51 protein-coding genes and 1 tRNA gene (2 of these 52 cut by a window edge) are annotated in these 57,671 nt (G+C 64.2%); 27 read left to right on the top strand and 25 right to left on the bottom strand.

The window, feature by feature from the left end:
• The 9 genes from phnE (BDD21_RS19875) to BDD21_RS19835 form a co-directional block, all read left to right on the top strand.
• Positions 1-165 carry the 3' end of a phosphonate ABC transporter, permease protein PhnE gene (gene phnE, locus BDD21_RS19875; protein ID WP_245969703.1) on the top strand. 687 nt of this gene lie to the left of the window's left edge, so 165 of the gene's 852 nt are visible here — the last part of the coding sequence; the start codon falls outside the window, past its left edge; it ends in the stop codon at positions 163-165.
• Positions 165-980: a phosphonate ABC transporter, permease protein PhnE gene (phnE, locus tag BDD21_RS19870; protein WP_120800028.1), complete on the top strand. Its 816-nt coding sequence runs from the start codon at positions 165-167 to the stop codon at positions 978-980. Before phnE (BDD21_RS19875) ends, phnE (BDD21_RS19870) begins: the two co-directional genes overlap by 1 nt.
• 16 nt (positions 981-996) lie before the next feature.
• Positions 997-1,623: a phosphate ABC transporter substrate-binding protein PstS gene (pstS, locus tag BDD21_RS19865; protein WP_281269187.1), complete on the top strand. Its 627-nt coding sequence runs from the start codon at positions 997-999 to the stop codon at positions 1,621-1,623.
• Positions 1,624-1,847: 224 nt separating this feature from the next.
• Positions 1,848-2,825, top strand: a complete 978-nt coding sequence (gene pstC, locus BDD21_RS19860; RefSeq protein ID WP_120798637.1) for a phosphate ABC transporter permease subunit PstC — start codon at positions 1,848-1,850, stop codon at positions 2,823-2,825.
• Entirely contained in the window at positions 2,822-3,712 is an 891-nt protein-coding gene (gene pstA, locus BDD21_RS19855; protein ID WP_120798636.1) for a phosphate ABC transporter permease PstA, read from the top strand. The genes pstC and pstA overlap by 4 nt, the downstream gene beginning before the upstream one ends.
• 19 nt (positions 3,713-3,731) lie before the next feature.
• Positions 3,732-4,571, top strand: coding sequence for a phosphate ABC transporter ATP-binding protein PstB (gene pstB, locus BDD21_RS19850; RefSeq protein ID WP_120798635.1), 840 nt, complete (start codon positions 3,732-3,734; stop codon positions 4,569-4,571).
• A gap of 71 nt (positions 4,572-4,642) precedes the next feature.
• On the top strand, positions 4,643-5,710 hold the full coding sequence (gene pstS / locus BDD21_RS19845; RefSeq protein ID WP_120798634.1) for a phosphate ABC transporter substrate-binding protein PstS: 1,068 nt from the start codon (positions 4,643-4,645) through the stop codon (positions 5,708-5,710).
• A gap of 21 nt (positions 5,711-5,731) precedes the next feature.
• Positions 5,732-6,463: a hypothetical protein gene (locus BDD21_RS19840; protein WP_245969702.1), complete on the top strand. Its 732-nt coding sequence runs from the start codon at positions 5,732-5,734 to the stop codon at positions 6,461-6,463.
• 246 nt (positions 6,464-6,709) lie between these two features.
• Positions 6,710-8,560: a pyruvate kinase gene (locus BDD21_RS19835; protein ID WP_120798633.1), complete on the top strand. Its 1,851-nt coding sequence runs from the start codon at positions 6,710-6,712 to the stop codon at positions 8,558-8,560.
• A gap of 1,034 nt (positions 8,561-9,594) precedes the next feature.
• Here BDD21_RS19835 and BDD21_RS19820 read toward each other — a convergent pair.
• A complete protein-coding gene (locus tag BDD21_RS19820; RefSeq protein ID WP_281269186.1) occupies positions 9,595-11,313 on the bottom strand; it encodes an ATP-binding protein in 1,719 nt (572 codons plus the stop codon).
• A gap of 495 nt (positions 11,314-11,808) precedes the next feature.
• On the opposite strand from BDD21_RS19820, the gene BDD21_RS19815 reads away from it, so the two are divergent.
• The 3 genes from BDD21_RS19815 (at position 11,809) to BDD21_RS19805 (ending at position 14,323) form a co-directional block, all read left to right on the top strand.
• Positions 11,809-12,258: an arsenate-mycothiol transferase ArsC gene (locus tag BDD21_RS19815; RefSeq protein ID WP_120798629.1), complete on the top strand. Its 450-nt coding sequence runs from the start codon at positions 11,809-11,811 to the stop codon at positions 12,256-12,258.
• A gap of 188 nt (positions 12,259-12,446) precedes the next feature.
• On the top strand, positions 12,447-13,445 hold the full coding sequence (locus BDD21_RS19810; RefSeq protein WP_170164831.1) for an SRPBCC family protein: 999 nt from the start codon (positions 12,447-12,449) through the stop codon (positions 13,443-13,445).
• Positions 13,446-13,549: 104 nt separating this feature from the next.
• Positions 13,550-14,323, top strand: coding sequence for an HAD-IA family hydrolase (locus BDD21_RS19805; protein ID WP_120798627.1), 774 nt, complete (start codon positions 13,550-13,552; stop codon positions 14,321-14,323).
• A gap of 45 nt (positions 14,324-14,368) precedes the next feature.
• On the opposite strand, the gene pstS (BDD21_RS19800) is transcribed toward BDD21_RS19805, so the two are convergent.
• Both pstS (BDD21_RS19800) and BDD21_RS19795 read right to left on the bottom strand, forming a co-directional pair.
• On the bottom strand, positions 14,369-15,415 hold the full coding sequence (pstS, locus tag BDD21_RS19800; RefSeq protein ID WP_120800026.1) for a phosphate ABC transporter substrate-binding protein PstS: 1,047 nt from the start codon (positions 15,413-15,415) through the stop codon (positions 14,369-14,371).
• A 90-nt stretch (positions 15,416-15,505) separates the two neighbouring features.
• The gene (locus tag BDD21_RS19795; protein WP_120798626.1) at positions 15,506-15,769 is read right to left on the bottom strand and encodes a hypothetical protein; all 264 of its coding nucleotides are present in this window, start codon (positions 15,767-15,769) and stop codon (positions 15,506-15,508) included.
• 305 nt (positions 15,770-16,074) lie between these two features.
• Here BDD21_RS19795 and BDD21_RS29130 point away from each other — a divergent pair, with 305 nt between their 5' ends.
• The gene (locus BDD21_RS29130; RefSeq protein ID WP_342769611.1) at positions 16,075-16,398 is read left to right on the top strand and encodes a hypothetical protein; all 324 of its coding nucleotides are present in this window, start codon (positions 16,075-16,077) and stop codon (positions 16,396-16,398) included.
• Between the two features lie 300 nt (positions 16,399-16,698).
• On the opposite strand, the gene BDD21_RS19785 is transcribed toward BDD21_RS29130, so the two are convergent.
• The gene (locus BDD21_RS19785) at positions 16,699-18,888 is read right to left on the bottom strand and encodes a bifunctional metallophosphatase/5'-nucleotidase (protein ID WP_120798625.1); all 2,190 of its coding nucleotides are present in this window, start codon (positions 18,886-18,888) and stop codon (positions 16,699-16,701) included.
• Between the two features lie 349 nt (positions 18,889-19,237).
• On the opposite strand from BDD21_RS19785, the gene BDD21_RS19780 reads away from it, so the two are divergent.
• The 3 genes from BDD21_RS19780 to ppk2 all read left to right on the top strand — a co-directional run bounded on the left by BDD21_RS19780 (position 19,238) and on the right by ppk2 (position 21,943).
• Positions 19,238-19,420, top strand: a complete 183-nt coding sequence (locus BDD21_RS19780) for a hypothetical protein (protein ID WP_120798624.1) — start codon at positions 19,238-19,240, stop codon at positions 19,418-19,420.
• Positions 19,421-19,724: 304 nt separating this feature from the next.
• Complete coding sequence (locus tag BDD21_RS19775) at positions 19,725-20,672, top strand: hypothetical protein (RefSeq protein ID WP_120798623.1); 948 nt, start codon at positions 19,725-19,727, stop codon at positions 20,670-20,672.
• A 350-nt stretch (positions 20,673-21,022) separates the two neighbouring features.
• Positions 21,023-21,943, top strand: coding sequence for a polyphosphate kinase 2 (gene ppk2, locus BDD21_RS19770; protein ID WP_120798622.1), 921 nt, complete (start codon positions 21,023-21,025; stop codon positions 21,941-21,943).
• 307 nt (positions 21,944-22,250) lie between these two features.
• On the opposite strand, the gene BDD21_RS19765 is transcribed toward ppk2, so the two are convergent.
• From BDD21_RS19765 to BDD21_RS19725, 9 genes are all read right to left on the bottom strand, one after another.
• Positions 22,251-22,703, bottom strand: a complete 453-nt coding sequence (locus BDD21_RS19765; RefSeq protein WP_211335105.1) for a hypothetical protein — start codon at positions 22,701-22,703, stop codon at positions 22,251-22,253.
• 665 nt (positions 22,704-23,368) lie between these two features.
• Positions 23,369-23,459, bottom strand: a tRNA-Ser gene (locus BDD21_RS19760).
• A gap of 45 nt (positions 23,460-23,504) precedes the next feature.
• Entirely contained in the window at positions 23,505-23,723 is a 219-nt protein-coding gene (csrA, locus tag BDD21_RS19755) for a carbon storage regulator CsrA (RefSeq protein ID WP_007192647.1), read from the bottom strand.
• A gap of 267 nt (positions 23,724-23,990) precedes the next feature.
• The gene (locus tag BDD21_RS19750) at positions 23,991-25,220 is read right to left on the bottom strand and encodes an aspartate kinase (protein WP_120798621.1); all 1,230 of its coding nucleotides are present in this window, start codon (positions 25,218-25,220) and stop codon (positions 23,991-23,993) included.
• A 169-nt stretch (positions 25,221-25,389) separates the two neighbouring features.
• On the bottom strand, positions 25,390-28,008 hold the full coding sequence (gene alaS, locus BDD21_RS19745; RefSeq protein WP_120798620.1) for an alanine--tRNA ligase: 2,619 nt from the start codon (positions 28,006-28,008) through the stop codon (positions 25,390-25,392).
• A 34-nt stretch (positions 28,009-28,042) separates the two neighbouring features.
• A complete protein-coding gene (locus BDD21_RS19740; RefSeq protein WP_120798619.1) occupies positions 28,043-28,498 on the bottom strand; it encodes a regulatory protein RecX in 456 nt (151 codons plus the stop codon).
• Positions 28,499-28,519: 21 nt separating this feature from the next.
• Positions 28,520-29,587 carry a recombinase RecA gene (recA, locus tag BDD21_RS19735; protein ID WP_120798618.1) on the bottom strand — a complete coding sequence of 356 codons (1,068 nt, stop codon included), beginning with the start codon at positions 29,585-29,587 and terminating at the stop codon, positions 28,520-28,522.
• A gap of 331 nt (positions 29,588-29,918) precedes the next feature.
• Positions 29,919-30,431 carry an RNA 2',3'-cyclic phosphodiesterase gene (thpR, locus tag BDD21_RS19730; RefSeq protein ID WP_170164830.1) on the bottom strand — a complete coding sequence of 171 codons (513 nt, stop codon included), beginning with the start codon at positions 30,429-30,431 and terminating at the stop codon, positions 29,919-29,921.
• Positions 30,424-30,933, bottom strand: coding sequence for a CinA family protein (locus tag BDD21_RS19725; RefSeq protein ID WP_120798616.1), 510 nt, complete (start codon positions 30,931-30,933; stop codon positions 30,424-30,426). The genes thpR and BDD21_RS19725 overlap by 8 nt, the downstream gene beginning before the upstream one ends.
• A gap of 134 nt (positions 30,934-31,067) precedes the next feature.
• Here BDD21_RS19725 and BDD21_RS19720 point away from each other — a divergent pair, with 134 nt between their 5' ends.
• Positions 31,068-31,349 carry a cupin domain-containing protein gene (locus tag BDD21_RS19720; RefSeq protein ID WP_120798615.1) on the top strand — a complete coding sequence of 94 codons (282 nt, stop codon included), beginning with the start codon at positions 31,068-31,070 and terminating at the stop codon, positions 31,347-31,349.
• 121 nt (positions 31,350-31,470) lie between these two features.
• On the top strand, positions 31,471-31,965 hold the full coding sequence (locus BDD21_RS19715; RefSeq protein ID WP_120798614.1) for a DUF302 domain-containing protein: 495 nt from the start codon (positions 31,471-31,473) through the stop codon (positions 31,963-31,965).
• A gap of 281 nt (positions 31,966-32,246) precedes the next feature.
• On the opposite strand, the gene BDD21_RS19710 is transcribed toward BDD21_RS19715, so the two are convergent.
• Positions 32,247-32,573, bottom strand: a complete 327-nt coding sequence (locus BDD21_RS19710; protein ID WP_120798613.1) for a DUF1244 domain-containing protein — start codon at positions 32,571-32,573, stop codon at positions 32,247-32,249.
• A gap of 175 nt (positions 32,574-32,748) precedes the next feature.
• On the opposite strand from BDD21_RS19710, the gene BDD21_RS19705 reads away from it, so the two are divergent.
• The gene (locus BDD21_RS19705; RefSeq protein ID WP_120798612.1) at positions 32,749-34,218 is read left to right on the top strand and encodes a 2Fe-2S iron-sulfur cluster-binding protein; all 1,470 of its coding nucleotides are present in this window, start codon (positions 32,749-32,751) and stop codon (positions 34,216-34,218) included.
• Between the two features lie 185 nt (positions 34,219-34,403).
• Here the strand turns inward: BDD21_RS19705 and BDD21_RS19700 are convergent, their stop codons facing one another.
• From BDD21_RS19700 to BDD21_RS19685, 4 genes are all read right to left on the bottom strand, one after another.
• Positions 34,404-34,850 (bottom strand): hypothetical protein, encoded by a 447-nt coding sequence (locus BDD21_RS19700; RefSeq protein ID WP_147431155.1) that lies wholly within the window; start codon positions 34,848-34,850, stop codon positions 34,404-34,406.
• Between the two features lie 105 nt (positions 34,851-34,955).
• Positions 34,956-35,360, bottom strand: a complete 405-nt coding sequence (locus tag BDD21_RS19695) for a DUF2750 domain-containing protein (protein WP_120798610.1) — start codon at positions 35,358-35,360, stop codon at positions 34,956-34,958.
• Positions 35,361-35,392: 32 nt separating this feature from the next.
• On the bottom strand, positions 35,393-36,859 hold the full coding sequence (locus tag BDD21_RS19690) for a glycosyl hydrolase family 57 (protein WP_120798609.1): 1,467 nt from the start codon (positions 36,857-36,859) through the stop codon (positions 35,393-35,395).
• A 46-nt stretch (positions 36,860-36,905) separates the two neighbouring features.
• Positions 36,906-38,267, bottom strand: a complete 1,362-nt coding sequence (locus tag BDD21_RS19685; RefSeq protein WP_245969701.1) for a polysaccharide deacetylase family protein — start codon at positions 38,265-38,267, stop codon at positions 36,906-36,908.
• Between the two features lie 269 nt (positions 38,268-38,536).
• Here BDD21_RS19685 and BDD21_RS19680 point away from each other — a divergent pair, with 269 nt between their 5' ends.
• The 7 genes from BDD21_RS19680 (at position 38,537) to BDD21_RS19655 (ending at position 48,521) form a co-directional block, all read left to right on the top strand.
• Positions 38,537-38,788 (top strand): hypothetical protein, encoded by a 252-nt coding sequence (locus BDD21_RS19680; protein WP_120798608.1) that lies wholly within the window; start codon positions 38,537-38,539, stop codon positions 38,786-38,788.
• A complete protein-coding gene (locus tag BDD21_RS27985; protein ID WP_170164829.1) occupies positions 38,785-39,519 on the top strand; it encodes an ABC transporter ATP-binding protein in 735 nt (244 codons plus the stop codon). Before BDD21_RS19680 ends, BDD21_RS27985 begins: the two co-directional genes overlap by 4 nt.
• Positions 39,516-42,038, top strand: a complete 2,523-nt coding sequence (locus BDD21_RS19675) for an FtsX-like permease family protein (protein WP_170164828.1) — start codon at positions 39,516-39,518, stop codon at positions 42,036-42,038. The genes BDD21_RS27985 and BDD21_RS19675 overlap by 4 nt, the downstream gene beginning before the upstream one ends.
• Before the next feature lie 181 nt (positions 42,039-42,219).
• Positions 42,220-42,780, top strand: coding sequence for a DUF2934 domain-containing protein (locus tag BDD21_RS19670; protein ID WP_120798606.1), 561 nt, complete (start codon positions 42,220-42,222; stop codon positions 42,778-42,780).
• A gap of 786 nt (positions 42,781-43,566) precedes the next feature.
• Positions 43,567-45,456 carry an LTA synthase family protein gene (locus tag BDD21_RS19665; RefSeq protein ID WP_120798605.1) on the top strand — a complete coding sequence of 630 codons (1,890 nt, stop codon included), beginning with the start codon at positions 43,567-43,569 and terminating at the stop codon, positions 45,454-45,456.
• A gap of 303 nt (positions 45,457-45,759) precedes the next feature.
• Positions 45,760-46,059, top strand: a complete 300-nt coding sequence (locus tag BDD21_RS19660; RefSeq protein WP_211335104.1) for a hypothetical protein — start codon at positions 45,760-45,762, stop codon at positions 46,057-46,059.
• The gene (locus tag BDD21_RS19655) at positions 46,056-48,521 is read left to right on the top strand and encodes a heavy metal translocating P-type ATPase (protein WP_120798604.1); all 2,466 of its coding nucleotides are present in this window, start codon (positions 46,056-46,058) and stop codon (positions 48,519-48,521) included. The genes BDD21_RS19660 and BDD21_RS19655 overlap by 4 nt, the downstream gene beginning before the upstream one ends.
• On the opposite strand, the gene BDD21_RS19650 is transcribed toward BDD21_RS19655, so the two are convergent.
• The 3 genes from BDD21_RS19650 to BDD21_RS19640 form a co-directional block, all read right to left on the bottom strand.
• Positions 48,482-48,763: a hypothetical protein gene (locus tag BDD21_RS19650; RefSeq protein WP_120798603.1), complete on the bottom strand. Its 282-nt coding sequence runs from the start codon at positions 48,761-48,763 to the stop codon at positions 48,482-48,484. The genes BDD21_RS19655 and BDD21_RS19650 overlap by 40 nt on opposite strands.
• Before the next feature lie 650 nt (positions 48,764-49,413).
• A complete protein-coding gene (locus tag BDD21_RS19645) occupies positions 49,414-49,809 on the bottom strand; it encodes a Rieske (2Fe-2S) protein (protein ID WP_120798602.1) in 396 nt (131 codons plus the stop codon).
• Positions 49,810-50,109: 300 nt separating this feature from the next.
• Positions 50,110-50,394: a hypothetical protein gene (locus tag BDD21_RS19640; protein ID WP_120798601.1), complete on the bottom strand. Its 285-nt coding sequence runs from the start codon at positions 50,392-50,394 to the stop codon at positions 50,110-50,112.
• A 262-nt stretch (positions 50,395-50,656) separates the two neighbouring features.
• On the opposite strand from BDD21_RS19640, the gene BDD21_RS19635 reads away from it, so the two are divergent.
• Entirely contained in the window at positions 50,657-51,502 is an 846-nt protein-coding gene (locus BDD21_RS19635; RefSeq protein ID WP_120798600.1) for a PA4780 family RIO1-like protein kinase, read from the top strand.
• Positions 51,503-51,610: 108 nt separating this feature from the next.
• On the opposite strand, the gene BDD21_RS19630 is transcribed toward BDD21_RS19635, so the two are convergent.
• The 4 genes from BDD21_RS19630 to BDD21_RS19615 form a co-directional block, all read right to left on the bottom strand.
• Positions 51,611-54,760, bottom strand: a complete 3,150-nt coding sequence (locus BDD21_RS19630) for an efflux RND transporter permease subunit (protein ID WP_120798599.1) — start codon at positions 54,758-54,760, stop codon at positions 51,611-51,613.
• Positions 54,757-55,989, bottom strand: coding sequence for an efflux RND transporter periplasmic adaptor subunit (locus tag BDD21_RS19625; RefSeq protein ID WP_120798598.1), 1,233 nt, complete (start codon positions 55,987-55,989; stop codon positions 54,757-54,759). Before BDD21_RS19625 ends, BDD21_RS19630 begins: the two co-directional genes overlap by 4 nt.
• Positions 55,990-56,054: 65 nt before the next feature.
• Positions 56,055-56,390, bottom strand: a complete 336-nt coding sequence (locus BDD21_RS19620; RefSeq protein ID WP_120798597.1) for an SET domain-containing protein — start codon at positions 56,388-56,390, stop codon at positions 56,055-56,057.
• A gap of 31 nt (positions 56,391-56,421) precedes the next feature.
• Positions 56,422-57,671: the 3' portion of a Tex family protein gene (locus BDD21_RS19615; RefSeq protein WP_120798596.1), read on the bottom strand. Its footprint extends 1,132 nt past the window's final position; 1,250 of the gene's 2,382 nt are visible here — the last part of the coding sequence; its start codon lies off the right edge, out of view; it ends in the stop codon at positions 56,422-56,424.

Raw genomic sequence — 57,671 nt, 5'->3', positions numbered from 1 at the left:
TCCGCGGTGATCGGGATCGTCGGTGCCGGCGGGGTCGGGGCGACCCTGAATACGGCGCTCGATCGCTATGAGTACGACTCGGCCGCCGCGATCCTTATCCTGATCATCGCCATCGTGTTGGTGACCGAGTATGTCTCCGGTTGGGTGCGCGCTCGGGTACAGTGATGGCGATTCAGCAACCCCCCGATGGCCCGATCTGGCGCAAGCGCACGACGCCGCAGTCCCTCGCGCTCTGGTTCGGCTGGCTGCTGTTGGTCCTGCTGTTCATCCTGGCCTGGGAGGCCATGACCCGCAACCAGATCTGGGCCTTCGTGTGGGACGCCCCGGAGCAGGCCGCGGATCTCTTCGGACGGATGGTACCGCCGCGCTGGTCCTACATGGACCAACTCTGGGTTCCCCTGTGGGACACCATCAACATCGCCACCCTCGGCACCCTGCTCGCGATCGTCCTCGCCGTCCCGGTCGCCTTCCTCGCGGCGCGCAATACGACCCCGAGTCCGCTGCTCGTGCGCCCGATCGCCATCTTCATCATCGTCGCTTCGCGCTCGGTCAACGCGCTCATCTGGGCGCTTCTGCTGGTGGCCATCCTGGGTCCGGGTTTGCTGGCCGGGATCATCGCGATCGCCCTTCGCTCGATCGGGTTTATCGGCAAGCTCCTCTACGAGGCGATCGAGGAGATCGATACGCGGCAGGTCGAGGCGATCCGGGCGACCGGAGCCGGGCCTGCGCAGGTGTTGGACTTCGGGATCGTGCCTCAGATCATGCCCGCCTTCGCCGGCATCACCCTGTTCCGCTGGGACATCAATATCCGCGAGTCGACCGTTCTTGGCTTGGTCGGCGCGGGCGGGATCGGGCTGCAGCTCAAGTCGTCGGTCGACAGCCTGGCATGGCCTCAGGTGACCCTCATCTTTATCGCCATCCTCGCAACCGTGATCCTCAGCGAGTGGGTCTCCGCGCGGGTGCGTGCGGCCTTGATCTGAGCGGAACGATCCGAAGATCGCCGCCGCCAACCCGGGCGTCGAGCTGCCGGATCAAGAGATCACGGTCGTGGTCCGTTCCGACTCCTCCGGCACGACCTACGTCTTCACAGGGCATCTGGCCGAGATCAGCGAGTCCTTCAAGACCACTGTCGGGCACGACAAGTCGCCGCAGTGGCCGAAGAGCACCAAGTTCGTGAAGGCGCCCAAGAACGACGGCGTCACCGCCACCGTTAAGCAGACCCCGGGCTCGATCGGCTATATCGAGTACGGTTTCGCGAAGCTGACCAAGGCCCCGTCGGCCATCCTCGAGAACCAGGCCGGCAAATTCGTGGCCGGTGGCGCCGAGACCGGCGCGGCCGCCTTGGCGACCGCCGAGTTCCCCGGAGGCACGCTGCCGGGCTCGAACGTCCCGGATCTCCGCGCCTGGATCATGGACCCGGCGGGCGATGACGCCTACCCGATCGTCAGCTATACCTGGCTGCTCCTGCCGGAGACTCAGGACGCCGAGAAGGCCCAGGTGGCGCGTGACCTGATCGAGTATGTCCTGACCGAGGGTCAGAAGAGCGCCGACTCCATGGGCTACATCCCGCTGCCCGCGAATGTGGTCGAGAAGGTTCGCGAGGTCTCTCAGCTGGTCAAGTAATCCGTCATCACGCCAGGACCGCGGGCTTCGGAGCATTTCGGGGGGATGGGGCGCGCCGGTTGACATGGGGTGAGCCGGCAGTTGCGCCCGTGCGGATCCGCCGTCCGGATCGCCGTCACAGGCGATTCGGACGGATGGGCCACCGCATCCGATCCGCCCGACAAGGCCGAGGAGATCACCGGTCCATCGTTCCGATCGACGCACATCCAGGCAGATTCAAACCCATGGCCGTGAATCCATTCCAGCATGCCGACTCTGCAAGCAGTGTCTCCGGACCACCGTCCGGAGGCGACTATCTTGCCGATTCCATCTTTCGCATCATCGCGCTCTCCTGCGCAGCCCTCATCGTCGTTCTGATCCTCTATATCCTTTGGGAGATCGGGGGACTGGCATTTCCGGCGATGGCTCAGCATGGTCTGAGCTTCGTCTCGGGGACGACATGGAATGTCGGCACACAGGAGTTCGGTGTCCTGCCGGAGATCTGGGGAACCCTCTACAGCTCCTTTCTGGCTTTGATCCTCGGCGGGACCTTCGGTGTGGCCATCGCCATCTTTCTCACCCAAGATTTCATCCACGCCCGTCTCGCTGCGGTCTTTCGGACAATCGTCGAGCTGCTGGCCGCAATCCCTTCGGTGGTCTACGGCCTCTGGGGCATCTATGTGGTCATCCCGATGCTGCGCCCCGTGGCCGAGTGGCTGCACAGCGAGCTCGGATTCATCCCGATCTTCGGCACCGAGCTGAGCGGTCCGGGTATGGCACCCGCCGCCTTGGTGCTCGCCATCATGATCCTGCCGACGGTCGCGGCCATCACGGTCGACGCCTTCCGGCGCATCCCCTACAAGGTCAAGGAGGCCGCTTACGGGATGGGCACGACACGCTGGGAGGCCATCCTCAAGGTGATGCTGCCGACCGCCTCCTCCGGCATCCTCGCCGCCTTGGTTCTGGGGTTCGGGAGGGCGCTCGGCGAGACCATGGCCCTGGCGATGCTGATCGGCAACAGCAACCAGATCAACCTGTCGCTGTTTGCGCCGGCCAATACGCTGGCATCGCTCCTGGCCTCGAGCTTCCCGGAGGCCGGCCAGATCGAGGTGCAGGCGCTCATGTATGCCGCCGTGGTGCTCCTCTTGATCACGCTCATCGTCAACATCGTCGGGCTGGGGATCCAGCAATACACGGTTCGCAAGTTCGAGGGCAAGGCATGAGCGACATCGACCTGACATCGCGGCCACAAGAGTCGCAGCGCCTGAGCCTGGAACGTCGACCGTTCGAGCTGCGCGCCCTGACCAGCGGACTCCTGACCGGCATGACCTGGGGTATCGCCATCCTCGGCAGCATCCCGCTCTTCTCGGTCATCATCATGTTGGTGGCCGAAGGCGGCGCCCGTTTGGACATCGAGGCACTGACTGCGCTGCCGCCGGCCGGCTTCGAGATGGGCGGCGGTTTTGCCAACGCCATCATCGGCACCCTGGTGATGGTCGCCATCGCAGCCGCCATCAGCATCCCGATCGGTCTGCTCGCGGCCATCTACTTGGCGATCCTGGACCCTCACAGCCCGTTGGCCGGGACCTCTCGCTTCGTGGCCAAGACCCTGACCGGATTCCCCTCGATCTTGGCGGGCGTCTTCACCTACGCGGTCTTGGTCATCAACTTCGGCTATTCCGCGGTGGCCGGCGGCGTCGCCTTGGCGGTGCTCATGCTGCCGACGGTGGTGCTGGCCGCCGAGGAGTCGATGAAACAGGTGCCTCAAAAGATGACGGATGCCGCTTACGGCATGGGCTGCACCCGCAGTCAAGTGATCTGGAAGGTGGTGCTGCCGACCGGCCTGCCGGGCATCCTGACCGGCATCATGCTGGCGGTGGCCGGCGCGGCGGGCGAGTCCGCTCCGCTGCTGTTCACGGCGCTCTTCAGCAACTACTTCATGTCCGAGCTGATGGAGCCGACCGCGTCGTTATCCATCCTCATCTACAACTTCTCGGCCATGCCCTTCGACAACCAAATCGAGCTGGCCTGGGCCGCCTCCTTGGTGCTGGTCCTGATCGTCCTTGTCTTCAATATCCTGGCGCGCCTCATCGGGCAGTCCAAGGTGTAACCATCCCGAGGTATACGTCATGAGCGCAACAGCTGAAGCAACGGCACACGCCATCTCACCAGGGGCGGCGGTCTTCTCCCCGGTCGGAGAAGCGGTGATCGACTGCCGGCTCGAGAAGGTCTTCTACGGCGATTTTCTCGCCGTGCGCAACAGCAACGTCCCCATCGAGAAGGGCAAGATCACGGGATTCATCGGCCCGTCGGGCTGCGGCAAGAGTACGGTGCTGCGCAGCCTGAATCGGATGAACGATCTCATCCCGAGCTTCCGTTTCGAGGGCCACGTCAAGTACCACGGCCAAGACGTCTACGGCAAAAAGGTCGACCCCGTCGTGGTGCGTCGGTACATCGGGATGGTCTTTCAACAGCCGAATCCCTTCTCGATGAGCATCTACGACAACGTTGCTTTCGGATTGAGGCTCAACCGCTACAAGGGCAACGTCGAGGAACGCGTACAGAAGGCACTGGAGCGCGCCGCACTCTGGAAGGAGGTCAAGGACAAGCTGAATAAGAGCGGGCTCTCCTTGTCCGGCGGTCAGCAACAGCGCCTATGCATCGCCAGGGCGATTGCCACCGAGCCCGATGTCCTGCTGATGGACGAGCCCTGCTCGGCCCTCGACCCCATCGCGACTCGCCAGGTCGAGCAGCTGATGCTCGAACTCAAGGAGCGCTACACGGTCGCTTTGGTGACGCACAACATGCAGCAGGCGACCCGCGTGGCCGATACCACCGCCTTCTTCGGTGTGGACATTTCCGAAGGCGGGCGAACCGGCTATCTGGTCGAGATGGGCGAGACCCGCCGGATCTTCGAGGACCCCCAAGAGGAGCTCACCAAGCAATACGTCTCGGGCGAGTTCAGCTGATCCAGCCACCGGAGCCCGCCCCGTGCGGGCGCCGCGCCAGGCATATCACCTTCAGTTCACGAGGACGGGCCATGACGAGTCTTCCCGGGGTTAAGCGCACCGCTTCGGCGGTCGTTGTCTCCATCCTATTGACGGCATGCGGCGGGGAGTCGACCGATACGACGACGGAATCCCCGGCCGGGTTGCAGATCACAGGGGCGGGTGCAACCTTCCCCGAGCCGCTCTACCAGGAGTGGATTCGCCGTTACAACGCGGAGCAAACCGAAGCGCGACTCAGCTATGAAGGCGGAGGCAGCGGCGAGGGCGTCAAACGCTTCATCGCCGAGACGGTCGACTTCGGCGCCAGCGACTCGGCCATGACGGACGAGCAGATCGCCCAAGTCGCCCGGGGCACCAAGCTGATCCCGGCCACCGCCGGTATGGTCGTGCTCGCCTACAACCTGCCGGGCGTGGAAGGCGAGCTGCGGCTGCCCCGCGATGTCTATGTCGACATCTTTTTGGGCAAGATCTGGCAGTGGAACGATCCCCGTATCGTCGCGGCCAATCCGCACCTCGACCTTCCTTCGAAGCTGATCCAGACGGTGGTCCGCCGCGACGGCTCCGGGACCACCTTCGTCTTCACCAATCATCTCGGCACCATCAGCCCGACCTGGCTGACCGAGGGGCCGGGAATCGGAACTCTCATGAACTGGCCCGGCGGCGCCATGACCGGCAACGGCAACGAAGGGGTCGCGCACAAGATCAAGATCAGTCACGGGTCGATCGGCTACATCGAATACTATTTCGCCAGCCGTCTCGGACTTCCGATCGCCACCCTGCAAAACAAGGCCGGCAACTTCGTTAGGCCGGACGCCGAGAGCGGGCGACGCACACTCGAGGCGGCGGCCGAGGCCAACATGCCCGAGAATCTGCGGCTGTTCGTTCCCGATCCCGAGGCAGAAGATGCCTATCCCATCGTCAGTTTGTCTTGGCTGTTGCTCTACGGACAGTACCCGGAATCGGAGAAGGCGACGGCACTCAAGGCTGCCGTGACCTGGGCCCTGGACAAGGGACAGCCGATCGCCGAGGAGTTGGGCTACATTCCGCTGCCGGCCAACATCGTCGCTGCAGCGACGCGCGCCCTCGACACGATCCGTTAGGCCGAACAGGTCGATCCAGGGATGGATCCGTCCCGGACCCAAGCCGCGCGCACCGGCGCGGCAGACCGATCCCACCCGCGAGATCCCGGCAGTCATCCGATGCGTCTGAACCTGACGGCGATCGATGCGTCTCTGCGCGCCGTGCAGGACGATTTCGACCGGATCAACCGGACCTTGAGCACGCCTCGGGATCCGATGACCGATATGGTGCGTCGGAACATGATGGCCGGTTACCGGATGGTCGACGAGGCATTGAGGAGCGGGCTTGACCCCTTCGAGCGTGGGCACTCGAAATGGCTTCTGGAACTTAATACCTGCGTGCTGTGCGGAGAGGATGTCGAGAGGCGTCGGGAGTTCTCCGTTCACATCGCCGCGACCGAGCAGCATTTCTACGAGCAGCAAAACGCCGGCATCGGGGGCTTGATGGACTGGCTCGCCTATCACCGCGCCGAAACCGTTTGGTTCCGCGCCGCCGGGGTTTACGTCTACGTCCTGAGTCGGCCACAGCTCTATATCGAAGGCAACCACCGCACCGGCTCCCTGATCATGAGCTACCTGCTGGCGCGCGAAGGCAAACCACCCTTCGTCCTGTCCGTTGCAAATGCGAAGGCCTATTTCGACCCCTCCACACTGGTCAAGGACGCCCGCAAACACAGCCTCGGCATGCTGATCACGATGCCGAAGCTCAAAAAGCGTCTCGCACGCCTCCTGAAAGGCAACGGCGCGCCCGAGTATCTTGTCCCTGCCGCCTGAGGATCCCGGCCGAAGGTCGCGCTCGGCCCCCCGGGGACCACCGAAACCCGCACACGTCGCTCCGCCGATTCGGATCGAGGCAATCCCGCAGGTGAAGACACCCCCCTTCGAATCAGACCTGATCGGTGCCGCCGCGGCGGCTCCTATGTCGCTGCAAGATCACACAACCGTAACACAACTGCCCTATGTTTCCGGGATTCGGCCGTCAGCGTGCGGCCAATATCCAAATTCGCAGGCACTCGACTCATGACCACGACACCGACATCGCGACAGTTGGAAAGGCCGATCGCGCAGCTCGCCACACTGCGCGAAGGCGCAGTCGAATTCGAACGCGCTTATGCCGCCGAGATCGAGAAGATCGAGCCCGGCCATCGCAACAGCGCACGCAACTTCCTTCACTATCTCAGCATTCGTCAACACGACATCCGCAGTCTGCAAGAAGACCTCGGTGCCCTGGGACTCTCTTCGCTCGGGGTGCTGGAGCCCCATGCCTTGGCGAGCCTCAACTCGGTGATGGCCATCCTGGAGCAGCTCAGCGGCAAGGATCTCGGTCCGGCGCCGGAGCCGCCGGTGGATTTCCGTTCCGGCCCCTTGTTGCTTCGGGATCACACCCGTGCGCTTCTGGGTCCCGAGCCCCGCGACCGATTCGTTCGCATTATGGTGACCATGCCGAGCGAAGCCGCCTCGGATGCACAACTGGTGCAGGATCTACTCATCGCCGGGATGGATGTCATGCGCATCAACTGCGCCCACGACGGTCCGGATGCCTGGTTCGCGATGGTGGAAAACCTGCGTCGTGCCGAACGAATGGTTGGGCGTAGCTGCCGCGTGCAGGCCGACTTGGCCGGTCCGAAGCTCCGCACGGGCGCCATTCGTGCGAGCGGGCGGGTGAAGCGAGTGGCGCCCGATCGCGATGTCTTCGGCTGCATCGCCAGGCCGGCTCGCATTTGGTTGACCCCGGCGTCTGCGGCAGAGCCGACCCCCGGCGACATTCGCTTTGCCCTCCGGATCGAGGGCGATCTGCTCGAGAGACTTGCAGTCGGCGATCACATCGGCCTGACCGACACGCGCGGTCAGGGTCATGAGCTTAAGATCGTCGAGATGCTCGATCGATCGTTCATCGCCGAAACCGAGCGAACGGCCTACATTGAGGACGAGACCCCGGTGACGGGCCTCCGCGACGGCGAGTCGGTCGGAGCGGGACGCATCGTGGGCATTCCGGAGGTGGTCAACCCCATCTACCTCCTACCCGGCGATACGCTGATATTGACCCGTCACGACGAGCCCGGTCGGGAGGCCGAGCGCGACGCATCCGGTCGCATCGTCGAGCACGCACGGATTCACTGTACGCTGGATGCTGCGTTCGAGCAGGTCGCACACGGGCATCGTGTCTGGTTCGACGACGGAAAGATCGGCGGTCTTGTTCAGGAAAACGACGGTCAGCGCATCCTGGTGAAGATTACCCATACCGGGCCACGCGGCGCGAAGCTGCGCGCCGAAAAGGGCATCAACTTCCCCGATACCGCGCTTGAGATGTCCGCCCTGACCGACAAAGACCTGGAGGACCTCCCGGCAGTCGTGACATTTGCGGACATGGTCGCCCTCTCCTTTGTCCGCGGCCCCGAAGATGTCGAGCGTCTGCACGACGCGCTCTACCGACTCGGTGCCAACCGTCTAGGGGTCGTGCTGAAGATCGAGAACCGTCAGGCCTTCGAGAACCTCCCACGCATCCTGCTCGCGAGTCTCAACTCGCCTCCCGTGGGCATCATGATCGCGCGGGGCGATCTCGCGGTCGAAGTGGGCTTCGAGCGCCTCTCCGAGGTCCAGCAGGAGATCCTCTGGCTCTGCGAGGCGGCGCATATTCCGGTGATCTGGGCCACTCAGATCCTCGAGGGCATGGCAAAAAAGGGAGCACCGTCGCGCGCCGAGGTCTCGGATGCCGCCATGAGTATCCAAGCCGAATGCGCCATGCTCAACAAGGGGCCGAACATCGTCGAGACCGTCCGTTTCCTCGACGGCATCATCGGACGCATGGACGAGCACTACGTCAAACGTCGCGCCACGCTGCGCAAGCTGTCGGTGGCGCAGCTGAAGTAGCTGCCTTCAAGCTGTCGCGACCGCCGACGGATCTCGCCCCCGAACGCAGCTTGATGGCTTTGCTGCACGATCCGGTTCTACCGTCTTCTCGATCAGTCGGAGGAATCCCGACTCGGCGATGCAGGATGTCGGATTCGAGGACGATGTCCTGGAAGGCGCCTTGGAAGCGATCGAAACCGCGCGGAGCATCGCCGGGGCCGATTCCGTCCACACGGTCGGCTTCTGCATCGACGGGATAGCCTCGGCCGGTCTCGTGGCCTGGCTCTCCGACCGGGCGGCACGGCACCGCAGCGAGCGACCCGGTCCTCCCGCAACTCATTCCGGAATTCGGGGCCGGCGTGGAAACAAGGGAGGACCAGAAAAGCTGGGGAGGCCCCGAGCTTGAACCCGAGGCCGGGGCCCCCCGCCGGTGCCGCGCGTCACCAGAGGAAAGCAGGCGGCCCGGCGGCGGTCATAGACGAGGTCCAAAGCCGGTTCAGCCCCAATCTCCGCCGGGCAGGCAAGGGTAAGAAACGGACCCAGGCACCAACGGTGCTTTGGTTGTCGCCCGGGAGCTCCCCGATGAGACCACGCAGTTGACGGAAGCGACGCACCTCACCCGGAGGGAGGTCCGGCCCGCACAGCAGTTCGTGGAAACAACGCGACAATGCCAGATCCTTACCAGGAGGGTCCTGGCCCTGCACCTGCTCGGCAACCCCCAGAATTCGGCACATCGCGCGTGGGGTCGCACCTTCGTCGGCGAACCGGGGGATCAAAGACCTGGGATGGGGCAATCCGGTTACAGACACGGTTTACCCCTCCTGTCGGTCCGGGCCCCAGGTGGGCTGGTCATCAAAGTCGAGGCTGGGTCAGACAGTTCCGCAATTGGCAATTCCCAGGTCCGGGGATAGTGCGGCCTGCCGGGCAGCAGTGTCCCCGAAACTCACCTCGAACTCAGAACTCAGAACTCGAACTCAAACGCGTTGCGGGCCCTAGCCGCACGGTACCGACAATAACCACAAACGGCCGAAAACGGGATCAAGATTCGCTGGAGGCTAACGACGCTTGATGCCTCCGAGTTCTTTCAGTAGCCAGTAGAGCTGGTTTCTGGCGTGCGCGATCAATTGATCGTAAACCAGCATCTCCGTATTCCGTTCCCAATCTCTCTGATCCCCCACGCTAGCACCCTTCGATCCTCCAATGATGATGATGCGCATGTCCGCATTGACATACGGTTTCAAATCATTGCGATAGGCAGTCGCTTGCTGATAGTCTGCAAACGTTAGGGCATGGCCGGGACGTTTGAATTCGATCAATAGGAAGGCATTGTCATAGTTGAGCGTGAGCAGCAGATCCGGTCGCCGATCGGCCCTATCTCCGGTGTATTGCTTGCCGAGCAGGTCTTTGATCTGGCGCTTCAGGGTCTTGTTACTGCTGAAGAAAGCGTAATTCAAACCGAATACCCAGAGGTTTGATTCGAGTGCCTCGTGGACCTGCTTTTCCAGCGCATTGGGGTCGCGGCACAGCGCTTCGAGTCGATCGAGCATTTGCAGGCGGGTGGACGTCTGCTCCGCAATGACCGCGAGCTCCGCCAGACCAAACTCAGACAGGGACTCCGCCAGTCTAGCGATGTCGGATGACCTCGTCTCGTGGAGGTGCTCGAGAATTGCGCGGTAGTCCGTCCGCTCTACCGCCTCCAGCAGAACGCTGACCATGGACTCGACCTTGGATTCCGGCTCCCCGTAATACTTGCCGAGGATTTTCTTGATCGCCCGGTCCGCAAAGTCCCGCTTGTGCTCGGGCAGGGCCGCCAATCGCTCGTTTATGCCGCGTTGCAGACGCGCTTGAGCCAGATTGATATCGCGGACGTATTCTTCCCTGAACTTCTCGCGCAGGATCGGTTCGACGAATCGCCGCACCGTCGCCTTGAGCTCGCTGTTCTCGATCAATGCACCCCAGTCCGCGGTAACGTGGTCGGCCAGGCCGTCGGCTTCGATCTCGCCATAGAGCTTGCTCAACAGCTTACGCGGGAAGTCGTCAGCCTCGTCCAAGCCGAAGAAATCCGGTTTGCCGACTACCTTTCCGCCGACCCGGATGGAGATACCGGGCCGGCGCAGACCCCGTTTTCCGTCGGAGATCGCGAAACGCAGCCTGACCGGTCCGACCGCATCAAGGTCGGCCTGGTGCTCGCCGAATGCGCCTTGGATATCGTCTACATCGAGCGGCTTACCGTCCACCAAGATCCGGAAACCATCCTCGCGGCCGTAGTCCTGGATCAGCAACTGGCGCAAACGGTCGGGATCGGGGAATGAAAGACCCTGGTTGAGGTCGGTCAGCGTGATGACTGTACCATGGGCCCGCTCGTCGCTTGGCTGCGCGACCACTTCGATTGCAAGCCGCTCGATGTCGTCGGCCGCCTCGAAGTCGGCGGCGGAAAGGCTGAATACGGCCTTGCGGCCACGCGCCCAAGTCTCCAGTCGCATAGTATGCGCAGCCATCAGGCCCGCAAACTTGCCGATGCCCTTGCGTCCCTTGGCCTTGCGATGTTTACCAGCAGTGAATTGGCCGCGACGCTGTGTCCGGTCGCTTGCGATCAGCAGATATTCGCGCGTCAGCTCCTCGTCGGTCATTCCGGTGCCGTCGTCGTCGATAACGATGGACTCGCTCGCCATGGGTTTCGGGAGGCTGATGCGAACCGTCTCGGCATCGGCGTCCCAAGCGTTATCGACTAGCTCTTTCAAGGCGGCCTCGGATGAACGGTAGTTCTCCGACAGCAGCTTTGCGAGGCGGGTATCGACTCGGTAGCGCAGCGTGCTCAGGATCGGTTACCTCGGTATCGATAGAGGGGGTTGACGGAAAAGGAATCCAGGCGACCCTGCGATTCCGGGACCACCGGAGATGTGAGGCTAGCGAGGGCTGGAGGGTCGGTCAAGGCTCAAGCGAGATGGCTCGCGGACCGTTCGGGAGTGCAAGAGCGAGCTTCGGCGAGGTAAGAGCTTACGACAGGCCGCCCGGCGGATGGTTGGGGGGGTGCTCTTGAGCGAGGGGCCGAACGGACGCGAGTGTCGCTTCGAGGTTAGGCTCCCGCGGGCACGCCAGCCGGGCCGGCGTCGTGGCCGAGTCAGGCACCGCGCCATTGTCGGGCAACGGGGCAGGCGCCGACACACCGACTCGGTCACACTGGCGTCACCCACAGGCCTCGTCCTTGTGCTGGAATGCGCCTATCAGGTCCGCTCTACGCTCAACTCCAGCATTAGGGGTCCGCTCCGATGAACCGAATCCTCTTTCTCTGCACAGGCAATTATTACCGCAGCCGTTTCGCGGAGGAATACTTCAACCACCAGGCCGACCGGTTCGCGCTGCCTTGGGAGGCCGACTCGCGGGCACTTGCACGCGATCTCGCCGCGACCGGCAATCAGGGGCCGATCTCCACCTTCGCGGTAACCGAGCTGCAGCGCCGCGCGATCCCGATCCGAGGCGGCGCCCGTCACCCGATCGGCGTGCAGCCAACGGATTTTGAAACCGCCCATCGCATCATCGCCGTCAGTCGCCGCGAGCACGAGCCGATGCTGCGCGAGCATTTCCCCGGGGTGCTGGAGCGCATCGGATATTTCGAGATCGGCGACCTCGACGTGGAAACACCGGCAACGGCAATCGCGAGACTGACTCAAGCGATCGACCTGGAGATCGCGGCGCTGCGGACCAGACACGACATCTGAGGCCAGAGGATCGGGCCGGTCACCCGGCTTGTCGGTCGGCACCGGGGCAGGTCTGACACGCCTGCCGGTAAGCCTGTCCAATGAAGGTGTCCATCAGCCGGATCCCGGTCGACGAATGTTTCGATCCATCCACGTGCAACGCACGGAACGCTAAACTTCCGAGAACCCAGTCCATCCGGAGATCGCCCATGCTGACCGTCCTGATCGTCCTCGCCGTCGCCCTCGCCGGCGGACTCGTCTATCTGAGCCGACTGCCGAAAGACTACGAGGTCCGGCGCAGCCTGACTATGCACGCCGATCGCCAAGCCGTCTTCGACCGGGTACGGGATTTCCGAACCTGGGACGACTGGAGTCCCTGGCTGCTCCATGAGCCGGACGCCAAGCGCGACTTCAGCGCAGCCGAGGATCAGCAGGGCGGCTACTACACTTGGGATGGCCGCTCCATCGGCGCCGGGCGGCTGACCCACGTCCGCTTCGATGCGCCGGGACGGATCGAGCAACGGCTGGAGATCCAGCGACCCTTCAAGTCAGGATCGGATGTCCGGTGGGAATTCGCCGAAACGGATGGGGGGACGGAGGTCGCCTGGTACCTGCGCGGCAGCATGCCCTTCCTGTTGCGTCCTATGATCCCCCTGGTGCGCGAGATGATCGGCAAGGACTACGAGCTCGGCTTGGTGCTGCTGCGCGGGCAGCTCGATCCGGACGCCCCGCAGCCCGAGCTGCGCTTCGAGGGCGAGACGACCCTGAAGCCGCAGAGCGCGCTGGTTATCCCCTTCAGCGGCGGGATGGAGGCGATGGTGCGGGCCATGGAAGACGGCTTCCCGAGGCTCGCCGGGCATCTCGCGTCGCTGGGGGTCGCGCCCGGCGGCCCACCCTTCAGCGCCTACCACAAGGTGAACGTGAAGAAGAACCGCTTCGAGTGCGACATGGCGATCCCGGCGTCCGCCGATAGCGCCGCCGGCCCCTTTTCCCGAAAGGAGTTCAGCGGTGGCCGGTACTACCGGGTCACCCTCGCCGGGGGCTATGACTATCTGGAGCTGGCCTGGTACGCCGCCGTCGCCCACGTCCGCATGGTCAAGCTCAAGCTCGACAAACACCGCCCCATGCTGGAGGTCTACGAGAACGACCCGTCCGGCGTCGCGAGCCCCAAGGAGCTGCGTACCGCCCTCTATCTTCCGCTGCGCTGAGGCGCTTGGAGTAGTATCGAACCGCGGGCGCTCGATCGGCCTTTCGTTCGGCGTCATGACGAGCCCGGGCCCGCCGATAAGCTTCAAGGATTCCGAGGTCATCCATGACGGGAGTGCCTGCCCGACTCATCCGCGATGCGCGGCTTTTGTTGTTGGATTTCGATGGTGTGATCACCACCGAAGCGGAAGACGTGGCACTGAAGGCGCAGACCCTATCGGTCTTCGCTGCGATCAGCACGCACTTCGGGGAGCGTGCCCTCAAGATGATGCGGCTTGCCGGTCGAGCCATCTATGATGCGGGCGGCAGTCTGCAGCTCGGACCGCTCTTGTACCATACGGCCAAGCTGCTCAAGCCCGCCGGGGACCCGATCGAACCGACGCTCGCAAGGCTCATCGACGCCTGCACCGGAAACCTCGACTATCGCGGGATCAGCCGAGCAGGAGATCGGATCTGCGAGGGCCTGGATCTGCTCAGGGTTCACGACATCGAGGTCGCCATCTTGACCAATGGTGTGCGTGAGAACGTCTTCCGGGTTCTCGAGGTCAAGGGGCTCACCCAGATGTTTCCGCCCGAGCACATCTTCGATGCGATCTCGACGCTCGACAAAAAGGACAAGCTGCATCCGAAGCCGGATCCGCAAGGTTATCGCTTTGTTCTCAGGGAGCTGGGTGTCGAGCCTCGGTCCTGTATCGTCGTCGACAACAGCCGCAAGAACCTCCGAGCGGCGAAACGCGAGGTCGGATGTAGCGGCGTCGTCTATATCGGCAATAGCCTCAAACGCAAAGACCGAGGGGTGATCGACCACCTGGAGCCGTCGTTCGAGCGGCTGATGGGGGAGATTGCCGATGTGCTGCGGGCCGAGGACGGAAGGGGTTAGCGTCCTGCTTTCAGCTTTCATTGCTTGAGCAATCCTCGATCCGTCCTACTTTCTGGAATCGAGCTCCTGAAGAATCAGGGAGACCGCCTTCGCACTGAGAGGAATATAACCCAGCTTGGAGGCAGCCGCCTGTCCGTCGGTGAGCGCGTAGCGCACCACGTCCCGCAACGCTTGCGACTTGGGATCATCCCCGTCGGAGCGCATCACCAACCAAGACAACGACAAGATGGGATAGGCCCCCGCGCCGTCCGGATCGACGAGCTCCGAAGAATCGACCTTCGTCCGAAAGGCCTCGATCGCAGCCCGGAACGACTCACTCCCGGCCGAAACAAACTCGCCCTCGCGATTCTCCACCGAAGCCATCTGCATGCCGGGCAGATGTGCATAGGCGTACTGAACGTAACCGATGGCACCGACCGTCGCCTGGACGAAGGCGGCAACGCCCCCGTTGCCGTGTCCGCGGATAAGACCGCCTCGCTCCAGCAGCAATGCGGGCCATGCCGGCGACTGGCTCTCGCCGACCTGCTTCGCGAACGCCTCGCTGATCGCACTCAGATGCCGAGTCATGACCAAGGTGGTCCCGCTCGCGTCCACCCGCGTCACCACCACGATCGGCAGATCCGGAATCTCGACTCCCGGGTTGGCCGCGAGAATCAGCGGATCGTTCCAACGGGCGACCGAGCCGAGAAAGATGCCGGCGAGGGCCTCGCGTGTGAGCCGGAGCTCTTCGATCCCCGGAAGATTGTAGGTCAAGACGACAGCACCTGCCGTCAACGGGAGTTGCAGGACGTTGTCCCCGGCCCTTTCTGCCAGCTCGCCGGTCAAGGGCTGATCGGACCCCGCGAAATCGAGCCGACCTTCGATGAAGCTGTTGACGCCGGGTCCGGAGCCGATCGGCTGATAGTCGACTTGAATGTTCGGGTGCGCCACGAAATAGTCCCGGAACCAGCGCTGATAGAGCGGGGCCGGAAAGCTCGCCCCCGCGCCGTGAACCTTGATCGGGTCCGAAGCCATGGATGGCTGCCAAAAGGATGCGCAGAGCAGCGCGCCGAAGGCGAGCGTCAGGACTCGCAGGACAGGAGACATCGGCATCAGGGATTCCTCTGGATTAGCGATCTGGTCGGTATTCGGTCCGGGGGTGTCCTTTCCGGGCGCTGTGTCCGAGAGCATGCGCAGGAATCGTCAAAACACCTTTTTTCCCTGGCCTCGGTTGGCTTCGAGGATCCGCGCGTAGCGCTCGGGATCCTGCTTGAGCATTAGGACGTAGTCCTCGACGAGTCCTTGCCACCCGAATCCGCCATGCGCCTTGAGCTTGAGGAGGCCAATCATCAGCAGCTTGGATGCGGCGCGTATCTCGCGATCCGAGCCGTCCTCGTACCAGTCGACGAGCTCGTCGTAGAGTGCTTCAACCTTCTCGAGGGGTGTTTTCCGATCCGAATCTGCCATGTCATGCCCCCGAGTAGTCGCGATCGGATGAACTTGGACACGCCCGGCCCGAGCGTCCGAACCGATGATCGGCCGCAACGCGCGTGAGGCCATACGATAGCTGGTGAATGTGTTCAACAGATGACGGGCATCGGATTAGCCCTTCATCCGATCGATCCCGTGCCTGGCCTCTTCTCGGCTTTCGTAGACATGCGGGGCCAGACCCCGTGCCGCGAGTGACTCGCCGATCGACTGCATGGGCACACGGATCTCGGCGCTGAAGGCCGGGCTGTAGGGCTCGGCAAAGGTCTGCCAATGAGACCCCAGTGGCCGCCGATGACTCGACGCAGCAAACCCGCGTGCCCGAGGTGATTCAGACCCCGCTCCTTGCCGTCGCCCTGTCCAGCCGCGTACACCAGGGTCAGGTCACGCGGCGCGCCGGTATCGAGGAAGCGCTGCTCCAGGGCAAGCGCCACCGCCTCGGCGAAACCGATCCCGACGAATCCACCGGTCGCGACCGTATCGCCGTTGCGGATCAGCCGAACGGCATCCGCCGCGGTGACCAGCTTGCCGCGTTCGGCTTGGCCTCCGGTCGGGCGCTCGGTCATCGGGTGCGCCTTGGGCGCCGGGTCGGCGGTGGCGCGGTTTAAAACATTGAAAAACATTAAATTATATAAACCGCATCCCACCGAGATCGAGGACATCTCCAAAGCCAAACGCAAAATGAAAATGACGCATTTCGCTCTGGACGCGGTTTAGGGATTGGCGGCTGACAGAGCCCGGACCAAAAACCACAAGGCGCTGCGCGATGTTGCGCTGCACAATAGAGTAAAGGGCGCCGATGAAGGACGCGTGTCGAGGAGATGTCGTTTCGGCGAAGCGCTACAGAGCTGGACGGTCGGCGCCCGCCCGACCGGCATGCCTGCCGGCCGGGAGCGAACCGGTCAGTGCTACGGCAAGGGCGCAAACGACTGGGTCGAGAAGTCCAGCGGTGGCGGCACGAAGAGGTTTCCACCACCGAGATCCTGGACCACGTAGTCGACGAACCCTTGGGCGTAGTTGATGAAGGTATCGGTCACCCGTCCGTCCGCCGCGGCGTCCTTGAAGGTGGTGTATCCGTCACCGCCGTTGGCCAGGAAGCTATTGGTCACGACGATATAGGTCTCCGAAGGGTCGAGCGGCGCCCAGATCCCGGTGGCTCGATCCTTCACCTCGACGTCGCTGATCCGCGCGCCTTTGGGTTGAGTCATGTCGATGTCCCAGCGGATGTGCGAGCCATAAGGAAAGGCCCCTGTGTTGCCGCCGGGATTGGACGCGTAGAAGTCAAGCCCGTCTTCGATGCTGTCGAGCACCTCCTGCCCGGACAGCTCGAGCTCGACCAGGGTGTTGGAGAAGGGCAACAGGGTGTAGGCGGTCCCGATCGTGATGTCTCCCTCCGGGATCGTGATGCGGACGCCGCCGCCGTTCTGCAGCGCGAGGTCCGCCCGGAACGCACGTGCCAGGAAGGCGTCGGTCACGACCTGTTGGCTAAAGCCGCCGTTCACATTCAGCTGCGCCCCCGAGAGGGAAACGGCGTCGCCGTCGCAGGGTGCGCTCCCGCGGGGCAGAGTTGGAACACGGCGCTCGCAGATGACCTCGCCCGCTTGGCCGATGATCTGCTTGCTGAGCTCGTCGACCTGGGCCGCATACTCGGCAAGGATCGCGTCGGCTGTTGGATCCGGGGTCACGAGACCAAGGCTCGGATCCGCATCGATGAGTGCCAGGATCTCGGAGCGCTCCGGATCTGCAATCGGCTGCCGGCTTCGCTGGAAGACGTCGCCGAGCAAAAGGTGGGGCGTACCGCCGCAAGTCTCGACCTTACCCTCGCGGAAGGTGACGGCCAGCTCGCCGACGACCTGGGCATACTGCCAAGCCTGCACGACGCAGACCGGGTCGCCGTCGGCGTTCAGGGTGAGGGTCGGGTAGTTACCGCCCGAGGGCAAACCGTACTGCCCGAGATCCCCGAGCAGGGTGTGCGAATCGCCGCCGACGATGGCGTCCACACCGGTCACGGCCCGCGCAAGCGCCAAGTCGTTCTCGTACCCGTAGTGGGTTACGAGGACGATGTTGTCGATCCCGATCGCCGACAGCTCGTCGACATAGGCTTGGGCGGTCTTCACCTCGTCGAGGAACTGCGTGGTCGGCAAGGGCTGCGATGAGAATCGCGTCTTCTCGGCGATGTCGATCCCGATGAAGGCGACCTTTTGGCCTTGAAACTCCTTGATCGCATACGGCTGGATGTAGTCGTTTGCCGTCACGGGCGCCAACGGCGTTCCGATCTGGGGAACCACGTTTGCGGCGACGGTGACGGTGTCGCACGCGGGGTCCGACCCCAGGAAATCGAGGAACCTCGCCAGGTTCCCGTCACCGTCGTCGAACTCGTGGTTACCGAGCGCGAAGACATCGAAGCAGGCCGTGTTCATGAGATCGGCGTCGGCCTCGCCCTGGAACAGGGTGTAGAAGAGCGTGCCTGTAATGGCGTCCCCGGCGTGGATCTTCACGACATTGTCGAGCTGCGACTCAAGCGCTTTGATCTTGGCCGTCACCCGCGGGAAGCCCCCGAACGGCACACTGAAGGATCCCCCGCTCGATCCGAGATCGAGCGTGTTGTTAACCGGCTGGAGGTTCGAGTGGTGATCGTTGATGTGGAGCAGATTGATCGTCAGCGGCTCATCGTCGCGGATGGTGCCGATGGCCGTGCCCTTCGCAACGATCGCACCGGGCGCCGCGACGATCCGCAGGGTCAGGGTGACGTCCGGACCCACGACCTCGTTGTCGCGGATCCGAACCTCGAGGGAACCCTCGGTGGCACCGACCGGGATCGTGGTCGACACGGCGCCGGGACCATAATCCTTGACCGGCCTCGCAGTCCCGCGGAGCGGCACGGCGACAACGCGCAGCGCCCACGGGGCGGGTCGGTCGAGGGTGATCGGAAATGACAGCAGACCCTCGCCCTCGTAGGCGACGGCATCCTGGATCGAAAGGGCGGGCCGGCTTGGCTTGCCGGGCGGACGGGCGTCGGACACGCCGGGCGCGGCGAGGGCAAACCCCGCGATCAAGACGGTCGCCAAGGCGAGCCAATGGGCTCGGATGTTGATCATGCTGGATTCCTCAGGTCAGCCAGATTCTGGTTGGGGTCCCCGCCGGTGAGTCGCAAAGCTGCGTCCGAGCCGCGAAAGCCGCGATCCATCCGATCACCGCGGGCACTAGTGTGGCAAGGTTCGGTGACAGTCGATCGAAGGGACGATGACGCTTGGGTGACCCCTGCACGGGATCGCGGAGCATGCGTCGACGTTGGCTCGATCACGGCCATCGCTTGTGGGTTGCGGCCCCGAGCACTGCCGCTGCACCAGAGGTCGGTACGGCTACCCCTCCTCTCGACAACTTGGCCTTCCTCGACTTGGACCTCTCGGGTAACATCCGACGGAAGAACAGGCCCAAGGTGCTGGTATGACATTCGCCGAGGCCATCAAGCGGGGCATCCCGCTCCAGGTTGTTCTCCCTGACCGCCGTAGACCATTTGACCTGGACCGCCGGAGTGTGGCGGAGATCTTCTTGGCGGAAACCAAGCTCGGCGCAGCCGTGATAGGGCTCGAGCCTTTCTGGTGCGAGATGCCGATCCTGAAGGTGTGACTGACTCGCGCGTCACCGGCCTGGGACGACTATTCGGCTTGGTCGATCCGGCGCGCCCGCAAGGGCGGGGATTGTGACCGAGCTGCCGCATGGAAGCGCGTTGAAACCGAGTTCGCAGAAATCGTCACGGCCTGCTTGGTGTGAACGTCGGGCCCTACCCTACTGCGCCGCATTCACGCGCGAGCGAATCCCCCCTCGACTCCGAAGGCCCGCATCGACTGAAGAGAATCGACAATCCCGGAACACCTCGCTCACCCTCGGTCGTCCCGGCCTGCCTTTTTGACCCGGCCAGTAAAGCCCAGCCATGCACACGACCTGGAAAGACAATATTTTTCGCCAGCGCGAACAACTCGCGCACATTCTCCATCAACCCATGGCCTCTCTCGCCGCACGCTGCGTGGCTGTCTGGAGCGACCGGGAGGGCCTTAATCGGGTCCTCGCCGAAGGCTTCCCGGAGATTCCGCATCGCGCCTTTCTGTATTGCCTGGGGATCGACGGCGTTCAAATCTCCGACAACCTGGGAGCCGACGGCGTGGAATCGGGGCACTTCGGACGCGATCGATCGGACCGTCCCTACATGCGCGAACCGGTGCCTCCCTGGGGATTCCTGCTCTCGGACGCCTATATCAGCCTGAGGAAGCGGAGGCCGTCTCTGACTGCGCTCCAGATGGTGTGGGGAGATCAAGGCACCCTTGGGTACTTGGGGGCCGACTTCGATCTGCGCGACCTGCCGGTGACCGCGGAGCTTTACAGGGAACCCGACGCCTGGCGTCAGGTGAAGGGGGATCCGGCCATCCGAGGCACCCTGTTCCTGCAGTGTCGGGTCGAGAGTCCGATGGACCGCAACCTGGATCGCGCCCTGTCCATCCTCGGCGAGCTGCTGACCGAGCGCGGGGTCTTCCAATGCCAGATCCACTTCTCCAGCAGCCAAGCCACGATCTGGACCCTGGACGACCCCTACCGCTATCGGATACTGGACCAAGAGGCCCTGCTGGACCCGGACATCTGCCTCCTATATCCGCCGTGCCGCTATCCGGTCGACGCACTGATTCCGAGCGCCGACATCGTCCAAGTCCTCGATCGCCTCAAAGGCTTGCGGCTGGTGGACGAGAACATCTACCTCCGTCAGGCGTCCCTGAACCTCTTCAACGGCATGGTGGGCCTGACCTTCTCCTGCGACGGTTCTCATTACATGCCGCACGGTCAATTCTTGGGGGCGGACACGGCCTTTTGGTTCGGCGTCGCCATGTGATCGCCGTTGCCGGCGGCAACCTCTGAATCCCGGACCACAAGCAGACCGAGTCGGTCGATCACAAGCACCGCGCTCGACACGGATCCCACTGTTTCCGACGCCTCTGCGGCACCGCACGGAACAGACACCGCCGACATTCAAGGATCGCCTTCCGGCTCCTGGATTGGGTTCATGAAAAGGTCATTTCCGTCTGGTTTACTCCGTTCTCGGAGGTGGCGTGCATGCAGTGCCCCGGGATCATGCGATTCGATCCCTGCAGTGAAGATCGAGACTGGCCTGCTCGATCCCTGTTGCGCCGCGCGTCCGGTATCAACCAAACCCTTCACTCGCGTTGGCGACGGAGCAACACGATGACGATCGACAACGGAAATCCAGAAGCCATGGACTGGTTGGCGGCCGAGCTCGCGGATACCCTCGACGAAGACTACGAGCTCGAGATCTCGGAGCCGGCACTCTCCGAGGAGCTCCGCAGGATCTACAAGCGCAAGCACCCCGCGGCTCTTGATCGAGCCACCTATTTTCGCTCCCTGCTGGAGCTGCAGGCCGAGCTCATCAAGCTGCACAACTGGGTCGAGCACACCGGCGAGAAGGTCGTCGTGATCTTCGAGGGTCGCGATTCCGCGGGCAAGGGTGGCGTCATCAAACGCATCACCCAGCGGCTCAATCCACGCGTTGTCCGGGTTGTCGCCCTGCAGAAGCCGACCGAGCAGGAGAAAACCCAGTGGTACTTCCAGCGCTACGTTCCCCACCTCCCCTCAGGCGGGGAGATCGTGCTGTTCGATCGCTCTTGGTACAACCGCTCCGGCGTCGAGCGCGTCATGGGCTTCGCCAGCACGGAGCAAGTGGAGCAGTTCTTTCAGGACGTGCCCGAGTTCGAGCGAATGCTGGTGCGCTCGGGCATCCGCTTGATCAAGTACTGGTTCTCGATCACGGACGAGGAGCAGCAACTGCGCTTTCTCATGCGGATCCATGATCCGCTCAAGCAATGGAAGCTCAGCCCGATGGATCTCCAGTCTCGTGTCCGTTGGGAAGACTATACGAAGGCCAAGGAGGAGACCTTTGCACGCACCAATATCCCCGAGGCACCCTGGTTCGTCGTCGAGGGCAACGACAAGAAGCGCGCGCGTCTGAATTGCATCCGACATCTGCTCAGCCAGATCCCCTACGAAGAGGTGCCGCACGAGCAGATCTCGCTCCCCGACCGCGTCTTCAATCCGGATTACGATCGCGAGCCCCTGCCGGAGCAGCTCTTCGTCCCGAATCACTACTGACGCGTTGCGGTCGGTCGCTCGGCGACTCCGCCCGCCGAGGCCCGATTCGATCCCGCCGAATCGACGCGCGAGATGCAGGCGTCCCCTCGCGGGTCGCCGCTCGAACCGTTGCTGCCGGCAGCCGGCGTCGCTGCGAGGTATCAAGGCGATCGGCGAGGACATGGGTATTTCGGGCGGCCCCCGATCGCGCGCCGGTCTATGCTACGAGTCGCCGATAGCTTTCCCGGGTGGCATAACCCAGTACGGGGAAGAGCAAGATCATGCCGACAAACAGTGTCAGGATCCCGACCCCGTCTCTCCGAAGCCGTCAGCGGCGCACTTCGAGGATCAAGTTGAAGGGCGTCTCGGCCGCGCGCCGGAAGTGGGTAAAGCCGGCCTTGCGGAACACCTCGGCCAATTTGGCCTCGCCGGCCTGTGCGCCGAGGACGAGCTCGCCGCCCTCGGAGATTGCATGGGCACAGCAGATCGTGCTCGACGCCGCGTAGTACAGCCGGGCGACCGGCGAAAGGTTGTGCTCGACCCGGTCGTGGGCGAAGGGCTCGACGAGCATCACTGTCCCGCCGGGGGTCAGCACCCGTGCGGCATAGCGGGCCGCAGCAACCGGATCGCCCAGATCGTGCAGGCAGTCGAAGAAGCAGATGAGTCCGTATTGCTTGTCGATTCGGTGCGAAGCAAAGGTGGACCGGTGCGGACCGCGCGCACACTGCCGTCCCGTGACGGCGAGCGGAGGCGGCCCGTGTGATCTTCCTCGACGGCGCAATCGACTCGACCGCCCGCGGTGACGCCTACGACGCAATGGCGCCAGCGGGTCTTCGGAGAGTACGGAATGCGCCTTTGGGTGGTCGAGCCGACGGCGCGATCGGTGACGCGCCGGGAATAGGCTAAACCGGGCTACCGGAACGAACGTGGCCGAGGACGCGCCGACGCCGTGATGCACCTTCGGGCACCGGCACCTATCGCCATACGCGAGGTCGACCGACGACTGCTAGCGGCGGATCGCACCCGTCCGCGTCGACACGCGCGGTTTTGTGCAAGCCCTTCCCCAACACCAGCGACAACTACAAGGCGAAATCGGAGAAGTGCGCCGTCGCGACCAACCAACGCGCGTTTCGCGCAGCCGACACGGTCGCTTAGTCGGGATGCGATCGGTATTGACATTGGCGGGGTAACCATCAGCCGGGTCAATCGCGAAACACACGGAAACTGGACGTCGAGGTGGTCCCGACGAGGTGCGGCGATCTCACATGGAAGATCACACACTGAACGAAGATGAGGATGGCTTGCCGACGGCGGTCCGTTCGGGGTCGGCTACTTTGTCCAAGGACGCCTTGAGAAAGCCCGGAGCATTTTGTGGGTACGTTTGTGGGTATGCCGACTCTTAATCTATTATTTTTCTTTTAAAATCATGTATTTAAGAATTATTAGTGGCGGAGAGAGAGGGATTCGAACCCTCGATAGGGGATTAGCCTATACTCCCTTAGCAGGGGAGCGCCTTCAGCCACTCGGCCATCTCTCCGACGAACGCGTAGTTTATCCTGCCTACGCGTCCTTGGCTACAGCCTCAGTCGAGGCGAGTGCCTGGAGGGACCGCTCCTGCGATCGGACCACCTTCGGCTTGTTCCCGCTTAATGCGCTCGTAGATTTCCTCACGATGGACGGCGACGTCGCGAGGTGCATTGACCCCGATTCGTACCTGGTTTCCTTTGACACCGAGGACAGTCACCGTGACCTCGTCGCCGATCATGAGGGTTTCGCCAACCCGGCGGGTCAGAATCAACATCGCTTAATCTCCCTTCCGTTCCTTTTCCGATTGAATGATATTACCCGAGCCGTCCACCAGACGTATCGCGGGTCGGTTGCTTCGAAGGCACAGCTAGGCTCAGATCGAATTTGAGAAACCAAGTCTCGCTGGAGGATTTTAGCATCTACCCGCAAAAACCAAAAAGTTTCGCGCATCTCTTGGGGATTATTGTCCTCGAAAACGCAATTCCAAGGGCCCCTCGCGGATTCGAGCCGACCGACGGTCGATTCACGCATCGACGACGCTTCAGGATGATACGTGTACGCCGAGCCCAAACGCATCGTGCAGGGACCGTACTCCGAGCTCAAGATACTTCTCGTCGACCACGACCGAGATCTTGATCTCCGAGGTCGAGATCATGCGGATATTGATCCCTTCCTTGGCCAGTGTCGAGAACATGAGACTCGCAATCCCCGCATGGCTGCGCATCCCGACCCCGACCAACGAGATCTTCACGATCCGGCTGTCGCCGAGCACTTGACGTGCACCAAGCTCCTTCGCCGTGCGATCCAGGATCTCCAGGGCGCGCGGAAAATCGTTGCGATGCACGGTAAAGGTGAAGTCGGTCGTCGCCTCTTGGGCGGCGACATTCTGGATGATCATGTCGACTTCGATGTTGGCGTCGGCGATCGGCCCGAGGATCCGGTAGGCCACACCGGGCTGGTCGGGCACGCCGAGCACGGTCAGCTTGGCCTCGTCGCGGCTGAAGGCGATTCCGGAGATCTTGGCGTCTTCCACGATGTCTTCCTCGAACGTGATGAGCGTGCCCTCGCCTTCTTGGAAGCTCGAGAGCACGCGCAGGGGCACCCTGTATTTACCGGCAAACTCGACCGAGCGGATCTGCAGCACCTTGGAGCCGAGACTGGCCATCTCGAGCATTTCCTCGAAGGTGATGCGATCGAGCTTGCGCGCTTTGGGCTCGACGCGCGGGTCGGTGGTGTAGACGCCGTCCACATCGGTGTAGATCTGGCATTCGTCGGCCTTCAAGGCCGCCGCGATCGCCACGGCGGAGGTGTCCGAGCCGCCGCGCCCGAGTGTGGTGATGTTGCCTTCGCGGTCGACGCCCTGGAAACCGGCGATGACCACGACCCGACCGGCTTCGAGATCGGCTCCGACACGGGCGCCGTCGATGTCGTGGATACGCGCCTTATTGTGCACGCTGTCGGTGAGGATGTGCACCTGCCCCCCCGTGTAGGAGCGCGCGGCACAGCCCATGGCGTCGAGCGCCATGCTCAGCAGGGCGATGGTCACCTGCTCGCCGGTGGACAGGAGCACGTCGAGCTCCCGCGGGAGCGGGCGCTCTTGGATCTGCTTGGCGAGCCCCACCAGTCGATCGGTCTCTCCGGACATGGCCGAGACCACGACCACGACCTGATGCCCCTCATCGCGCCAGCGTTTGACGCGTTCGGCGACCGCCTTGATCCGCTCCGCATTGGCCACGGATGTGCCGCCGTACTTCTGGACGATCAGCCCCATCGAATTCTCCCGGCACGCACGTCTCGCTCTCTCCCGATGGATTGGGTCCGTTGATCCGCGTGGGTGCAACGAGCCCGAAAAAAGTTCTGTTGATGATCCCGACGACCCGCCGCGCGCCCCCGCGAGACCAGGTCTGTCGGGGTAGCGACAGCGTCACCCGACATGCAGCCTAAACCCGCTGCCGCACCCAACCGTCCACCAGCGCCAAGGCCGCGGGCAGCCCAGCCGGATCGTTGCCGCCGGCTTGGGCCATGTCCGGACGCCCGCCGCCTTTGCCGCCGACCTTCTCGGCGACCTCGCGGATCAGATCGCCGGCCTTCAGACGGTCTGTGAGATCCTTGGTCACGCCGGCGATCAAGCTGACCTTGCCGTCGCCCTCCGTCGCGAGGACGACGACGGCCGAGCCGAGCTTGTCCTTGAGCTGATCGAGCGTGACGCGCAGGGCCTTGGAATCGGCCCCTTCGAGCCGCGCGGCGAGCACCTTGATGCCGTCGATCAGCACCGCCTGCGACGCCAGATCCTGGCCGGCGGAGCTGGCGAGCTTGGCCTTGAGCTGCTCGAGCTCCTTTTCGAGCCGACGGCTGCGTTCGAGCAGCGCAACGACCCGCTGGTCGACGTCATCGCGCCCGCCCTTGAGGAGCCCGGAAAGGCGAATGAGTCGATCCTCGTCGGCCTCGATCCAGTCGAGCGCGGTCGCGCCGGTCACGGCCTCGATCCGCCGCACGCCCGAGGCGATGCCGCTCTCGCCGATGATCTTGACCAGACCGATGTCGCCGACCGCTTTGACATGGGTGCCGCCGCACAGCTCGGTGGAGAACTCCCCCATGCGCAGCACGCGCACCTGATCGGAATATTTCTCCCCGAAGAGTGCCATGGCCCCGGACGCCTTGGCATCGTCGAGGCTCATGATCCGGGTCTCGACGAGATGATTTTCGCGGACCTCGCGGTTGACCATCCGTTCGATCGCCAGCAGCTGCTCGCGCGAGACGGCCTCGTAGTGCGAGAAGTCAAAGCGCAGTCGCTCCGGACCGACGAGCGAGCCCTTCTGCTGCACATGCTCGCCCAGGACGTGACGTAGGGCCGCATGCAGCAAATGGGTGGCCGAGTGGTTCAAAGCCGTTGCGCGCCGTCGTTCGACGTCGACGCGCGCATCGACTCGATCGCCGACGCTCAGAACGCCCTCGTCGATGCGGCCGAGATGACACACAGCGCCCTCGCCTTTCTTCTGCGCATCCAGCACCTCGAACCGGCCGCCCTCGCCGAGAAGCCAGCCGCGATCCCCGACTTGGCCGCCGGACTCTGCATAGAAGGGCGTGAGATCAAGGACAACCAGACCTTCCTCGCCCGCGGCGAGCTGGTCGCAGGAGCCGTGCGCGGAATAGAGGGCGACAACCGTCGCCTCCTCTTGCAGCCGCTCGTAGCCGCAAAATTCGGTCTCGCCCTGGACATCGATCTCGAGACTGCCCGCGCCGCCGAACTGGCTGGCGGCGCGAGCGCGCTCGCGCTGCTGCGCCATCGCCTGCTCGAAGCCGGTCATGTCTAGGCTCAGGCCGCGCTCACGGGCAATGTCGGCCGTCAGGTCGGTCGGAAATCCATAGGTGTCGTAGAGTTTGAACACGGTCTCGCCGGGGATCCGCGCATCGTTCAGTCCCGCGATGGCCTCGTCGAGCAGGCGCATGCCGTGCTCGAGGGTCTCGGCGAAGCGCTCTTCCTCGAGCAGGATGATGCGCTCGACATGCTCGCGAGCGGCGACCAGCTCCGGGTAGGCCGCTCCCATCTCGGCGACGAGCGCCGAGACCAGTCGATGGAAAAAGGGCGTGGTGCACCCGAGCTGGTAGCCGTGTCGGATGGCCCGACGCATGATGCGACGCAGCACATAACCCCTGCCCTCGTTGCCGGGCGTCACCCCGTCGGTGATCAGGAAGGCGGCCGAGCGGATATGGTCGGCGATGACGCGCAGCGACTTGTTCTCGCGATCGGCACAGCCGGTGAAGCGCGCCGCCGCGTCGATGAGACGTACGAACAGATCGATCTCGTAGTTGCTGTGCACGCCCTGCATCACGGCGGCGAGTCGCTCCAGACCCATTCCGGTATCCACGGACGGGCGCGGCAGCGGGGTGAGATTGCCCTCGGCGTCGCGGTTGTACTGCATGAAGACCAGGTTCCAGATCTCCACGTAGCGGTCGCCGTCCTCGTCCGGCGAGCCGGGCGGGCCGCCGGGGATCTCGGGGCCGTGGTCGTAGAAGATCTCCGAACAGGGGCCGCAGGGTCCGGTCTCGCCCATCGACCAGAAATTGTCCTTCGCACCGCAGCGCGAGAAGCGCGAGGCGTCGGCGCCGATCTCCTTCAGCCAGATGTCGGCGGCCTCGTCGTCTTCGGTGTAGACGGTGATCCAGAGCCGCTCGGGCGGCAGGGCAAGAACCCGGGTCAGATAGTCCCAGGCATACTCGATCGCCTCGCGCTTGAAATAGTCGCCGAAGCTGAAGTTGCCGAGCATCTCGAAGAAGGTGTGATGCCGTGCGGTGTAGCCGACGTTTTCAAGATCGTTGTGCTTGCCGCCGGCACGCACGCAGCGCTGCGAGCTGACCGCGCGGTTGTAGGCACGCCGCTCGCGCCCGAGAAAGACCTCCTTGAACTGCACCATCCCGGCATTGGTGAAGAGCAGGGTCGGGTCGTTGCCCGGCACCAGGGGGCTGGACGGCACAGGTTCGTGATCGCGTTGCGCGAAATAGTCGAGAAAACTCGCTCGAAGCTCTGCGCTGGTGCGGGTACTGGTGCTGGTGGTCATGGGTATGCTCGGTTGGACTGCGGACGCCGGCCGGTCAATCTGGCCAGCGCAGGAAGCGGCGGATCATCTCGGGGGGAAATCCACGTTGCTCGAGGAAACGCCCGCGCCGGGCGTACTCGGTGCGATCGGGCGGCGGCGCGCTGCCGAATCGGCGATCGTAGATTTCTGCCATATAGGCTGCCCAATCATCCCGCATGGCATCGAGATGAGGGTCGACGAGGGTATCGGGAAGGCCCTTTTCAGACAACTCGGAGCGGATTCGCAGGGGACCGAACCCCTTGGCTGCGCGCTCGGCCACGTACTGCTCAACCATACGGCCCTCATCGAGCGCCCCGTCGGCGACCAGTCGGTCAAGCGCCTGCGCAATCCCGGCGTCGTCGAAGCCGCGCGCGCGCAGCTTACGTGTCAGCTCCAGACGCGAATGCTCGCGGACGGCAAGCAGTCGACGGGCTCGATCGGCGATCTCCGCCGCGGGGTCAGGTTCGTCCATCGCTCGACGAGGGGCTTCGGCCTAGATCTCCGCCGGGGAATCGGCGAGCGGAGCCTCGGCAATCGGTGCGACACCGGTGCCGGGCAAGGGATCGCCGATCTTGGGCAGCAGCTTGTCGCGGATCTTCGCCTCGATCGCCCGGGCAATCTCGGGGTTCTCGCACAGGAAGACCCGCGCGTTGTCTTTGCCCTGCCCGATGCGATTGCCCTCGTAGCTGTACCAGGCGCCGGACTTTTCGACGAAGCCCTCGTTCACGCCCAGGCTGATGATCTCGCCTTCGCGCGAGATGCCTTGGCCGTAGAGGATGTCGAACTCGGCCTGCCTGAAGGGCGGTGCGACTTTGTTCTTGACGACCTTGACCTTGGTCTCGTTGCCGATAACCTCGTCGCCCTTCTTGATGCTGCCGATGCGGCGGATATCCAGCCGAACCGAGGCGTAGAACTTGAGCGCGTTGCCGCCGGTCGTGGTTTCCGGGGAGCCAAACATGACGCCGATCTTCATCCGGATCTGATTGATGAAGATCACCAGACAGTTGGAGCGCTTGATGTTGCCGGTGAGCTTGCGCAGCGCCTGGGACATGAGACGCGCCTGCAGGCCGACGTGCGAGTCGCCCATCTCGCCCTCGATCTCGGCCTTCGGGGTCAGTGCCGCGACCGAGTCGACGACCACGACATCGACCGCGCCGGAGCGCACCAGCATGTCGGTGATCTCGAGCGCCTGCTCGCCGGTGTCGGGCTGGGAGACCAGCAAGTCGTTCATGTTCACGCCGAGCTTCTCGGCATAGCCGGGATCCAAGGCATGCTCGGCGTCGACGAAGGCCGCCGTGCCCCCGGCCTTTTGCGCCTCGGCGATGATGTGCAGGGTGAGTGTGGTCTTGCCGGAGGATTCGGGGCCGTAGATCTCGACCACGCGGCCCTTGGGCACGCCGCCGATGCCGAGCGCGAGATCCAGGCCGAGCGAGCCGGTCGAGATGGCTTCGACCTCCCGGATGACACCGGTGTCGCCCATGCGCATCACCGAGCCCTTACCGAACTGTTTTTCGATCTGGGTCAGCGCGGCGGCCAGCGCCTTCTTGCGGTTGTCGTCCATTGGGTCTCCGTTGAACCTGATCGGCTTGATGTTCGTAAAGGGGCGTGTTCTGCAACGTCCGGATCCGAAGCGACCGGCGAACGACAGCAGCATCGGCCAAGACACCCGACGCTCGCACGGCAAGTCGCGGATTATCGCATAGCGGATCGAAAAACGTCACAAGGCATGCCACCGAGCCGGGTGCGCAAACCATTCAAATCGCGCATCTCGCACGCGCGCGGATGCGTGTGGAGTCGAGTCGGTGCGCTCTAAACCACACCCGGCACGGTATGCGATGCCTTTGGATGACATCGGATCCGGCGGATTTGACGCCCGATGGAGACGGTGCGGTTTAGATCAACGCCCAGCGACGACGCACCCGATAACGCGGCCCGGGACCGCCGTATCCGGCGGCCAGCACAAGCTCGCGAACCGACCAACGCATCGGCGTCGACCAGTCTGAGGCCGGCATCGCCGCGGCCTTGCGTGCGAGTGTGATGTGCGGCCGATACGGACGCGGATCGGCGGCGAGACCGCAGATCGAGAGCTGCGCCTGAAGATCCCGCACGAGCGCCGGCAGGGCCTCGGGCGGCGTTGCGGGCGCGCACCAGAGCACGTGCGCCCGAGCGAAATGTCCGACCCGATCGATCTCCAAGTCAAATCCAGCGGCTCGGATCCGATCCGCGGCGCGCTCCGCACAACCGAGGACATCGGGTGCGAGCGGGCCGAGGAAGGCAAGCGTCAGATGAAAATCGCTCGGGTGGGTTGCCCGTGCACCGACGGGCAGAAGCTCGGGGAGGCGCGAAGCCAGAGCGGCGCGGACCGCGTCATCGGGCCAAAGGGCGAAGAACCAGCGCTCAGACAAGGTCGCGGAGCCGCTCGACCAAACCGTCGATCGCCGCCTGCACCGAGCAGCGCCGCACGGCATCGCGATCGCCGTCGAAGTGGAATCGTCGGGCTTCGACCCGCCCCTCGGGCCACGCCCAGGCAAGACAGACAGTCCCGACCGGCTTCTCGGGGCTGCCTCCGCCGGGTCCCGCCACGCCGCTGATGGCGACGGCAACTTGGGCTTGGCTGCGACTCAAGGCACCCAAGGCCATCTCCGCAACCACCGGCTCGCTCACGGCGCCCTGCGCGGCAAGCGTCTCTGCACGCACGCCGAGCATCTCCTGCTTGGACGCGTTGCTGTAGGTGACGAACCCGCGATCGAGCCAGGCGCTGCTGCCGGGGAGATCCGTGACGACCTTCGCCAACCAGCCGCCGGTACAGGACTCCGCGACCGCAAGCCGCAGGCCCGAGCGCAGCATCACCTCGGCAAGCGCGACGGCGCTTGGTTCTTGCTCGTAGAGGGCATGCAGATCGTTCATGACGGAATCAAACCGCAAAGGCGTCGAGGACGCAAATCGGCCTCTCGGGTGGAAAATCCAACGGATTCGCTCCAGAATGCCGACCCATCAAAGCCAGACCCGCCAATCGCGGCGGCCGACCCCGGAGCCAATGGATGACCGACCTTCAGATTTACTGCGAACATAAGCCTTCCCCCGCCAAGCTGGATGTCCTCGGCGTCGAGGACTGGGCGGTCTGGAAAAAGGAGCCGTCGACCTTTCCCTGGCGTTACGATCGCGCCGAGACCTGTTACGTGGTGCGCGGGCGTTTTCATGTCACCCCGGCCGGCGGCGAGACCCAGACCTTCAGTCGCGGAGACCTCATTACCTTCCCCGCCGGCATGGAGTGCACCTGGGAGGTGGTCGACCCGGTCGAGAAGCATTACCGATTCGACTAGACCGCGCCGGCTCCGACGGTCGTCACGTCTGCCCGGGCCGATCCCATCCAACACCATCGCAGGACGCGCTGGGCGCGGTTTCGTTCCAAAAATACCAATAACCAACCGGAGAGACACGACAATGCGAAAGATCCTGCTGTCCCTGCTGATCGCCCTTCTGCCGTTGACCTTTATCGCTGGCCAAGCACGTGCGGAAGCCATGACGATCGCCGATACCGTGCTCAAGATGCCCTTGGCCGAAGATGTTTCGATGGACGAGGCCGTCGAGTCGATGATGCTGCGGGCCAACGCGCTGAACTTCAAAATGGTCGCTCACCTGCCCCTCTACAAAGAGCTGGAGTCGATGGGTGTGGAGGCCAAGCGGATCGAGATATTCCAGTTCTGCGATGCCCGAATCGCCAATGAAATGATCAAGGAGAACATTGACTTCTCCGCGTATCTACCCTGCCGAATCACCCTGATCGAGGATCAGGAAGGACAGGCATGGCTGACGACACTCGATCTGAACAAGGTCATCGAGATGGCCGACCTGCCGCCGAATCTGATGGGGCATGCCGTGAAGGTGCGCGACACCATCGAGGAGATCATGACCGCGGGCGCGACAGGCGACCTCTAAACCGCGTCCAGAGCGGCATGCGCCATTTTCGCGTTGCGTTTGCCTTTGGGGATTTCCTCGATCTCGGTGAGACGCGGTTTAAAATTTCATTTTTTTAATGCCTTAGGCGATTTCCGGGCAAGGATCTCCCTGCCAAGGGGCGAATAAATTCGCCCCTACGGGCATCCTCGATTGGTAGGCTTTTTCTCGGACATCGTCTTAAGCCGCGTCGGCTCCAGGGGCCGTCAAGTCTGAAGGGGCCGATTCCATCCGAAAATTTCGCATACCGCGCTGGGCGCGATTTAAGACCTTCCGCCGTGACCGCTCACGACGGCGTGCAACGGCTGCGTTTCCTCGAACAGGCGCGCCTGCTCGGCGGTCGCTTCCTGCTGATAGCGGGTCTTCCAGTCCGAATAGGGCATGCCGTAAATCGCCTCCCGCGCCTGGTCGTAGGACATCTCGACACCGCTCTCTGCCGCGGCGTTCATATACCATTTGGAGAGGCAGTTTCGGCAGAAGCCGGCCAGGTTCATGAGGTCGATGTTCTGCACATCGGTGCGGCGTTGCAGGTGCTCGACCAAGCCACGGAATGCGGCGGCCTCGATCTGAATCTTGGTGTTGTCGTCCACGTGATCTCTCCTTCGAAAGGTGGGTTGAGCCGATGGATTGAAGTCGCACCGGGAGGCGCGGATACTCCGGATTAAACACTATCGGGGTGACCTTGAGGTTTTGCGCGTTTGACCCGGGTAAACGTGTTGCATACGCCGCCCCGACCCGCTGGCCACATCGGAGACCTCACGCCCCATGGACTACCTGAGCTTGTCCCGCGCAGCACGTCTTGCCGGCGTCACCCGCGCCGAGTTGCAGCGGCGCATCAGACGCGGCGAGATCGCCACCTTCGAGGGCTCGGTCGCCGTCAGCGATCTTCTGCGCGCCTTCCCGTCGGTCAGCCTCACGGACGACGCGGCGTTGGAGCGGGTCGAGCGCATCAAGAGCGATGCGCTTCCCAAGACCGAGGGGCATGACGCCGCACTGCCCGAGCCGCAGGTCCTGGTCGCACGGCTGCGGGCGATGAGCAAGACGCTCGTCGAGCGGATGTCGGCCCTGAGCGCTGCAGAGGACCTTTTGGATCAGGTCGGCGTGCGTCTGAAGGCGCTCGCCGATTCAGGTCCCGAGCGCGTCCGTGGGCAGGCGTGCGAGACGCGCGACTGGTTCCTCGACGCCCGCGCGTCTCTGACCATCCATGCGGTGACGGACGAGCGCGCACAACTCTTCGCCAAAGACACCTTTTTGCGCATCATGGCAGCGAACGTCAAACTCATCCCGAGCGGTCACGACTATTTCGTCGAGGGCAACGAGTCGATTCTCGACGCCTCCGTGCGCGCCGGGATCAACCTCAATTATGGTTGCGCGAGCGGCAACTGCGGGGCCTGCAAGGCGCGCCTGATCAGCGGCGAGACGCGGCGGATTCGCGAGCACGACTATGTCCTGAGCGAGCGCGAGAAGGCGATGGGTTATCTCTTGACCTGCTCACACACGGCCGTGACCGACGTCGTCATCGAGGCCGCCGAGGCGCTCACGGTGACCGATCTACCGCATCAGGAGATTCGAGCCGGTCTGCGCAAGCTCGAGCACATCTCCGAGGATCTCGTCTCGTTGAACGTCCAGACCCCGCGGACCCAGACGCTGCGGTTCATGTCGGGCCAGCGCGTGCGGCTCACGCTCGAAGACGGTGCGAGTCGCGAGCTGTCGATCGCAAGCTGTCCCTGCAACGCCCGAAACCTCTGGTTCCATATCCGACGCGGCACCGATGCCTTCTCGGACGCAGTCTTTAAACCCCTGCGCCCCGGCCATCTCATCACGGTCGAGGGACCCTACGGACGTTTCGTTCTGACCGAGGACGCGCCCGAGCCGGCGGTCTTCATCGCCTTCGGCGACGGTATTGCACCCGTGAAGAGCCTGATCGAGCACGCCGTTTCGATCGACGTGATCGAATCCTTCCATCTGTACTGGGACACGCAGTATCCGGAGGGGCATTATCATGGACGTTGGGGCCGCGCGCTCACGGATGCGTTGGACAACTTCCAACTGACCCCGCTGATGAGCGGCCGTGCGGAGGATGTCTTCGCGGTCATCCGTGCCGATCACCCGGATCTACGCGGACTGCGTTTCTATCTGGCCGGTCCGGAAGCGCCCATCGGGCGGCTGGCGGAGCTGCTCCGCGACGAAGGCATTGCCGGTGACCGAATTGCCTGCGAGATCACCGAATCTTAAACCGCGCCTGAGGCGGTATGCGATGTTTTTGGATGGGATCGACCCCGGCAAATTTAACGACCGCTGGAGAATGCGCGGTTTAAGAGTTTAAAAATTTATCATTTTAAACCGCGTGTCCGCTAATGGCTGTTGATGCACCAAACGTCGAGTTCACTCGAAAGTGAGCATCTCGCTCTGGACGCGTTTTAAACCTCGAGCAGCCCCGCCATGGTCCGATAAAACCCGTCGAGCCAGGGCTCGGGTTGGTCGAACTGCCACAGCAGATGCCTTGCTCCGGTGGTCTCGCGCGAACTCGTATAGATGATCTTGCCGTCCCAGGTTTCACGCACCTCGAAGGAGCACAGACCGCCGGGAACATGCAACATGAGACCGCAGGGATGCGCTTCGCCGCCGAGCACAGCCGCCACCAAGCCGTGGACCCGGTCGGGCCGCCGATCGTAGTCCCCCGGCCAGATGCGTTTGAGCACGTCGATCTTGACGAAATTGTCCTGAACATCGGCGAACGCCTGCAGCAAGGGCAGCGCCGCCGCGTGTCGACGCTGCGCCTTCTCCAGCGACGTCTCCTTGCCCTCCTCTTGCGAGCTTCTGGCACGCTCTGCCTGAGCCTTGATCTTGCTTAAGGTATCGTTCACGGTGTTCATCCCTTCGTGACCAAAACGCGTGCCCTCGACGGACTCGCGAGCAACCGTTCAGCCCGCGAGTGACCGACCTCGGATCATCCCTTCAACAGAGTCCCGTCAATCGCCCTGCTCTCCCTGTTCGCCCTCCTCCCGGAGATCGTCGAGCAGGGTCTCGGGCGCGATGACCACACCCGACCCATCCGGCGCTGGAAAGACCGCGACCATCCGGCCGTCCTTCGCCATGCCGGGCAACCAACGGGTCATGAAGACGTCGATCGCCAGCGGCTCGGCCCGACAATCGGCCCAATCCTGCGTCGCCAGGGCCGTGGCGCATGCCGCATCAGGCCAGAAGGGAAAGCAATCCCGCCCTTCATCGTCGGAGAACGCAATAAAACCATCATCTCCCTTTAAGGTCCAGACCTGGCCCTGTTGCATGACATGTGCAAGAAACGCGATATAGCGCTCTTCGCCCGGCAGGTCGAAACTGCCCGAGAGATCCTCTGCGTTCGGTAGTGCGTTCATTGCAAACTCGTTTCCAAAATTGATGGCGCTCGTCAGCCGAAGTCCTGCTCGAGGATCGCATTGACCCGTCGGCAGATCTCGCGCCCGTAGTCGGTCCACAGGCCCTGCCCCCAGTAGCGATAGCAGCTGGTTTGTGAGGCCATCAGGTGGAAGAGCGCGTTGCGATAGCGCGGGTCGTTGGCGGCGACGCCGGGAATCAGGACCTTTTGATTGAAGTTGGCGCTCGCCTCCTCCATCGGTCCCAGCACGTCGTCGTAGCCCTTCACCCAGGAGAGGTCCGACGTCCAACTGCCGCCTTCCATGTGGAATCGGCCATCTTCCTGCTTGAGCTCGGCGATCGCCTTCTCCAGCTTCTCCGGTCCGTCGCCCGGCTGGATGCGCGCCCAGATGCGGTCGTGAAACAGGGGTTGGACCTCGGGGAGATCGGACTCCTTGATCCCGAGCGCGAAGAGGTGCTCCAGGTATTCGCTCCCGTTCATCATCGGCGTGTCGGTATGGCTCGAGGCGGCGACCACCTCCATGAACTTGCCCGGGAACTCGTTCATCATGACGCCGCCGTTCTCCCCGTCGGCGATCTGGGTGACCAGCGGCGGGATCGACTTGCCGGCGAGCGCGACGCGCTGCAGCCCTTGCGCCTCGTACCAGGGTTGCATCTGGGCGACCAGCTTGGTGTCCGACCCCTGCGTCTTGACAATGGCGATGATGCTCGCGGTCTCCCCATGCGAGTTGGTGACGACCAGGCGATGCGGGATGTGCGGCCGTTCCGGATTCCGCCCGGTGTCGATCTGCTGAACCGTGTGCTCCTGCACCAGGACCCATTGAAAGCCGCAGTCCACCAGCGTCTTGACGAAGGCGTAGGCGACATCGGGATGATTGGGCAGGGCCATCTCGGAGGGGGAGAAGCCGCGCACCCGCTCCAACGCCTCCCATCCGAAGATGGCAGCGAAGTGATGCTGGAACGCCTTCACGTGCAGACGGAAGTCCTGCACCGGCGTGGAGGGCGCGACCGCGTGGCCCCAAGGCATGCCGAGCCACTCCACAGCCCAGTTGTAGTCAGGGTTGCAGGTCATGCCCTTGAGCGCATCGATCACATGATGCTCGCCCATCTTGCGCAGACCGTGCAGCAGGGTGCCCGAGTATTCGAGCATGCAGCGCGGCGACTTGCCCTCGCCGATCAACTGCGGAATGAACTCGCCCATGCGCTTGTAGCACCAGACAAAGGCCGGGGCGTTGTAATTGTCCCCGATGTGCTGGTTCTCCATCATGTACTGGAGATTGCTGATCAGGGCGGCGCTGCGAAGATCCCCGCCGCCGGCCGGGATCAGGGGCTGATGCTGGTGCAGGGCGATGGCGGTCGCCGAGCGGATGGAGCCGAAATCGATGCCGCCGCGCTCGGCGAACAGCGACCGCGTCCGCGCGTCGGCAACGACGGCGTCGACGTCCGACTCATGGCCGCAGATATTCGGAAGGTCATCGACGTACTCGGGTAGCGGTTTCACGCTGTACTCCTTGGAAAGATGATGGTTCCGGGGTTCCCGGAGTGGCTCAAGAGGATTTCGGTGTCGGTGTTTCGGTTGCGGCCGACCGATCGGGCGCGGGGCTTGACGGGGCGCTTGCGGCCGCCTCGGCGCGGATGTCCGTTGCGTCCGCTTCGGGTGCCGGGATTGAATCCGGCCCGGACGCGTCTTGGGGCTCTGACGTGGACTCAGGTGCGGGTGCATCCGCCGCCTCCGCGCGGATCCCGATACGCGCGAGCGCGGCCCGACTGGCTTCCAGATCCGCCTCGGCACGCGGCACCCATGCCTCGCCCCAGTAGAGATGACAGCTCGTCTCGGCGCGCAGCAGACGCCACAGCGCCTCCTCGATCGCCTCGGCCTCCGGACCTTCGCAGACGCCCCGCTCGGTGGCATACCAACGCGCGTCATGCACCATTCGACTGGCCTTGACGAAGGCGTCGATGGCCTGCTTCTGGCGATCCGAGCCGGTCCATTGCGTGAAGTCGCGCCCATGGTGCCAGCCGGTATTCCAGGCGCCGGTGCGCACGCGCACCTCGCCGTGGGCACCGTAAGTATCCAGGTAGCGGCTGATGAAGGTGGGCGCGATCGCGGCCTCGCCGGCGGCGACCCGCTCGAGCAACGGCAGATAGAAGGCACTCCAGAAGTTGGCCCCTTCGGTTACGTTGCGGAACCAGCCGCCGTTCTCGCCGTCGGTGCAGGTAGTCACGAGCGGCGTGAAGTCGCACCACTTGGTCCGCTCGGCGACCTCGGCGAGAAACCAGTCCAGCTCCATTCCCGATTCCTGAGCGTCGGAGAGGTCGCGATCGCGCACGATCACGGTGATCGCCTCGCCGCCGAAACGCGCGATATGCGGCCGATAGCGAAGCTCCTGCCAGCTCATGGGCGAGATCGGCTCGACATGCTCGCTGTCGACCATGACATAGCGATAGCCGAAGGCGCGCAGCAGCGGGATCAGCTCCATCGAGAAGCCCATCTCGGGCGGCCAGAAGCCTTGGAAGCGCGGACGCCACAGCAGGTGATGTGCGATGCCGAGCCAACGGCGCAGCTGCTCCTCGCGGTCGGCCTCGGGGATCAGGGGCAGTACCGGGTGGTAATAACCCGTTCCCAAGACCTCGAAGAGCTTCTCGTTCTGGAAGTGCCACAGGAGCGATCCGCAATCCACGGTGCCGTAGACACGCTTCTGGAACTCGGGGTTCGACAGGGTCTCGAGCAGGGTGCCGGACAGGGAGACATGGACGCGAGCCAGGTCTTCGTGACCCCAGAGACTGCGCGGGATGCGATCCAGGGCGAAGAGGATCTCCTTCGCCTCCCAGCTCTGGGTGTCGAGGAGTTCCTCGAGATTGCCGGCGGGCTGATGCAGGTTCAAAACAAGCGCATGCTGGGCGATCACGGTACGACACTCCGAGATGTCATTGGAAGGATGTCATCAGGGGGATGGCATGAGGAAAACGGCATTCGTGGACGGCATGAGGGGAGAGGGTTGCGATGCGACGAGGATAACAGAAGCGCGACCAACGCCCAAAAACCCGACGCCTCCTGTCGACTCGCACTTGCGCCAGCCGAGCGGACGCACCATGTGGCCGGAGGAGCGGACGTTTCGTCCGCCGGGCGAGTGCGCCGCACGCACCGCCGAGCCAAGCCTTCGAGGCCGGATATCGCATGCCCAAGATACTCATCGACCCTGAGTCGAGGTCGCTGGATCACCGATTCGCGATCATCAAGACAAAACGCACCGACCGTGCTCGTTATCCCGAGGGGTGCGTGACGGTCGTCGAGGATGAGGCGGCGGCGCTTGCGGGGGCTGGGGCGGGCGCGGATGCGGAGCGCGGGCTCCATCCGGCGATGGTCTACGGGCCGTCGAGTTCATCGGAGGGCCAGCGGCTCTATTATCTGGTGCGTTGGCTCGCATGAAGGCGCCTGCGTTCGATTCGCCGTCTGCCGACCAGCCGGTGCTGCGCATCCGCGACCTGCAAAAATTCTACCGCGAAGGCGAGGGGGCGACCGAGCACCGCGTCCTGGACGGGATCAACTTCGATGTCGGTCGCGGCGAGTGCGTCGCCCTTCTCGGGCGAAGCGGCTCCGGCAAGTCGACCCTGCTCAACCTGCTTGCAGGGATCGATCGGCCCGATCAAGGGCGCGTCGATGTCATGGGGCATACCCTGTCGACGCTCGGCGAGCCCGGTCTGACCCTCCTGCGACGGCGCCAAGTCGGGTTCATCTATCAGTTCTTCAATCTGATCCCGACCCTCACGGTCGCCGAGAATCTCGCCTTGCCGCTCGAGCTGAACGGCACCTCGCTCGCCCGCGGCATGCCGCGGATCACGGAGATGTTGGAGCGCCTCGGACTCGCTGGTCGCGCCCGAGCCTTCCCGGATCAGCTGTCGGGCGGCGAACAACAGCGCGTCGCCATCGGCCGCGCGCTCATCCACTCCCCTGCATTGGTCCTGGCCGACGAGCCGACCGGCAACCTGGACGTCGAAACCGGCGAGCAGATCCTCGCGCTGCTGGCCGAGCTGTTCGCGGATCGGCGTCGGACGCTGATCCTGGTGACGCACAGTCTGGCGGTCTCGCGCATCGCCGATCGGGTGCTCACGCTCGACAAAGGCCAGCTCGTCGACTCTGCCCGGGATCTCGCCTGGTGATTCCGGTCCTCGTCCGCGCCAGCCTGCGCTATCTGGCCCGCCACCGCTGGCAGTCCGGTCTTTCGATTCTGGGCATCGCGCTCGGCGTGGCGGTCGTCATCGCCGTGGACATCGCCAACGAGAGCGCGCGGCGCGCCTTCGACCTTTCGATCGAGCGGGTCGCCGGTCGCGCAACCCACAGGATCGAATCCGCCTCCGGCGGCATCCCCGATGCGATCTATGCCGATCTGCGTCGCCGCGGCGGGCTCGCAGCCGCCGATGCCTCGCCGGTCATCGAGGCCCCGATTCGGATCGGCGAGGCGACCTTCACCCTGATCGGACTCGATCTTTTGGCCTTCTCCTCACTCCGGGGTACCGGCCTCTCGGTCGAAGGCACGTCGCTGATCCGCATGCTGACACGGCCCGATACCCTGCTGCTGGGCGCAGGCGACGCACGGCGTCTCGGCGTCGTTCCGGGCGAGCCCTTGCCGCTGCGGATCGGGACCCGCGAACTCTCCGCCGAGCTGGTCGGCATCCTCGCCTCGGATCAGTCGAGCGGTTTCGAGGGTCTGGCGATCGCGGACATCGCAACCGCACAAGAGATCACCGAGCGCATCGGCACGATCGATCGCATCGATCTGGTCCTCACGCCCGAGGACGCGTCTGTCCTGGCCGGAGGGCTCCCGCCCGGTCTGCGACTGGTCGCGTCCGAGCAACGCAGCGAGACCATGCGTCAGATGACACGGGCCTTCCATACCAACCTGACCGCCATGAGTCTGCTCGCCATGCTGGTCGGCGGATTCATCATCTACAACACCATGACCTTCGCCGTGCTGCAGCGACGCAGCCTGCTCGGCTCGCTGCGCACACTCGGCTGCACACGAGCCCAGCTCTTTGCGTTGGTCTTGTCCGAGGCCCTGGTCTTCGCGCTGGCCGGTGCACTGCTCGGACTGGGTCTGGGCATCCTGACCGGCTGGGGCTTGGTGCAACTGGTCACGCGCACCATTAACGACATCTATTTCACGCTGACCGTGCGCGAGCTCTTCGTCACGCCCCTCTCGGTCGTGAAGGGCCTCGCCGCCGGGCTTCTCATCACCTTGGTCGCCGCACTCGGCCCGGCGATCGAGGCCGCGCGGTCTCAACCGCGCGACGTGCTGCGTGCCAACAGCCTGGAGCGTCGCGGACAGCGCTGGGTGCTCTGGCTGGGCGCGTTCGGTCTAACCCTGATGGTTGTCGGATGGGGTGCGGCCCAGCTCCCGAGTCGCTCGCTCGGTCTCGGGTTCCTGGCCATCCTGATCCTGATTCTCGGCTTCAGCCTCTGTGTCCCCGCCCTGCTGCGCGCGATCGCGCTCGGTTTGGCGCGTGTCGTCGGACCGATCGGCGGACTCCCGGCTGTGCTCGCGTCGCGCGGGGTGGCGGCATCCATCACCCGCACCGGCATCGCCGCTGCGGCCCTGACCGTTGCAATCTCCTCGACCCTCGGGGTCGGCGTCATGATCGACAGCTTTCGCAGCAGCCTGATCGTCTGGCTCGACACGACGCTGCAAAGCGACATCTATGTCTCTGCGCCCTCGGAGACGGGGAATCGCGCGGATGGCGCCCTGCCGTCCGGGCTGGCGGAGCGGCTGGCCGGCCTTGCGGGCATCGCCGAGATCAGCATGGGGCGCAGCGTGCGTGTCGAGGCAGACACCGGCTCGGTGCTCCTGCTCGGGCTGACCTCCTCCTCGGTCAGCCCGAGCGGTTTCAGCTTCGACGGCGCAGAAACCGCGGATCTTTGGACGCGTTTCGAGGCCGGCGAGCTGATCCTCGCCTCGGAGCCCTACGCCTATCACCACGACGTCGGGGTCGGCGATCGGGTTGCCCTTTTCACCGAACGGGGCGGGCAGTCCTTCGAGATCGGCGGCGTCTTTCGCGACTATGGCTCCGATGCAGGGATGCTGGTCCTGTCGGGTGCCCGTTACGCCGCGCTCTGGAACGACCCTGCCGTCTCCTCGATCGGCATCATGGTGCGCGACAACGCCGATCGCACCGAGGTCTTCGAGCGGGTACGCGACCTGACCGAGACACTCGATACCCCCGTCCTCGTCAGCCTGAACGACCAGATCCGCGAGCAATCACTCGAGATCTTCGACCGCACCTTCGCCATCACTCACGTCCTGCGTCTGCTGGCGATCGGTGTGGCCTTCATCGGCGTGCTCAGCGCCTTGATGGCACTCGAGCTGGAGCGGCGTCGCGACTACGCCGTGATGCGTGCGACCGGCATGACCCGACGCGAGCTGACCCTGTTGATCTTGACGCAAACCTCGATCCTCGGCCTCTCGGCCGGCCTGTTGGCGATCCCGCTCGGACTCGTCATGGCAGACCTGCTCATCGGAGTCGTCAATCTGCGATCCTTCGGCTGGACCATGGAGATGCGCATCCCGCCGCTGACCCTGATCCAGGGTGTGATGCTCGCTTGGAGCGCTGCCTTGCTGGCGGGCCTCTACCCGGCTTATCGTTGTGCCGACACGGATCCGGCACAGGCGTTGAGATCGGAATAAGATGCTTGAAATCCATGCGTCCGTTCCTGCCACGGGAACGAGAATCCCGTGTATCCTTATCGGCGATGACGAGAGTGATGACGATGACCGCCGTTTTTGAGTCAAGAGGTCGAATGACCGACGGGGTCTCAGTAAAAACCCCGAAGAGACCACACCGGAATCCAAGAGGCGAGCGAGCGACATGGCCGACGACAAAACGATCGTAACGAAGAAGACGGCGCCCAAAGCGGCGGCCGACAACAAGAACACTGCCATCAAGAAGACTGCGGCGAAGAAGCCTGTCACGACATCGACCGCAGCCCCGAGCGCCGGGCTCAAGGCTGCACCGATCAAGGCAGCTCCCGAGAAGCCCCCCGTCAAGCCGACCGCGATCGCGACGAAACCAAGCCCGGAAAAACCAGCTCCGGCGAAACCCTCCTCGGCGAAGAAGATCCCGCCCGCACCGGCCAAGACGTCCGCGGCCAGCTCAGGCGCGAAGAAGACATCGGCCAAAAAGGCACCCGCGAAGCCCGGTGCCACGGCGACGAGCACACCCCTGAATGCACTCGAAGGCAAATCGATCAGTCTCAAATCGCTCGCCAATGTCTCGGACGAGGAGCGACTGCATATGATCCACGAGGCGGCCTATTACCGTGCCGAGAAGCGCCGCTTCGCGCCCGGACACGAGGTCGAGGACTGGGCCGAGGCGGAACGCGAGATCGACGAGCTACTCGCCAATGCCAAGCGGATCTCCGGACGCTGACCCCGAACGACGCGCCGAAACGGAGCCGGCCCCGCCTGTTCATGGAACACCGTTCGATACCAGTCACCTCGCCCAGAAGCCAAACCAGCCAGCCCAAACGTTCCTCAGTCATTCGGAACCCCAATCAAACAACCGTAGGATGGGTAGAGCAAAGCGAAACCCATCCTCTCACACTGAAAGCCGCAAGCCCGAGCGCCGAAAGCGCAGCAAAACCCCTCCTCCCGCACCCACCCCCAAAACCAGATCCGGTAAGCCCAGCATAGTCTGCACCCCCGACGACGGCCGAGCGTAGCGGCAACAACGCCGGCAGCACGCTGCGGCCCAAGCCCGGCTCCGACTCCACTAAACCGCGTCCAGAGCGAGATGCTCACTTTCGAGTGGGCTCGACATTTGGTGCATCCACGGCCCTTAGCGGGGACGCGGATTAAAATAATATATTTTTTAATATCTTAAACCGCGCCAGCTCCCATAGTCGCCGGAGCCGGCGTAGCCAAGCCATTCCAACACATTACGGAAATCGCACCGGGCGCGGTTTAACACGATCAAGACGCTCGGCAGGCCGATCGAAGAGCGTCGTCCAACAAGGTTCACGCCGAAACGTTTGGCCGTGCAGTCCCCAAAAGCCCGAAAACCTCCGGAAAGACAGGAAGACAGAAAGACCCGGATCTGGTCAGGGGTAAGTGCATGTATTACACTTTCATGTCAACTGTGTGACGCTTTTGTTTGCGTCCTTGATGCTCCGTCGACCCACCGGGGGAGAGGGATCCTGGCATGACCCGAGTACCGATGAACCAACTTCGTCTTTCGACCCCCTTTCAGAGCGGGCTCCGCCGGGTCCTCGGCTGGATCGGCGCGATGCTCTTCGTCGCGGCCTGGTATCTGGCTGCGCAGGCGCTCATGGATCTCCTGTTCGAGGTCAAGCCTCGACCCGAGGCATTTCGGGCGGATCTGATCGCGCACCTCGTCATCGGCGCCCTGCTCTACGGCATGTCGAGCAGCCTCGCACGCTTTGCACTCGCAACGACGGCCCTGTTTACCGCGCTGACCCTCGGCAATGCACTCAAGATGTCGACGCTGGGTGGTCCTTTGATGCCGGACGACTTTGTCGCCGCCAAGAACATGTTCCTGCTGCTCGATGGATGGCAGCTCGCGGGGGCTGCACTCATGGTGGCTGTCCCGACGATCCTGCTCTGGTGGACGATCGCCTGGCGTCGGGCTTGGTCCTGGGTCAATCTCGGCGTCATCACGCTCGCCGTCGCACTGCTCGTCGCCTTCCCAGAGACGGCAAGCCTTAAGCTTGACAAGCAGTTCGGCAACTCGGTGTGGAACCAAAGAGGCAACTTCGAGTCCCGGGGTCTCCCGCTGCAGCTCCTGCAGGAGAGCGTACGCAGCCGCGCCCGGCGGGAACCCGCGCCGACGGCCGGTGAAGTCGAAGCGGCGCTTGCACGACTCGGCGCCGCGGCCCCGAGCGACCTGATCAAGGTCGCGAGCCCGGCAGGCCCACCCCGTAATCTTCATATGATCGTGCTGGAGTCCTTCTGGGATCCGATGCTGCTGACCGCGTCCGAGCTCTCGGCGGATCCTCTGGATCCGGCCTTCCGCGCGCTTTGGGCTGCCTCGGGACACGCCCATGCCCTCGCGCCTGTCTTCGGCGGCTATACGGCCAACACCGAGTTCGAAATCCTCTGCGGTTTCCCCGTCGAGCGCGACAATGTCTTTTTCGAGGGCGGACTGCGCAACGAAGCCCCCTGTCTGCCGCGCCATTTGGCGAGCGCCGGATACCGGTCGTTCGCATCGCACCCCAACGCGGCGTCCTTTTGGAACCGTGTCAATGCCTATCGTCGCATTGGATTCGACACCTATTGGTCCGACGGTGACTTCGATCTCGACGACATGAATCGATCCTTCCTGAGCGACGCCTCGCTCTATCGCCAGGTCCTCGACCGGCTCGCACCTCAGCTGCAAGGACCCACGCCGGTCTTCAACTACGTCCTGACCTACTTCGGACATCTCCCCTACCCGCTCAACGCGCAACGCCCGAACGTCATCAGCGCCGCCGAGGGGCACGCGACGGTCGAGGCTTACGCCAATACCATGTACTACAAGTCGCGCGAGCTGATGGACTTCCTGAGCGAGCTGCGGCAACGCGACCCGGACGGGCTGATCGTCCTCTTCGGCGACCATCTCCCGGCGCTCGGCAACCAGTTCGGCGGTTTCAGAGAATCCGGCCTTCTGGCCTCGAGCCGCGCCGAATTCACCGACGCGATGTTCCGCACCCTGGTCGCCACACCCTTGATCCTGATCGACGGACGCCGCGGCGTCCTCGAGACCGGCGACCTGCCCTTCTACCAGCTCCCGGGGCTCCTGCTTCGGCTCTTGGGCGACACGCGCCACTCGATGATGGCCTTGACCGCCCCCGAGCCCGGCGCACCGGCGATCCGCCCACTTCCCGGCCTACACTTCATCGACGACGGCGACACGGTGACCACCTGCCGCGATCCCGCGCAGCAACCCGCCGCCTGCGCGGAATCCACCTCCTGGCTCGCGGCACTCCGTGTCATCGGCCGCGACATCTTCAGCGGCGCCCAACACGCCTTGCGCCGTCTTGAGCCCACACCGGGATTCAGGGCCGCGGCCTTCGAATCGACCTCGGATGAGCCGACGCCTAGACTCTGAGGCGATTCTCGGGAGCCAACATCCCAACTGCGCAGAGGATCGGCCAGCAGTGACGCCGAAGGTCGTCGCTTCGCGACGTTGCTTCCGGCCGATCGGATGTGCAAGGTCGGATATGCAAGGAAAGATCGGTTCGTCCGGAATCCGATAACGACAACGAGCAGAGCCTTCGAACCCGACCGATCGCGCGGCAATCCTTTGCGCCCGCGTGCGTGAAATCCTCGTTAGAATGGACTGCGCCGATCCCATATCTTGTCCTGCCGCAGCAGGCGGGCGGGCATCTTTGCAGAGATCTGAGATATCGACATGAACTACACCGAGATCGATCTGGACGGCGCGGACGTGACGATCGCCACGCAGAAGCGCCAAGCAATCGACCGCAATCGTCTGAGTGTCGGTGATCGGGTCGCCTTCAAGGGTCGCGATGGACAGGAGCGCTTCGGAGAGGTGGTGAAGCTGAACACCAAGACCGCGTCGGTGCAGGTCGGTACCGTCCGCTGGCGGGTGGGCTACGGGCTCTTGGCGCCCGTGATCGACGGCGCGCTGGGCGATCTTGTCGACGACCCGCTGGCCCTGCCGGGCGTCTGGAGCCGGGTCGACCCATGACGCAGGAGGTGCGCATCGGTGTCGGCGGCATGAGCTGCGCGTCCTGCGTAGCGCGCGTGGAGCGCGCCATCGCCCGGGCGCCGGGGGTGGACTCGGCGACGGTAAACCTCGCGGCCGGCACGGCGGTCGTGCGCTTCGATCAGGTGAGCGTGCCGACCCTGCTCGATGCGGTGCGCGGCGCCGGTTACGAGCCGGTGCTCGCATCGGTCACCCTGCGCGTCGGCGGCATGACCTGCGCGTCCTGTGTGGCGCGCGTGGAGCGGGCCATTCAAGCCTTGCCGGGTGTCATCGAGGCGAGCGTCAATCTCGGAATTGAATCGGCGACCGTCAGCTATCTCCCCGCCACGGTGAGTCCGGAGCGCATCGCCCAAGCGATCCGTGCGGCCGGCTACGAGCCCGCGGCGCCCGAGAAAACGGCGGAGACGGACGAGATGCGCAAGGCAGACGAGCTGCGCCGGCTCGGACGCGATCTGCGCGTCGCCGCGTCCCTGACCTTGCCGTTGTTGCTGATCAGCATGGGGCCAATGGTCGTGCCGGGGCTCCACGCCTTCATGGACAGGCTGGCGCCGACGAGCCTGTGGGCCTGGCTCGAGCTGGTGCTGGCCACTCCGGTGCTCTTCTGGTCCGGGCGGCGCTTCCTCGCACGCGGTTTTACCGAGCTTCGGCATCTAAGCCCAGGCATGGACAGTCTGGTCATGCTCGGCAGCGGCGCGGCCTACCTCTACTCGTTGCTGGCATTGACCCTGCCGGGGATGTTTCCTGCGGGGACGGTCCATCTCTATTTCGAGGCCGCCGCGGTCATCGTGACCCTGATCCTGCTCGGGCGTTATCTCGAAGCGGTCGCCAAGGGGCGAACCTCGCAGGCGATCCGGCGCCTGGTGAACCTCCAGCCCAAGACCGCCCGCATCATCGGCCCGGACGGCGAGACCGAGATCCCCGCCGACGCGGTCGTTCCGGGCGACGTCATCCAGGTGCGCCCGGGCGAGCGCATCCCGGTCGACGGCACCCTGACCGAGGGCGGCAGCCGGGTCGACGAATCCATGATCAGCGGCGAACCGGTGCCGGTGCGCAAGGATCCGGGAGACGAGGTCATCGGCGGCACGCTCAATCAAACCGGATCCTTCCGCTACCGCGCCACCCGCGTGGGTGCCGAGACGGTGCTGGCGCAGATCATTCGGCTGGTCGAGGACGCGCAGTCCGGCAAGCCGCCGATCCAGCGTGTCGCCGACCGGATCGCGGCCGTCTTCGTGCCCGTGGTCATGGCCGTCGCGCTCGTGACCTTCGCGGTCTGGCTCTGGCTGGGCCCGGAACCGGCCTTGAGTTATGCCTTCGTCGCCGCGGTCAGCGTGCTGCTGATCGCCTGTCCCTGCGCCATGGGGCTCGCGACCCCGACAGCCATCATGGTCGCCACGGGACGCGGTGCCGCCTTGGGGATCCTGGTCCGCAACGGTGCGGCGCTCGAGACGCTGGCCCGCGTCGACACCCTCGTGCTGGACAAGACCGGCACCCTGACCGAAGGCCGTCCGTCGCTCGTCGCACTCCACGCCTACGGGATCGACGAGGATGCCGCGTTGGCCCTGACGGCGGCCGTCGAGCATCACAGCGAGCATCCGATCGCCACGGCGATCGTCGCGGCGGCGAAGGCGCGGGGATTGGTCCTCCCGGAGGCCACGCAGATCGAAGCGGAGCCCGGGTTCGGCATTGGGGGCCAGGTCGACGGGCAGCGGATCGCCGTCGGCGCACGACGCTGGATGGAGCGCCTGGCGGTACCCTTGGATGCTGCGAGCGATGTCGCCGAGCGACTCGGCGCGGAGGGCCAAACCCCGATCTATGTCGCGGCGGATCAACGCTTGATCGCGGTTCTGGCGGTGGCGGATCCCATCAAGTCCGGCAGCCCAGAGGCGATCGCGCAACTGCGTGTACTCGGGCTCGAGGTGGGGATGCTGACCGGTGACGGCCGCCAGACCGCCGAGGCAATCGCTCGCCAAGCCGGCATCACGCGCGTTCTCGCCGAGGTGCTGCCGGCGGACAAGGCCGCCGAGGTCAAGCGTCTGCAAGCCGAGGGTCGTCGCGTCGCCTTCGTCGGGGACGGCATCAACGACGCCCCGGCCCTTGCGCAGGCGGATGTCGGCATCGCCATCGGCACCGGGACGGATATCGCGGTCGAGGCCGGCGAGGTGATCCTGATGCAGGGCGACCTGCGCGGCACCGCCACCTCGATCGCGCTGGCGCGCAAGACCCTGCGCACCATCCGCATCAACTTCTTCTGGGCCTATGCCTACAACGTCGCGCTCATCCCGCTCGCGGCCGGCGTCTTCTTCCCGCTCACCGGATGGCTACTCAACCCCATGCTCGCTGCCGCAGCCATGAGCGTATCGAGCCTCTTCGTCGTCACCAACAGTCTACGGCTGCGGCGGTTCGGTCAAGCGGCGCAGGGCTCCCGCCAGCTTGCCGCCAAGTAGTCGTACACGACGTCGATCTGCTCAGGCGTCAGCGCGCCGAAGCGTTGGCTCAGACGATAGCCGAGGTTCAGCCAGGTGAGACGTTCGAGCTTCTCCGGCTCGTAGACCTTGCCCTCCAGCGCCGCAGCCCAGCCCACGCGGAACTTACTGCTGCGGTGCGCATCCGGCGCCTTGCGCTCGTCACGATCGTAGAGGAGTGCGGCGAATGCCTCGTCGATGGTCTGTTGGGTTGGAATCGGCATGATGGATCTCTCTGTCCTGTTTTCGCCTGGATCCCGCGGTTGAACGGCCCCTGGGGCGCTTCACGCGGGCTGTCCGAGCATTGCGGGGGCGCATTATAGGTCCACAATGCCTGTCGGATGCGTTGAGAGATCGCAAGCCCGAGACCGAGAACCGAGGCGGCGACTCCTGAAACGCCTCTCGGTCCTCCTCCGAGACCGATTCGGCCACAAGCCGTCACACTTCAAGTTAAGCCGAGCGACTGTTCGACGCGGTCAGCGGAAAGGCGAGTCTGCCGTACCGGTGACAAATCACGGCCAAGATCGGCCGCTCGGCGCCTCGCCCGAAGCGACTGCTACGGACGCGTTGCGGTCGCAACGACACTCGTGCCTCGCCGGCCGGGGTACGCAGGCGCGTGGACAGCTGAAACCCATGTCTACGAGTGACATATCCTGCTCCCGGAATCCCTGGACGAAGTTTCGCCAGACCCGAATCGGCGCACGGTGTGAGACAGCTCCCCTGCCCCGCTGCCGGACCTTCCACCGATGGCCCCGCACAGCACCGCTTGGGATGAAGGAGCGCGCTCTCCAGCGGCAGCGGTTCGGCATCGTCTCAGGTGGCCGGTGGTCTGCCCGGCGCAGGCAGGAGCCGGCGAGATCGATACTCGGCGGGCTCAGGTCAGGCCCGTCACGCGTTTGTCGACAAGGTAGATCTGACCATCGACTTCCATGGACCGCAACGCCTCGAGTCGCTCGCCGGCGCACAACACACTCAAGGATTCACCCGTGACCGGATCGTAGACGATGCCGTGCATGGAGCAGCGCAGGTGCTCGTGCTCTGCATCGAAGACCGCGTCGTGGATGCAGTCCAGACGCCGCACCATGTGCACGCACTGATTCAAGTAGGCGTAGACCTGGCCCCCATGTCGCAGCACGATGGCGCTCTGCGGCTCGTGCTTGAACAACACGGGGATGATGCGATGCTGACGATCCGTCAAATCGGCGCTTGCACAGACCAGCAGCTTGCGTTTCTCGAACGCCGAAGCGCGCTCGGTTGGTGTCGTGCTCACCGGTCAGGAACCCGGGGTCGCATTCGGATGGGCGGCCAAGGCGCTGTCAATGACATCCGCCCTTGATGCGCGCGAGGCAGGGGCTGCTTCTGTCTGCACTCTCGCTTTCGGGGTGTGGGTTGGTGCCATGGCATCGATCCGCGCTGCTGCTGTACTTCGGCTGTCGAAAGCAATCGACGGGCCAACAAACCCGGCCTTACTTTCAAAGGCTTACCGGAGAAAATGCCCGTTGCGACGGCGACGTGTCGCATTCGCGACAACGACAGACCCAAGGTAAGCCACGGCGGGTGACGATGCCTGTTACGTCGGACCGGCCTCCTCGGAGAGGACGCCGTTTCGCACCAACACACGATGGATCTTGCGAGCGGTCTTGGCCAGACGCGACAGGTCTGCAAGGCTCGGACGGTCTCCTTCGGCCAGCCGCTGCTCCCATGCCGCCAGCTCCCCCTCCAGATAGTCCAACAGCTTCTGCGAGCAGCCGGAGCAGTCGCCGCTGCAGACCCGGGTCTGCGCCGCGTCGAACGGGATCGCGGCGCGCACCTGGCCGATGAGCTGTTGCATGGCGGTTCGGGTGTTCGGTTTCATGATGCTCTCGCGCCGCGCATGCCCGAGCCGCTCAGGCGAAGACCTCGGCACAAGCGCCCAGGGCCGACGTGTTAATCTTGGCCGAGACCATCGCGATCGAGATCATCGACGCGCGCCGTCGGGGCGGGCTTGCGTCGCAATCCCCGTCAATCCGGTCAACAACTGCCGCCCGAACGCCGTCAGCGTTCATTCGGGCACCGAGAAACCGTTCTCGGGCGACGCCGATTTCGCCCCGACATTGCCATTTCACAACAGGATGTCTATGAAGATTCCAAAGCGTCTCGAACCGCTGGTCCGCGACGGTCTTGTCGACGAGGTCATCCGCCCGCTCAGGAGCGGCAAGGAGGCCGCAGTGTATGTGGTGCATGCCGATGGCGCGGTTCGCTGTGCCAAGGTCTACAAGGAAGCCAATCAACGGGGTTTTCATAAGCAGGTCTTGTACAGCGAAGGGCGGAAGGTGCGAAACAGCCGACAGGCGCGCGCGATGGCGAAAGGCTCGCGATACGGACGCCAACAGCAGGAAGACGTCTGGCAGAATACCGAGGTCGATGCCCTATACCGCTTGGCCGCTGCGGGTGTGCGTGTTCCCAAGCCTCACCTCTATGTCGAGGGCGTCTTGCTGATGGAGCTGGTCACCGACGACGAGGGTAATGCGGCTCCGCGGCTCAATGATCTGGACCTGACGGGCGAGCAGGCCCTCAAGTATCACGCGATCCTGATCAAGGATGTGGTGCGCATGCTCTGCAGCGGGCTCGTGCACGGCGATCTCTCCGAATTCAACATCTTGGTTGACCAGTATGGACCCGTGATCATCGACCTTCCCCAAGCGGTCGATGCGGCGGCCAACAACAATGCCGCCCGGATGCTGGAGCGCGATGTCGGAAATTTGGCAGCCTACTTCGGTCAATTCGCCCCGGAGCTGCTCTCGACCAGCTATGCCAAAGAGATCTGGTACATCTACGAGAGCGGCGCCTTGACGCCCGAGAGCCGATTGACCGGACACTTCAAAGGCGCCAACAAAGAAGCCGACATCGAAGGCATCATGCGAGAAATCAACGATGCGCGCGAGGACGCCATCAGGCGTCGTCAGGGGCGCGAGGACGCGTGACGGTGTTTTGCAGGGATCAATCCAAACACTGGCGCGGCATCCGGCGCGGAGCGCATTCAGAGACGCGACACCGCAGGAGCGGTGTCGCGAGCGCAACCCCGAGCAGGATCACGCCGGCGCCGGATTCGTCCTGAACAATCGGCTCAGACGTCCATGCGCACTGTCGTGGATCGAGAGCAATGCGGGGATGACGAGCAGAATCAGCAGGGTCGCAAACCCGAGCCCGAAGGCGATCGAGGTCGCCATCGGGATCAGGAACTGGGCCTGGACGGATTTCTCGAACAAGAGCGGCGTCAGGCCGGCGATCGTGGTGAGCGAGGTCAAGAGGACGGCCCGCAGACGCTGGCAGGCGGCCTCGATGAGGGCATCGCGGCTGGCGACACCCTGCTCGAGCTGCTCCTGATAGAACTTGACCAGGATAATGGAGTCGTTGATCACGATCCCGGACAGACCGAACATCCCGAACAGCGAGAGGATGGTGACATCGATTCCGATCAGCCAATGGCCGAAGAGTGCGCCGGTCAGGCCGAACGGGATCGCGGCCATCACGACCAATGGCCACCCGTAAGACGAGAAGACCCAGGCCAGGATGATGTAGATCAGAATCAGTCCGAGCACCAAGCCCTTGCGCATGTCGCCCAGTGTCTCGCGTTGATCGGCGGAGCGACCCTCGAAGGAGTAACTGATCCCGTAGTTCGCCTCGAGCCCGGGCAGGGTCGAAGCGATCAGACTCTCGATGATGGCCCCGGCATTGTTCACGTCGGAGTCTACATCCGCCGAGACCTCGACCGCCAACTTGCCCTCGGCATGACGCAGGATCTCGAAGCCGCGTTGCGAGCGCCATTGCGCGACCGTCGTGAGCGGCACCGAGGTCCCGTCGGGAAGGCGGATGTTCATGCGCTCGAGGGTTCCCAGTCGCTCGCGCTCGGCCTTGGGGAGCTTGACGCGGACCTCGACCTCGTCCGCGCCGTCTTGGAAGATCTGCACCAGTTGGCCCTCGAAGGCCGTCCGCAACTGGGTCCCCAGCTCGGCGACCGTGAGGCCGAGCGCCTGTCCGGCAGGGGTGAGCGAGTAGATGATCTGCTCGCGCCCGAAGGCCATATCGTCCTCGACCGCCGTCACGCCCGAGATGCCTTTCAGAACCTCGGAGATGTCGAGCGCTGCTTCCTTCAGTGTCGCCGCATCCGCACCGAAGAGCCGCACCGTTAGGTCTCGACCGGGCGGACCGGCGCGCCGCGAGGCGATGGTGAAGCCCTCGAGTCCGGCCGGAAGCGCGATGCGCTCCTGCCAGGCCCGGATGAACGCCTCGTTGCGCACCTCGCGCGCGTCAGGCGCGATCAGCTCCACCTGCAAGGCGCCGAGCTGGTCCGCCGAAGAGCCGCTGCCCTCGCCTTTCGCGCCGTGCAGGGCGATCGCCAGATTGACCAGCTTGCCCTGATCGAAGGCGCGCTCGGTCTCCCAAAGCGTCTCCTCGAGGTGCTCCAGGAGCGCATCGACTCGCGCGCGCGGGGTGCCTGCGACAAAGGTCGCGTTCGCCGTAACGATCTGACCTTCCGGTGTCGGGAAGAAGACGAAGCCCAAGCGCCCGCCGGCCAAGAGGCCGACGGCGATCATCAAGGCCGCCACCGCGCTGGCGATGGTGGCAAATCGATAGTGAACGGCGACCGTCACCAGCGGACGGAACAGCCGGTCGCGAAAGTACTCGAAGCCGCGATCCAAGCGTGCGCGCAGCGAGTCGGGTTTAACCTTGTGCGAGTGCACGAAGGCACTGCGCAGATGCCCGGGCAGGACCAACATGCTCTCCAGGAGCGAGGCAAGGATGACGGCCACGATCACCAGCGGGATGACGTTGAGGATGTTGCCGATGACCCCGCCGACCAGCATCAGCGGAAGGAAGGCCGCGATGGTAGTCAGCGAGGACGCGACCACCGGCGCCAGCATCCGACGGACCCCGCCCTCGGCCGCAAGGAGCGGATCCTCGCCCATCTGATGGTGGGCCATGGCATCCTCGCCGACCACGATGGCGTCGTCCACGATGATGCCCAGCGCCATGATGAGCGCGAAGAGGCTCATCATGTTGATGCTGCCGCCGGCCAGATAGAGGATGAAGAGTGTCGCCATGAAGGACACCGGGATCCCCCAAGCGACCCAGAAGGCGACCCGACCGCTCAAGAAGAGAAAGAGGATCGCGACGACCAGGATAAGACCGCCGGCCCCGTTGGTCACGAGCAGCATGATGCGGTCGCGGATCAGCTCCCAGGAGGCGTCGTAGACCACCAGCTCGACCCCGGGCGGGAGCAAGGGGCGGGTCTCGGCCAGCCACTCGTCGAGCGCCTTGGCCGCGGCGAGCGAGTTGCCCGTCTCGGCGCGCTGCAGCACCATCTCGACCGCTGGGGTTCCGTTCATCGAAAGCCGCAGGGTCGCGTCGCGCGGCACCCGCTCGATCTCGGCGATATCGCCGAGCTGCAGGTTCAGCGTCTCCTCGGTCTTGATCGGAATCTGTGCGAACTCGAGCGCATCCCGGCGCTTATCCAGGCTGCGCAGCTCGCGCGTCGCCTCGCCCCGACCGATCGCCCCGGCCGGCAGATCGCGGCTGAAGGCACCGACCCGCTCGCCGATCTGCGGCAGACCCAGGCCCAGCTCTTCGAGCTGCGCCTGATCGACCTGGATGCTGATCTCCTCCAGCGGCAACCCGCGGATCTCCACCTTGTCGATCCCGCTCTCGAGCAGCTCGGACTCGAAGCGGCGTGCAAGATGGCGCAACTCGTCCGGGCGCTCGAGTCCGGTCAGGACCAGTCGGGCGACGGACTCGTAGCGCGTCACCAGCGCGACCTCTGGCTTCTCCGCGTCCTGCGGGAGATTGCGGAAATCGTCGACGAGCCGCCTCACCTGGTCCAGGGCCAGCAAGGGATCCACCCCCTCGTTGAACTCCAGCGTGATCGCCGAGATTCCCTGCGTCGAGGTGGAGGTCATCTTGCGCAGCTCATCGACCGAGCGCAGACGCTGTTCCAGGGGGTTGGTGATGCCGTCCTCGATGTCCTCGGCGCTCGCACCCGACCAGACGACCCGCACCGTGACCAAGTCCAGGTCGAAATTCGGGAAGAACTGCACGTTCAGACGATCCAGAGCGAAGATCCCGCTCAGGATCATCATCGCCATCAGCAGGTTGGCCGCGACCTTATGGTGGGCAAACAGACCGATGATGTCGTTCTGATGCCCCTTGACGACCTTCTCCTTGGCGGGTCTGGTCTCCGTCACTGCACCGTCTCCACCCGCAACCCGTCCACCGCGTTGGGCATGTGGGTCACGATCAAGCGGTCCCCGGCCGCGAGATCGGGCGCATGAACCAGAAGGCGCTCCTCGCCCGTCTCGGTAAACCAGCTCCCGAGACTGCGCACGGACACGCCCTTCATGCGCCCGTCGACGAGCTTGTAGACCCGATCACCCCCGTAGACCGCACCGAAAGGAGCCGGCACTACACCCTCCTGTGGCGGACGGTCCAGACGCAAGGCGATCATCTGACCGGCGCGCAGGAGACCCTCCTCGTCCTCGACATCGAAGAGTCCGTCGATCCCGCTCGCGCTCGCCTCGCCGGCGAGGCGTTCCAAGGAAAGCTGCAGGGTCCGATCCCCGATGGTCGCCGTCGCAGGCAGTCGGCCCTCGGCCTGCAGGGAGGCGGTCAACTCCGTTTGGAAGGGCGCCGGGATCCGCGCGCGGACCTCCAAGCTGTCGATCGCATAGAGCGTGAGCAGGACATCGTCCCGGCGCACCTGATCGCCCGCCGTCACCGAGACCTTGGCGATGATGGCATCATAGGGCGCGACCACCGGTGCACGCTCGAGCTCGAGCGCGATCTCCTCGAGACGCGCTCGCGCGCTCGCGAGCTTTGCCTCGAGCGCGCGTTGGCGCGCCGGGAAGTCCGCAATGCTCATCTCGCGGTTGCTCACGGCCAAGGCTTGGCGGGCTAATTCCTGCTCGGCGATATCCAGATCGGTTTGGGAGCCGACCCTTTGCTTGGTCAGCTGCGACGCGCGCTCCACCCCGTCTCGGGCGATCGCGAGCAGCTTGCGTTCCTGTTCAAGCGCGGCGAGATCGGTCTCGTGCCCGGTTTGCTCGCTCTCGACTTGGGCCTTCAGCTCGTCGATCTGGGCCTGAGCCTGGGCAAGACGAAAACTGAAGTCACGCGGGTCAAGCTCCACCAGAAGCTGTCCTGCCTCGACACGATCGCCCTCGCGCACCAACACCCGACCGACACGCGCCTGCGCCGAGGCCGCAGCGCGAAGAAGATGCGGCGTCTGGACGCTCCCATAAAGCTCAAGCCCGGGGGAGAGGCGACGCGGCTCCACCGTCTCGGCCTCGATCCGCCAAACACGCTCGACGATTTCCGCCGGTGGACGTTCCGGGCGGGTCTGCTTGAGATACTGAAAGACTCCGATACCGACGGCGAGGATCAGGACGGGCAACAAGAACTTGGACAGGCGCTTCACGGTGACTCGCGGGATGACTGCATGGGTGGCTAGTGTCGGGGCGCGTGCTGTTCAAAGCAACTCGCTCAGCCGCCGCCGTAGTCGAAGGTGATCTCCTCGTCGACCGCAATCGCCCGGCGTGCATAGAGATCGAAGCCGTCGAGCTCGGCGTTCGGGTCGTCGCTGTGGTTCAACCAGCGCAGGAGGTTGCGACCCTCGCGACCGACGAGGACGTTGCCCTCGGCGTCGTAGGTCCAGAGCACGTGGGTGCCATCTCGGTCGACCTCGGGGCCTTCGAAGGTGCCGATGAAGTCGCCGCTGCGAAATGCGATCTTGGCAAAGCAGCCTTGGCCATGGATCGGAGAGGCCGCGCGGTAGACGCGTGTGCGCAGCAGCGCGTCGGGGCAGGAGGAGCGGCCCATCGCGGCCGTCGCCTTATGACGATGCGCTGACTCAGCGACGCTTGGCCTTGGCGAAGGCCTCCGCCATGGTGCCGCCGCCCGGGGCCTCAGCTGGCGTGGGCGCCTTGGCCCGCGTTGCACCTCGTCCGTCGGGCGCCGGGCGTACCTCGGCGTGACGGCCGGATCGACCGGATGGTGCGTGTGCCCTCGGGCGCGGGTCTCGACTCTGCGGGCGGCTGTCGGAGGCATCGCCGGGGGCGCGCTCGGGCGCGACATCGCCCAAGCGCATGCTCAGCGCGATGCGTTTGCGCGCGAGATCGACCTCCATCACCTTCACCTTGACGAGATCGCCGGACTTGACCACCGCATGCGGGTCCTTGACGAAGCGATCGGCCAGGGCAGAGATGTGCACCAGACCGTCCTGATGGACCCCGACGTCCACGAAGGCGCCGAAGTTGGTCACGTTGGTGACCGTTCCCTCCAGGATCATGTCGGGTTTGAGATCCTTGAGTGTCTCCACCCCTTCCTTGAGCGTAGCGGTCTTGAACTCGGGGCGCGGATCGCGGCCCGGCTTCTCCAGCTCGGCGAGGATGTCCTTCACCGTCGGCAGGCCGAAGCGCTCGTCGGTGAAGCGGGCTGGATCCAGGCGGCGCAGGGTCGCGCTGTCGCCGATCAGGGCGGTGATGGGTTTGCCGGTCTCGGCCAGGATGTTGCGCACCAGTGGATAGGCCTCCGGGTGAACCGCCGAGGCGTCCAGAGGCTCGTCGCCGTCGCGCACGCGCAGGAATCCCGCACTCTGCTGGAACGCCTTCTCGCCGAAGCGCGGGACCGCCATCAGGCGCTTGCGGTTGGAAAAGGCCCCGTTGGTCTCGCGAAACTGGACGATATTCTCGGCCAGGGTGCGATTGAGTCCGGAGACTTGCGTCAGAAGGGGCACGGAGGCGGTGTTCAGATCTACGCCGACGGCGTTCACGCAGTCTTCCACCACGGTGTCCAGGGCGCGCGCAAGTCGGGGTTGATTCACATCGTGCTGGTACTGGCCCACACCGATCGCCTTGGGCTCGATCTTCACCAGCTCCGCAAGCGGATCCTGCAACCGGCGTGCGATCGAGACCGCACCGCGCAGCGAGACATCCAGCTCGGGCAGCTCTTTGGAGGCGAATTCGGAGGCCGAGTAGACCGAGGCGCCGGCCTCGCTCACGACGAGCGAGCGCAAACCCAGATCCGGGTGTCGCTGGATCAGCTCGCGCACCAGCCGGTCGGTCTCGCGCGAGCCGGTCCCGTTGCCGATGCTCACGAGCT

Source organism: Thiocapsa rosea (assembly GCF_003634315.1).
GTDB classification, from domain to species: Bacteria; Pseudomonadota; Gammaproteobacteria; order Chromatiales; family Chromatiaceae; genus Thiocapsa; species Thiocapsa rosea.
The sequence above is the reverse complement of the archived record's forward strand: the minus strand, read 5'-3'. Positions and strand labels throughout refer to the sequence as shown.

Excerpts from the sequence above, each read along its gene's own strand:
- phnE (WP_120800028.1), top strand. The coding sequence starts at position 165 with ATGGCGATTCAGCAACCCCCCGATGGCCCGATCTGGCGCAAGCGCACG.
- pstC (WP_120798637.1), top strand. The coding sequence starts at position 1,848 with ATGGCCGTGAATCCATTCCAGCATGCCGACTCTGCAAGCAGTGTCTCC.
- pstA (WP_120798636.1), top strand. The coding sequence starts at position 2,822 with ATGAGCGACATCGACCTGACATCGCGGCCACAAGAGTCGCAGCGCCTG.
- pstB (WP_120798635.1), top strand. The coding sequence starts at position 3,732 with ATGAGCGCAACAGCTGAAGCAACGGCACACGCCATCTCACCAGGGGCG.
- pstS (WP_120798634.1), top strand. The coding sequence starts at position 4,643 with ATGACGAGTCTTCCCGGGGTTAAGCGCACCGCTTCGGCGGTCGTTGTC.
- BDD21_RS19840 (WP_245969702.1), top strand. The coding sequence starts at position 5,732 with ATGGATCCGTCCCGGACCCAAGCCGCGCGCACCGGCGCGGCAGACCGA.
- BDD21_RS19835 (WP_120798633.1), top strand. The coding sequence starts at position 6,710 with ATGACCACGACACCGACATCGCGACAGTTGGAAAGGCCGATCGCGCAG.
- BDD21_RS19815 (WP_120798629.1), top strand. The coding sequence starts at position 11,809 with ATGAACCGAATCCTCTTTCTCTGCACAGGCAATTATTACCGCAGCCGT.
- BDD21_RS19810 (WP_170164831.1), top strand. The coding sequence starts at position 12,447 with ATGCTGACCGTCCTGATCGTCCTCGCCGTCGCCCTCGCCGGCGGACTC.
- BDD21_RS19805 (WP_120798627.1), top strand. The coding sequence starts at position 13,550 with ATGACGGGAGTGCCTGCCCGACTCATCCGCGATGCGCGGCTTTTGTTG.
- pstS (WP_120800026.1), bottom strand. The coding sequence starts at position 15,415 with ATGCCGATGTCTCCTGTCCTGCGAGTCCTGACGCTCGCCTTCGGCGCG.
- BDD21_RS19795 (WP_120798626.1), bottom strand. The coding sequence starts at position 15,769 with ATGGCAGATTCGGATCGGAAAACACCCCTCGAGAAGGTTGAAGCACTC.
- BDD21_RS19785 (WP_120798625.1), bottom strand. The coding sequence starts at position 18,888 with ATGATCAACATCCGAGCCCATTGGCTCGCCTTGGCGACCGTCTTGATC.
- BDD21_RS19780 (WP_120798624.1), top strand. The coding sequence starts at position 19,238 with ATGACATTCGCCGAGGCCATCAAGCGGGGCATCCCGCTCCAGGTTGTT.
- BDD21_RS19775 (WP_120798623.1), top strand. The coding sequence starts at position 19,725 with ATGCACACGACCTGGAAAGACAATATTTTTCGCCAGCGCGAACAACTC.
- ppk2 (WP_120798622.1), top strand. The coding sequence starts at position 21,023 with ATGACGATCGACAACGGAAATCCAGAAGCCATGGACTGGTTGGCGGCC.
- csrA (WP_007192647.1), bottom strand. The coding sequence starts at position 23,723 with ATGTTGATTCTGACCCGCCGGGTTGGCGAAACCCTCATGATCGGCGAC.
- BDD21_RS19750 (WP_120798621.1), bottom strand. The coding sequence starts at position 25,220 with ATGGGGCTGATCGTCCAGAAGTACGGCGGCACATCCGTGGCCAATGCG.
- alaS (WP_120798620.1), bottom strand. The coding sequence starts at position 28,008 with ATGACCACCAGCACCAGTACCCGCACCAGCGCAGAGCTTCGAGCGAGT.
- BDD21_RS19740 (WP_120798619.1), bottom strand. The coding sequence starts at position 28,498 with ATGGACGAACCTGACCCCGCGGCGGAGATCGCCGATCGAGCCCGTCGA.
- recA (WP_120798618.1), bottom strand. The coding sequence starts at position 29,587 with ATGGACGACAACCGCAAGAAGGCGCTGGCCGCCGCGCTGACCCAGATC.
- BDD21_RS19725 (WP_120798616.1), bottom strand. The coding sequence starts at position 30,933 with ATGAACGATCTGCATGCCCTCTACGAGCAAGAACCAAGCGCCGTCGCG.
- BDD21_RS19720 (WP_120798615.1), top strand. The coding sequence starts at position 31,068 with ATGACCGACCTTCAGATTTACTGCGAACATAAGCCTTCCCCCGCCAAG.
- BDD21_RS19715 (WP_120798614.1), top strand. The coding sequence starts at position 31,471 with ATGCGAAAGATCCTGCTGTCCCTGCTGATCGCCCTTCTGCCGTTGACC.
- BDD21_RS19705 (WP_120798612.1), top strand. The coding sequence starts at position 32,749 with ATGGACTACCTGAGCTTGTCCCGCGCAGCACGTCTTGCCGGCGTCACC.
- BDD21_RS19695 (WP_120798610.1), bottom strand. The coding sequence starts at position 35,360 with ATGAACGCACTACCGAACGCAGAGGATCTCTCGGGCAGTTTCGACCTG.
- BDD21_RS19680 (WP_120798608.1), top strand. The coding sequence starts at position 38,537 with ATGCCCAAGATACTCATCGACCCTGAGTCGAGGTCGCTGGATCACCGA.
- BDD21_RS27985 (WP_170164829.1), top strand. The coding sequence starts at position 38,785 with ATGAAGGCGCCTGCGTTCGATTCGCCGTCTGCCGACCAGCCGGTGCTG.
- BDD21_RS19670 (WP_120798606.1), top strand. The coding sequence starts at position 42,220 with ATGGCCGACGACAAAACGATCGTAACGAAGAAGACGGCGCCCAAAGCG.
- BDD21_RS19665 (WP_120798605.1), top strand. The coding sequence starts at position 43,567 with ATGAACCAACTTCGTCTTTCGACCCCCTTTCAGAGCGGGCTCCGCCGG.
- BDD21_RS19660 (WP_211335104.1), top strand. The coding sequence starts at position 45,760 with ATGAACTACACCGAGATCGATCTGGACGGCGCGGACGTGACGATCGCC.
- BDD21_RS19655 (WP_120798604.1), top strand. The coding sequence starts at position 46,056 with ATGACGCAGGAGGTGCGCATCGGTGTCGGCGGCATGAGCTGCGCGTCC.
- BDD21_RS19650 (WP_120798603.1), bottom strand. The coding sequence starts at position 48,763 with ATGCCGATTCCAACCCAACAGACCATCGACGAGGCATTCGCCGCACTC.
- BDD21_RS19640 (WP_120798601.1), bottom strand. The coding sequence starts at position 50,394 with ATGAAACCGAACACCCGAACCGCCATGCAACAGCTCATCGGCCAGGTG.
- BDD21_RS19635 (WP_120798600.1), top strand. The coding sequence starts at position 50,657 with ATGAAGATTCCAAAGCGTCTCGAACCGCTGGTCCGCGACGGTCTTGTC.
- BDD21_RS19620 (WP_120798597.1), bottom strand. The coding sequence starts at position 56,390 with ATGGGCCGCTCCTCCTGCCCCGACGCGCTGCTGCGCACACGCGTCTAC.